The sequence below is a fragment of the Calidithermus roseus genome (assembly GCF_003574095.1).
GTDB classification, from domain to species: domain Bacteria; phylum Deinococcota; class Deinococci; order Deinococcales; family Thermaceae; genus Calidithermus; species Calidithermus roseus.
In genome coordinates this window covers 55910-112640 of the sequence record NZ_QWLA01000001.1, presented here as the reverse complement: position 1 = coordinate 112640, position 56731 = coordinate 55910, and the positions used below count along the sequence as shown (strand labels likewise).

Sequence of the window (56731 nt, the reverse complement as noted above, 5' to 3'; positions counted from 1 at the left end):
CGATGTAGTGCGGCGCGCCTCCCCCCGCACCCCTGACCCAGATTCCAGGGGTCAAAAGCAGGAGCAGCCCGAGCAACAAGGCCAGCCAGCGCACGAACTTCAGTCTACCCAAAACCCCCACTTCCCGCCCAGCACGCCCAGGCCTTTGAGGTAATCCCGGACGGCCCTTTTTCCCTGGGCGAGGGCAGCTTGGAACCCTTCTTGCCCAAGGAGGTAGAGCATCGAAGCCAACTCCCCCACTACCGTGAAGCCCCGCAAGGCTTGCTCCTGCTCCCAAAGGCTGTGAGCCAGGCGCTCTGAGCTTTGCCAGGGCCGCTTGAGGTAGTGCTCGGGTCCGTGGTGGGCCCCGAGCTGTCGCCGGTAGTGGGCCAGTTCCTCTCCCTTCAGCTCCGGAACGGCGCCCGGAGCGCAGTAGTGAGCTTCAAGGTCGGTCAGGACACCCCGACAGGCCAGTGGGCGGGCGGAGTAGGCCGAGCAAGTGGCCTCAGGGGTCAGCAGCAGGCAGGGGTTGGCCTCGGCGAAGTAACGCCCCGGAAAATCCGCGCTGTGCTTTTCCCGCCGGATGCGTCGCAGCCGGGCCACCCCCTCGGTCTCGAGGCGCTCGAGCCCGCCGGGCTCGAGCCGCTTGCGCAGGTACTGGGCCTCGGCCAGGCCCACCGTCACCAGGGCGTGGCAACAGAAGGCGCAGCCCGCCCGGCAGCTCACCCGCAAGCCTGCATGCTCGAGGTAACGCCGGGTCCGCGCGTCCTGGGTGCGGTGAGCCTGGGCTACGAGCTGCTCGAGGGTTCGCATCTTCCCAAAGTTTAAGGCCCGCCGCCCCCGGCGTAGCGTTCCTAGACTTTTTCCGAAGTCGCCAGTCGGGCGCGTCGTGGCTGTCCCTCCTTGCCCCCTCGTTAAAAGGGCTCAGGCATCCAGCGTTTTGCATTTGACGTAGAACTGTAGGACCCCTGGCGTTCGGCATACGATGGCCAATTATGCGTCCCCAACAGCAATATCCCCGTTTTTCGACGTTTAACGGCATCGATCACGAGCGGAGGTGGTACAATCCCACAGTCATGAACGTACTGGGTCGCATCACTGCTATGCCAACCCTGCCCGAGCCCATCAAGGGGCTGCGCGAGGTGGCTTACAACTTCTGGTGGAGCTGGAACCCGTCGGCACAGCAGGTATTCGAGCGCCTCGATCCTTTGCTTTGGAAGCGCTTCCGCGGTAACCCGGTCAAGGTGCTGCTCGAGGTCCAGCCCGAGCGCCTGGAGAGCCTCGCCCAGGATGCCTCGTTCAGGGGTGAGGTGGAGGCGGTGGTCTCGGCCTTCCAGAAATACCTCTCCAGCCGCCCCGAAAACCAGCACCAGGTGGCCTATTTCTCCATGGAGTACGGCTTTCACGAGTCGCTGTCGATCTACTCGGGTGGTCTGGGCATCCTGGCCGGCGACCACATCAAGTCGGCCAGCGACCTGGGGTTGAGCCTGGTGGGGGTGGGCATCTTCTATCATCAGGGCTACTTCCGCCAGGTGCTCACCGCCGAGGGACAGCAGACCGAAGCCTACGACGAGTACAGCGCCACCGAGCTTCCGCTGGTTCCCGTACATGACGGTGAAGGCAGGCCCCTGCGGGTGGGGGTGGAGTTCCCCGGTCGCACCGTGCAGGTCACGGCCTACAAGGCCCAGGTGGGCACGGTTCCGGTCTACCTCATGAGCACCAACATCCCTGAAAACTCCCCCGAGGACCGCCGGATCACCGCCCGCCTCTACGATCCCGGCCAGGAAGCCCGCATCCAGCAGGAGCTGATCCTTGGCATCGGCGGGGTGCGGGTGCTGCGGGCGCTGGGCCTGGCCCCCACGGTGTTCCACATGAACGAGGGGCACGCCGCCTTCCAGGGCCTCGAGCGCATACGCGAGCGCATCGCAGCCGGGATGCCCTTCCGCGAGGCGTTCGAGCTCGTCGCCGCCTCTTCCCTCTTCACCACCCACACCCCCGTACCTGCGGGGCACGACACCTTCCCCCTCGAGCTCATCGACCGTTACCTCGACGGCTGGTGGAGCCGCCTTTCCATCAGCCGCGAGCAGTTCCTGGCGCTGGGCCTGGAGCAGAAGGAATACGGCCCGGTGTTTTCGATGTCGCACCTGGCGCTGGCGACCTCGAGGGCCGCCGGTGGGGTTTCCAAGCTGCACGGCGCGGTCTCGCGCGAGATGTTCCACGATATCTGGAAGGGGCTAGAGGTCGAGGAGGTGCCCATCTCCCACATCACCAACGGGGTCCACACCTGGACCTTCCTCCACCCCGAACTGGCCGAGCTCTACGACCGGGTCTTCCCCAAAGAGTGGCGCGAACGGCCCTGGGAGGCGAGCTTGTGGAAGGCCGAACTGCTGGGTGAGGCCGAATTGTGGCGCATCCGCAACAAGCTGCGGGCCCGCCTGGTAAGCGACGTGCGCCAGCGGCTCTACGAAACCCGCCGCCGCAACGGCGAGATTCCGGCCCGGCTGCGGGCCACCGAGAAGGTGCTCGACCCCAACGCCCTCACCATCGGCTTTGCTCGCCGCTTCGCCACCTACAAGCGGGCGGTGCTGCTGTTCAAGGACCCCGAGCGCCTGCTCAAGATCATGAACGGCCCCTACCCCCTCCAGTTCGTCTTCGCTGGCAAGGCTCACCCCAAGGACGACCCCGGCAAGGCCTTCATCAAGGAACTCGTGGCCAAGATCAAGGAGCTGGGCCTCGAGGACCGCATGATCCTGCTGGAGAATTACGACATGGGCATGGCCCGCACCCTGGTGCAGGGTGTGGACGTGTGGCTCAACACCCCCCGCCGCCCCATGGAGGCCTCGGGCACCTCGGGCATGAAGGCCGCGCTCAACGGCGCACTCAACTTCTCCATCCTCGACGGCTGGTGGGCCGAGGGCTTCAACACCCGCAACGGCTGGGCCATCGGTGACGACCGGGCTTATGCCAGTGATGAGGCCCAGGACATCGCCGACGCGCAAAGCCTCTACGACACCCTCGAGTTCGAGATCCTGCCGCTGTTTTACGCACGGGGCGCCGAGGGCACCCCTACCGGCTGGCTGACCATGGTGCGCGAGAGCATCAAAAGCTGCGGCCCCACCTACTCAGCCGCCCGCATGGTGCACGAGTACGACCTGAAGTTCTACACCCCCCTCGCCGAGCGAGCCAGGGCCCTCGAGGCCAACGGTGCCCAGAAGCTCAAGGAGCTGGCGGCCTGGAAGAGCCAGGTCGAGCGGGTGTGGGGCAACGTGCGGCTGTGGGTGGACAACCCCGGCGACACCATGGCCAACGGCGAGGGCATGTCGATCAAGGCTTACCTCGCCGCCGAAGGGCTGCCCGAGGACACCCTGCGCGTCGAGCTGGTGGTGCGCCGGGGTACGGGGGAGCTCGAGGTCGTGCCCCTCCGACCCCAGGGCCGTGAGCGCGAGGCGCTGATCTACAGCGGCACCTACTCTCCCACCCGCCCCGGCTCCTACGTCTACGGCGTGCGGGCAGTGGCGGTACATCCCAACCAGAGCGAGATTGAGTTCGTGCGCTGGGCGGGCGAAGTCCCCCACCCCGAGTACGCTCACCGCTAGACGTCTCCGGGGTGACCCCATCAAAAGTCACCCCGGCCGACCCTTCCGCCCTCCGACGCCCCTCCCACAGGCGCCTATCTGCGAGTCTGAGGTGCCCTCGAGGGGCTAATGATCGCGTTTTAATAAACACTTGTCGGTCCCGGTGAAGCCGTGCGAACGGTCCGGCCAGGCCAGTACTCAAGCAAAGACGCACCCGCGAACCCCGGCTACGGCAGCAGGTGTTTTCTCCGGATAATGAACATTCCAGCGCAGGCTCTTCACCCATGCTTCCGTTGGCACTCCCGCGCTGATGAGCGAAGGCCAAGGCTTCGATAGAGGTACCACTCTATCCCTCAAAGCATGTTGAAAAACGTAGTAACGTAGACACGTGGGTACACCCAACTGTACAGACTTAATATCACAAGTTCAATCACTAGCTGACCGCGTTCATAAGCTCGAGAGAATGATCCAAGGCGCAACGTCGCTCCCGCCGGACAAGTTCTGGGCTCTACATGCTCTCACACAGGACGATGACGGTGGGGGGAGGATTGTCTACGCCGGTGTTTTAGAAACCCCGAAGGCTGGACGGGTAGCCTGGCAAAAAGAAGCTGCGGTTGCTGAGTTACTCAAGGCGGATTGGACACAGGAAGCCCCAGTGCTTGGGGCACTAGGCCACCCTATACGACTAGCAATCCTGAAATCCCTGCTCATGGGTTCGCAGACCATTCAAGAACTCTTGGAAATCCCTGGCTTGGGCACTAGTGGACAGCTATATCACCATCTTCGCGAGCTCCAAGCAACCGGTTGGATACATCAGGAGCGCCGCAATCATTACGCTATTCCGAAGGATCGAATTGTGCCTTTATTGGTAATAATAGCCATCGCCTCAAGCTAAGCTAAGCACACAACGGGTTTCTCACAAAAAACCTCCCCAACACGACATCTAAAGAACTGGCGGGACATTTTACCTAGATCCATTAGGCATATGGGGGTGTTTAGGCGGTCTACTGGCTCGCCGTACAGCTCGAGTCCCGGAAAAAGTTTTCTACACCCCGCTATACTCCTCCCACACATCAGCCGGAGCCTACTTGGCTTGACATCAAATGATGGTTGTGGTATTAGATTTTACGTAAATACGTATTTTAGGTGTGTTTACAATTTATCGTCAGAAGGAGACTAATACATGCGCAAGTTGAAGGCGATTGCTCTTTCTGGGGTGTTGTTGGCCGGTGGTTTAACCTTGGCCGATTCTGCCGATAGCTGTTCTACTTCAAGTGTCTGGCCTTGGGTCGAAGCTGTATCGCTGGCTGGCAGACCACCGAGTGTTGGTCACGACAGGAAGCTGTCAGGGTGAATCCTGCTCTATCAGGGGTCGAACGTAGAGCTATGCAATCGTCACCGTGGTTGGAAAAGGTTTTCTATCTAGCGCTGCTGTACTTCTTCCTACTTGAATTCCTTGTCCCTGGGCTTCAAAGCGTGTGGGCAACAAAACTCGGCCTATCCCTTGCAACCGGGTTCATGTTGCTGTGCCTCCTGACATGGCTACTACAGTGGCTAGGCCGAGTGCGACAGCATCCTAGGGCGGCTATAAGCTTGGCGTTGAGCCTCATCTCCCCACCTATCCTTGCAACGGGCCTCCTCCAGCTTATTGGTGGATTCGTAGCCTTAGCCCGCTACCGCTTCCACCCACCTAACGCAGATACATACAAGCAGAAGGTTAGCTACATCCTTCCTTTCAAGGGGGTGTGGTGGGTCGCCAATGGTGGACCAGACGCGTCTACTTCGCACTCCTGGGATCTCATAGGCCAGCGCTATGCCTATGATTTCACCATTGCTGATGACGGCGGGAAGAGCTATCGCCATGACGGGCGACGAGTCGAGGATTACCACGCCTTCGGGGCTGCGGTGTTGGCACCGGCAGATGGTATCGTGGTAGCGGTCCAAAATCGCCACCGCGACTGCCCATGGCCAGGCATAATTGACCCTTTAGCCTGGAGCATTCTTGGCAATTACGTGGTGATACGCCATGCGGATAACGAGTACAGCCTCCTCGCTCACCTGCGTCGGGGAAGCCTGAGGGTACGCCCTGGGGAGCGGGTGCTACAGGGACAGGTGGTTGGAGAGTGCGGTAACTCCGGGCACTCCACCGAACCCCATTTGCACTTTCAGGTCCAGGACCATCCAAACTTCTTCCTGGCTGCTTCCCTCCCGGGGCGCTACAACCGATGGTGCCGTGTTAAGGGAGGCCATTGCCCACAAATGGAGGAAGGCTTTCCCGTGCGGGGGGAGCATGTGGCAAACTTCGAAAGTGCGCCTGATCATCTGCACTTCGCCCGATGACTCGATAGTCATGCAGTCCTCGAGCTTGGTAGGCTTACCCCATGACACGCCTATTGCCCTTTCGCTTCGACCAGGGTGAGCAGACCCTCTGGCTCCTCGACCAGCGCAAGCTGCCCTTCGAGGAGGTGTGGGTGCCCTGCCGCACCGCGGCCGAAGCCGCCGCGGGCATCCGCGACATGGTGGTGCGGGGCGCCCCGGCCATCGGCGTGACCGCCGCTTACGGCATGGTCCTGGCCCACCTCAGCGGCGAGGACCCTGCCGAGGCCGACCGCGTTCTGCGCCACAGCCGCCCCACCGCCGTCAACCTCTTCTACGCCCTCGAGCGCATGAAGCCCCACTGGGGCAATCCAGAAGCCAGCCTAGCTGAAGCCAGGGCCATCTGGGAGGAGGTGGAGCGGACCGAGCAGGCCATCAGTCAGCACGGCGCAGCGCTTCTGAAAGGCCAGGTGCTGACCCACTGCAACACCGGCCCGCTGGCCACCGGCGGCTACGGCACGGCGCTGGGGGCCATCGTGGAGGCTCACCGCCAGGGTCGGGTGAGTCACGTCTGGGTGGACGAGACCCGCCCCTACCTCCAGGGCGCGCGCCTGACGGCGTACGAACTGTGCAAGGCCGGGGTTCCCGCCACCCTCGTCACCGACAACATGGCCGCCCACCTCATGAGCAAGGGCCAGGTGGACGCGGTGATCGTGGGCACCGACCGCATGGCCACCAACGGCGACTTCGCCAACAAGATCGGCACCTACGCCCTGGCCGTGCTCTGCCACTACCATGGCATCCCCTTCTACCCCGCGCTGCCGCTGTCCTCGGTGGACCCCAAGCTCAATAGCGGCAAGGACATCCCCATCGAGGAGCGCAGCGCGCTCGAGGTCACCACCATACGGGGGGTTCCCATCGCCCCCGAGGGCTTCCCCGCCGCTCACCCCGCCTTCGACGTGACCCCACACCACCTCATCACGGGCATCGTGACCGAGAAAGGCGTGTTGTACCCGCCCTTCGACGAGTCGCTGCCGCGGGCGCTGGCGAGGGGCGCGGGACGGCAAGCGTCGGTAGCTGATAGCTAATAGCCGAACGCTAAACGCCAGACGCTGGGCGTGGGTCTTACGTCTTACGTCGTACGTCCTACGCAAAACACCTTGCTCCCCCCTTAGCAAGGGGGGCCGGGGGGATACCCACACGAGCCACAAACTGACGGCTGAGGGCTGACCGCTGATAGCTGACCGCTCATTTGTGGCAGAATAAATCCAGAATGTCTGCCTTCCTGGAGACCCTGCTAGGCGTGCGCTGCCCTGGCTGCGGGGGAAAGCTCGATCTGGCCGGGCTCTGTAGGGCTTGTCGCGAGGAGTTGAGGCCCCGGCACGGCTCTAACCTGGTTTACCTTGGCCACTACCAGCGCTGGGGGCGGGTGGTACGGGCGCTGAAGTACGGGGGCAAGCGGGACCTGCTCGAGGCCCTTATTCCGCCTCTGACCGTGGGGGTGCAGCAGAGCTGGTGGAGCCTGCACGGGGTCACCGCCGTGCCTACCCTTCCCTATCGCAAGCTGGTGCGAGGCTACAACCAGGCCGAGTTGCTGGGTCGGGCGCTGGCAAGGGCCCTCGAGCTGCCCTACCAAGAAACCCTGACCCGCCAGCGCTACACCCCCTCCCAGACCCGGCGTCGCCTCAGCGAACGGGCAGAGCTGCCCGAGGACACCTTCCGACCTCGAGGCCCCCTCCAGGGCCGCTGGCTGCTGGTGGACGACGTGATCACCAGCGGCAGCACCTACCGCCGCGCTCGTGCTGCGCTGCTCGAAGCCGGTGCCCAGAAGGTCTACGGCGCGTGTATTAGCGTGCGAAATCCCAATGTTCTGAGGGATATATCGCTATAATGCCCGCAACCCTGGCGCTCTTGCGTCTGCGGCTTGACAGGAGGCGGGCTGTGAAAGGTGCGAAGATTCGCAGGCTCGAGGAGTTGCTCACCCACCTCAAGGAAGGCCGCTACAGAATCGGTCCTCACGTAGCCAAGCACATGGTCCAGGAGGGTTTTACCGAGCTGGACGTGATCCAGGCGACCCAGTGGGGCCGTGAGCTGGCCGTCTACCCCGAAGACCAGCGCATGCTGGTGCTGGGTTACATGGCCTTCCCCCCGAGGCTGCGGCTGCCCTTGCACGTGGTGCTCGAGTACGCCCAGCCTCGCTGGGTGGACATCGTGACCGCCTTCATCCCCCGCGAGCCACACCGGGTGTACTCCAGGGCCCGCGTGGCTGCGCTGGTGTGCTTTGATGGCGAGGTGGAAAAGGTACGCTGGGTCAGGCCCCGCTTCCTCACCGAGGACCAGATCCCCCGCTAGCCGGATACCGCTACACCCCTACAAGATCAACATCGCGTCGCCCAGGCTATAGAAGCGGTAGCGCTGCTCGACGGCAGTGCGGTAGGCCCGCATGGTCAGTTCGTGGCCCGCGAAGGCCGAGACCAGCATCAGCAGGGTGGACCTGGGCAGGTGAAAGTTGGTGATGAGAGCGTCCACGACGTTGAAGGTGAAGCCGGGGCGGATGAAAAGCTGGGTCTCTCCCTGGCCTGCGCGAAGCTTCCCCTCTTGCCAGGCCGACTCGAGCGTGCGGACCACCGTCGTCCCCACCGCGACCACCCGGCGGCCCTCGGCCTTGGCGCGGCCCACGGCCTCGGCGGTCTCGAGCGGCACCTCGTAGGGCTCGGCGTGCATGGTGTGGCGCTCGGGGTCGTCCTTGACCGGCTTGAAGGTGCCGGGGCCCACGTGCAGTGTGACGTAGCGGGTCTCGACGCCCATGGCGCGGATGCGCTCGAGCAGCTCCGGCGTGAAGTGCAACCCCGCCGTGGGGGCCGCCACCGAGCCCGGCGTGCGGGCGTAGACGGTCTGGTAGCGCCGGGGATCTACGGAGGCGTGGATGTAGGGCGGCAGCGGGGTTTGGCCCAGGGCCTCCAGGTGCTCCCACACGTTGTCAGAGAAGCGCAGCACGCGGGTTCCGTCCTCCTCGACGGCGATGACCTCGGCCTCCAGGCCGTCGGCGAAGCGCAGCCCGCCCTTGGCCCGCTTGGCGGGCTTGAGCATGGCCTCCCAGACGCTTCCCCGCCCCTCGGCAAGGAGGGATAGCTCCCGCACCAGCAGCACCTCGATGGGCGTGCCGTGGGGGTTGGTGGCGAAGAGCCGGGCCGGGATGACCTTGCTCTGGTTGAGCACCAGCACGTCCCCCTCGCGCAGATACTCCACCACGTCACGGAAGACGCGGTGCTCGAGCCCCCCGTCGTCGCGGTGCAGCACCATCAGGCGCGAGGCATCGCGGGGCTCGACGCCCGCCTGAGCGATGAGCTCGGGAGGGAGGTGGTAGTCGTAGTCGTCCAGTCGGTTCATGTTCACGGCAGAGCTTGGGGCGAGGCGGGACCTCACCCTTGGCTGCCCTATCGGCTCAGGGCTGGGGTGGCAGGGCGCTGGCCCGCTCCCGGTTGGGCATGAAGGGGTCGGGGATATCCGCCAGGTGCACGAAGCGGTCCACGGCGTCGATGAGCCGCTGGGAGGTGGTTTCCTTGAAGGCGATGACCTCCACGCGGATGCCGCGCTCCATCAGGACTTCCACGATGTCGACGAAGTCGCCGTCGCCCGAGCCCAGCACCACCACGTCGAGGGTGTGCATCAGACGCACCATGTCGGCGGCGATGCCCATGTCCCAGTTGCCCTCGTAGATGGGCTTGCCCTCATCGGTGGTCTCCTTGACGTGCAGGTTCATGCGGCGCACCCGGTAGCCGATGGTGGAGAGCTTGTAGATGAAGGGCCACGCCGAGGTGTCGCCCTCGCGCTCGACTACGTAGGCCGTAGCCCGCACCAGTTGCCGCTGTGCAGTGGCGTACTTCAAGAGGCTCTCGAAGTTGACGTTCTTGTCGTAGTAATCGCGCGCCGAGTGGTAGAGGTTTTGAGTATCTACAAACAGGCCCACACGCTGAGCAGGGCTCCAGCCCGGAAAATTGTTCATGTTTTGTCTCCTCTAAAAGGTAGGGCGCTCCCCTAGCCATTATGCCAGAGGCAGAGTGGCTTGAGGAGGTCAGCCTGCGTTGCGCAGCCCGGCAGCGATGCCCAGCAGGGAGAAGAGCAAAGCCCGCTCGAGCCCCGTGCGCTCCGGGGCCTCCGGCGGGGTTTGGCGGTAACGGGCCAGGAGTTCGACCTGCACGTAGCTGATGGGGTCTACGTAGGGGTTTCTCAGCTCGGTCTGGCGGGCCAGGATGGGGCGGTTGTGCAGCAGGGGGCCCTCGAAGGTCTCCTCCAGCAAGACCCTGGCCTCCTCGAAGGCGGCGGCAATGTCGGGGAAGAAGCTCTGGGCGAGTCGTGGGGGCACCAGACGCAGGTATTCCTGGGCGATGCCCAAGTCGGCGACCGACATGGCCTGGGCGGCGGCCTCGAGGGTGCTCTTAAAGAAGGGCCACTCGCGGTACATCTCGCGGCGCAGCTCGGGCTCGATGGCCCGCAGGCCCGCCTGCAAGCCGTACCAGCCGGGGAGCAGCAAGCGCACCTGGGTCCAGGACATCACCCAGGGGATGGCCCGCAGGTCCTTGATCTCGCGCACCCGGCCCGAGCGATAGACCGGGCGGCTGGCGATGTTGAGCGCCGCAATTTCGCGGATGGGGGTGAGGTGTTCGTAGAACTCGAAGAAGCCGGGGCGGGCCAATAGCTCGCGGTAGGCCTGGGTCGAGACCTCGGCGGCGTGCTCGAGCGCTTCGCGCCAGAGGGGCTTCACCGGCGCTTCCCCGCCGTAGGCGTCGCGGGCGGCGGCCAGGCCCAGGTGGTAGAGCAGTTGCTCGAGGTTGCGGTAGGCCAGGTCGGGGTGGCTGTAGCGGTCGGCCAGGGCCTCGCCCTGCTCGGTCAGGCGCATGCGGGCGCCCACCGTGCCCGGCGGTAGGCTGGCCAGCGCCCGGCCCGCGCTCCCCCCGCCCCGCGCGGTGCTGGTGCCGCGCCCGTGGAAGAAGCTCACCCGCACCCCGTGGCGTGCCGCCGCCTCGGTGATGGCCTCCTGGGCCCGGTAGAGCGCCCAGTTGGCCGCCAGGAAGCCCGCGTCCTTGTTGGAGTCAGAGTAGCCGATCATGATCTCGAGCACCCCCCGCCCCTGGGCGTGGGCCTTGAACACCGGATTGCGCAGGAGTTCCTCAACTACCTGTGGGGCCGCTTGCAGGTCGGAGAGGGTCTCAAACAGGGGCACTACGTCGAAGGGCAGGGCCTTGCCCACCCGGTACAGCCCGACCTCACGGGCCAGGGTGAAGACCTCGAGCAGGTCGCTGGGGTAGTGGGTCATGCTCACCACGTAGGCCCCCCGCGCCTTCCAGACCGTCAGCGCGCCCAGCGCCACCTCGAGCGCGCGGCCTTGGGGCTTGTAGCCCACCGGGGCCAGCGGACGGGGAGTGGCCAGCTCACGCGTGAGCAGGGCAGCGCGGGCGGAGGGCTCGAGGGCGGCGTAGTTCTCCTCCACCCCGGCGATTCGCAGCAGCTCGGCCACGGCCTCGGTGTGCTGGCGCGACTCCTCGCGCAGGTCCAGGGCCACCAAATCCAGCCCCAGCGCCTCGGCCCGCAGGCGTAGCGGGCGAACAATACGGCGGGCGGCGGTCCCCAGGCCCACCTGATTCAAGCCCTGCTCGACCCGGCGCAAATCCGACAGCCACTCACCGGGCAGCCTGTAGCCCTCGCCGGGCTGCTCCCCCAGCATGGCCCGCAGCTTGTAACGCAGGCTCATCAAATAGCGGCGGTATGTTTCTGCGGCAAAGCGGTCGGGCAGGCCCAGTTGCCGCATGGCCAGCTCGGCTTCCTCGCGCACCTCGCGGGGTACGGGCAGGCGCTCATCGGAGAGAGAGAGATCGCGGATGAGCGCGTCCACCGCCTCCACGTAGCGGGCCAACAGCAGCTCGCGGGCGTAGTGTTGCGCCCAGGCCGTGGTGTCGGGGGTGACGTTGGGGTTGCCGTCGCGGTCGCCCCCGATCCAGCTGCGGAACACGATGGGCACGCTGAGGTCGGGACGCTGGCCGTACTCGGCCTCGACGGCGGCCTCGAGCCCCTCTACCAGCCGGGGCAGCACCTGCCAGAGGGTGGCGGGCAGATAGTACAGCCCCCCCTTGACCTCGTCCTGCACGGTGGGGCGGCTGTGGCGCAACTCGAGGGTGCCCCACAGCAGGGCCGCGCGGGCCTGGATGTCCTCCTCACCGGCCTCACCCCGCTCCAGGCCCTCCAGAAGCCGCTCGGCCTCGGCCAGGTGGTGGCGCACGGTGCGGCGGCGGGTCTCGGTTGGGTGGGCGGTGAAGGTCAGGTGCAGCCGCAGGTGCCGCAGCAGATCGCTGACCTGCTCGAAGCTCAGCCCCTGCGCCTTGAGCTGCTTTACAAGTGCCCGGAAGGACTCCGAGCGGGGCCTGTCGGGGGTGGAAGCCTGCTCCCTCGAGCGGTTGACCCGTACCCGGTGCCGCTCCTCGGCCAGGTTGACCAGGTGGAAATAGGTCGAGAAGGCCCGCACCAACCCCTCGAGGCTGGCGAGGTTGAGCTGGGCGATGAGGTCGCGCACCTTCTGCCTCGCTTCGCTATCGCCCGGATGCTGGCGCAAATGCTTGCTGAGGGCGCGAACGTCCTCCTCGAGGTCAAATAGTTTCTGGCCCGAGAGATCCACGATGGCCCGGCCCAGGGCCCGGCCCAGCAAATCCACCTCGCGCTTGAGCTGGTCGTACAGAGGATCAACGACAGGTTGAATCATAGGGAACGGTTGCCCAAGGGCAACTTGTGCATAAGTTTACACGCTTTGGTGTACCAAAATGCGGGGGAAAGAGCGAGGGCGGGCACGTGGGCCCGCCCCTACGTCATGCGGTTAGCGTTCGGCGTTGGGTGTTTTGCGTACGGCGTACGACGTAGGACGTACGACCCGCGCTCGGCGTTGGGCGTTCGGCTATCAGCTAGCGGCTATCGACCATCGACTATCAGCATTCCACCTACCCCAGCTCCACCTCCCCCCGGAACACCCGCCCCACCGGCTTTCCGCCTTCCCAAAGGGTCAGGTCGGCGGGGGCATCGGGGCGGATGAGGCCGTGCTCGAGCCAGCCTGCCGCCAGCGCGGCGCCACGGGTGAAGGCCCACAAGGTTTCAGCCTCGTTGAGCGACTGGGTGGGGTTGAGGGGATTGTGGAGGGAAGCCTGGATTCCAGCCAGCACGTCGGGCAGAGCGACTGGGGCATCGGAGCCGAAGGCTAGGGGGAGGCCGGTGTTCCACAGGTCACGCAGGCGGAAGGCTTCGTGCTCCTTGCCAGGGAGGTGGTGGCGCACGAGGTCGGCGTCCTCGAGCGCGTGGATGGGCTGCATGGAAAGGGCCAGGGGCAGGCCCTTGAAGCGGGGCAGTTCCTCGTCGCGCACGTGCTGGGCGTGTTCCATGCGGAGCGGACGAGCGGGCGAGACCAGCGGGGCGAGTTGCTCGTACACCTCCAGCAACCCCCTCACCGCCTGCGTCCCGATGGCGTGGGTCACCACGCCAAAACCCGCCCTGAGCACGGCCTCGCCCTGCTCACGGATGAACTCGAGCGGGTCCAGGACGATGCCGTGGGTGCCGTCGGGGTAGGGCTCGATCATCCAGGCCGTGCGGCTGCCCAGCGCCCCGTCGGCGAAGAACTTGACCGCGGCCACCTCGAGCGAATCCCCGCGCCAGCCCGGCTTCACCCCCTGCCAGTTGTCCTTGTCCATAGCCCACCACAGTCGCAGCGGCAGCCGTCCGGAACGGGCCAGTTCCTCGGCGTACTCCAGCGGGCACCAGCCCATGTGGTGGGTAGCGGTGTACCCCCGGCGGGCCAGGTCGCGCAGGCCGCGCTCGAGGTCGGCCACGGTCCCCGGCGGCAGGATGCGCTGGATGTAGCCCTGGGCGGTCTCGAGCAGATACCCCGTGGGCTCTCCTACCCCGTCGCGCACGATGGCTCCCCCCTCGGGATCAGCGCTGTCCCGGCTCACCCCGGCTAGCTCGAGGGCGCGGGTGTTGGCCCAGCCCGAGTGCAGGTCGCGGCTGCGCACGAAGACCGGGTGATCGGGAACCAGCTCATCCAGGATCGACCTATGCGGGTAGTGGTCGAAGAGATAGCCCGCCCCGCGAATCCAGGTCCCCGGCGGCAGGCTTCGAGCACGCTCGGCCACCCTGCGGGCCACCTCACGGGGGTCGTGAACGCCCGACAGGTCGAGGCGTTCCAACTGCTCCCCCCAACCCAGCGGGTGCGTATGTGCATCATGCAGGCCCGGCGTGATGCGCTCGAAGCGGGATTTTTTGGCCCTGGGGTAACGGGCCGAGAGGTCGTGCTCCAGCCCCACGTCGGCGATGCGGTCGCCCTCGAGGTACACCGCCTGCGCCCGCCCCACCTCGGTCATGGTCCAGACGTCTGCGATGAGTAGCATGGGGATCAGTTTATCGGGTGACGGGAAGCGGTAAACCGTCAGCGGTCAGCCGTCAGCCATCAGCGGGAGGCCCGTGGCCTCTGGTAACCCCACCTTCCCTCCCCGCACGCGGGGAGGGTTTATCCCCCCTAACCCCCCTTGCTAAGGGGGGAACAAGGCGTCTTGCGTTTGGCGTTTTGCGTACGACGTAAGACGTACGACGCACGCCCCGCGCCCGGCCACCGGCTATCAGCTATCGGCGTTCAGCGTTGGGCGTTCGGCCATCAGCTATCCCCCCTCCGCCCAAGGACCTACGACCCACCCCTCCCAGCGCCATATACTTTCCCCATGCCCCAGCGGCGCTACCTCTACCACGGACGCATCCTCAACTTAGCCATCGAGGACGAGAGATTCGAGATCGTCGAGCACAAGCACGCCGTGTGCATCCTGGCCGAACGGGAGGGGAAAATCCTCTTCGTGCGGCAGTATCGGCCCGCCGTCGCCAGCGAGACCCTCGAGATCCCCGCCGGGCTCATCGAAGAAGGCGAGGAGGCGCTCGAGGCCGCCCGGCGCGAGTTCGCCGAGGAGGCCCAGCTCACGGGGGATTTCGAGTACCTCAACAGTTTCTACGTCAGCCCCGGCTTCTGCGACGAGAAACTCCACGTCTTCAGGGTCCGCAACCTGCGCCCCGCCTCTGGCATCCCCGACGATGACGAGGATATCGTAGTGGAGTGGCACGACCCCCGCGAGGTGCTCAAGGCCGCGCGGGAGAACCGGACGCAGATCTCGGCTTCGGCCATGGCCGGGATTTTGTTCTACCTCAGCGACTATGCTGCTGATCAATGACCCCCAGGACGCCCCTCCTGGCCCCAAGGTAGTGGCGGTGGGCAGCTTCGATGGCCTGCACCTGGGCCATCAGCACCTGCTACGGCAGGCCCTCCAGGACGCCCATGCCCACCACATGCCGCTGCTGGTCTACACCTTCGACCCCCCCAGCAAGGTCTTCATGAAGGGCGAGGGCTTCCTCACCGACCTCTCCGAGAAGACCGAGCTGCTGCGCGGCCTCGGAGTCGAAATCGCCCTGATCGTGCCTTTCAACGAGGAGTTCGCCCGCCGCGACAAGAGCGAGTTCCTCGGCGACCTGCGCGGCCTCGAGGCCCGCCTGATCTACGTGGGGGAGGATTTCCGCTTTGGCCGGGGCCGGGCCGGGGGCCTCGAAGACCTGGCGAGCGTGGCTCCTATCCGCGTCCTGCCCCTGCTCGAGCTGCCTCGAGACATCGCCTTGCGGCCCGACCTGGCCAACGGGCCGGTCAAATCCAGCCGGATACGCGAGTTGCTCAAAGCAGGTGATGTGGAAGGGGCCAGGGGGCTCCTGGGGCGGCCCTACTCGGCTAGGGGCATCGTGGTCGAGGGCGACCATCTGGGGCGCACGCTGGGCTTTCCCACCGCCAACTTGCAGGTCTCGGCCATGAAGGTACTACCGCTGGGGGTGTACGCGGTGCGGGTACGAACCCACGAAGGGGAGTACGGAGCCGTCGCCAATGTGGGCCACCGGCCTACCCTGGGTGGCCGGGTCCTGCGCTTTGAGGTACACCTGTTCGACTTCGAGGGCGACCTGTACGGTCAGGAGCTCACCGTGGAGTTCATGCACAAGATTCGCGACGAGATGAAGTTCGGTTCGCTCGACGAACTCAAGGCCCAGATCGCCCGCGACGCCCAGGCGGCTCGAGCCGCCCTGGACCTAACCTGATCCGCCTCACGTTACGCACGAGCAATCCGGTGCTCGATCTCAAAGCTTACGATATTGGTCGGCCAAATACCGGGATGATCACAAAAGATTCGCGTTACGAACGTTATTGCTGGCGATCATACGCTGGCCGTATCGGGAGGGCTTAAGTATAATGTTCGCGCGAAGGAGGAAAAACATGCGCAAACCTGCTGTGTTGAGCATAATCGGTGCGGCTGTTTTGGCTGCGTCCGCCCTGGCCGCTGATTTCATCACCTTCGGCTCGGGCTCCACCACCGGGGTGTACTTCCCCGTAGCCACCGGCATCTCCAAGCTCATCAACGATGCCAACATCGACATTCGGGCCAACGCCCGCTCCACCGGCGGCAGCGTGTTCAACATCAACGCCATCGCCTCGGGCGAACTCCAGATGGCGCTGGTGCAGAACGACATCGCCTTCTACGCCTACAACGGCAGCACCATCCCGGCCTTCGAAGGCAAACCGGTGAAGTCCATCCGCAGCGTGGCGATCCTCTACCCCGAAGTCATCCACGTGGTGACCCGCCGCGACTCCAAGATCGCCTCCATCAGCGACCTCAAGGGCAAGCGGGTGATCGTGGGCGACGTGGGCTCGGGCACCGAGCAGAACACCCGCCACGTGCTCGAGGCCTACGGCCTGAGCTTCTCAGATCTGGGCCAGACCATCCGGGCCAGCGCCTCGGCGGGCATCACCCAGCTCCAGGAGGGCAAGGCCGACGCGATGTTTTACACCGTGGGCCTGGGCGCTTCCGCCATCCAGAACCTGGCTCTGACCACCCAGGTCAACCTGGTGCCCATCGAGCCCGACAAGATCAAGGCCATGCAGCGAAAGTACCCCTTCTACGACCAGGTGGTCGTCCCCGGCAACACCTACAAGGGCGAAGCCGTGAGCACCATCACCGCCGCAGTGAAGTCGATGTGGATCGCCGCCGATTCCCTCAGCGCCGACGCCGTGTACAACGTGCTCAAAGCCACCATCGGCAACGAGAAGGCCTTCAAGGAGATCCACCCCAACCTGGCCCGCTACTTCAGCCTCAAGGGTGCGGTGAGGGGCCTGCCGGTGCCGCTGCACCCCGGTGCTGAGCGCTTCTACAAGGAAATCGGCGTGCTGAAGTGAGGGCGTGACCTCAGGCAGGGATGGCGCTGCCGTCCCTGTTTTTTTCGGTTGTATATTGACGTATCTTTTTGGCGTTATCCCTGAAGGAGTCGCAATGAGCGAAGTAGATAAGGCTCAACACCTCCTGGAGGAGGTCGAGTTTGGCGGGCGCAAACCCAGGGGCTGGGTGCGCTGGCTGGTTCTGGGGCTGGCAGTGGGCTGGAGCCTGTTCCAGATGTACGCGACCTATGTGGGCACCTTGAATGATCTGGTCTGGCGGGCCACCCACCTGGCCTTCGCCTTCGCCCTGGTGTTCCTGGTGTATCCCTTTGGCAAGCGCAGCTCGAGGAGCCGGATCCCCTGGTTCGACTGGGTTCTGGGGGTCGTGGCCGTGGGCTCGGCGCTGTACGCGGTGTTCGAGTACCGGGGCATCCTCGAAGAGCGCGGCGGTTTCGGCAACCGCACCGATATCTGGGTCGCCTCTTCCACGGTGGTCATGCTGCTGCTGGCCGCCTGGCGGGCCATCGGTCCGGCCATGCCCATCATCGCCGGAGTTTTCATGCTCTTTGCCCTCTCGGGCCCGGCAGGGCTGATCAAGCTCGAGCTGCCCGGCATCCTGGGCGACCTGCACGCGGGAGCTAGCTGGCGCTCGCTGATGAACCAGCTTTTCATGAACACCAACGACTCCATCTGGGGCACGCCCATCGCGGTTTCGGCGGAGACGGTGTTCGTGTTCGTGCTCTTCGGGGCCATCCTCGACCGCGCGGGGGCTGGGCAGTTCTTCACCGACCTGGCCTACAGCCTCCTAGGCGGGGTGCGCGGCGGCCCAGCCAAGGCCTCCATCATCGCTTCCGCGCTCAACGGGATCGTCTCGGGGTCTTCGGTGTCCAACGTGGTGACCGGCGGCCACTTCACCATCTCGACCATGATCCGCGCGGGCTACACCCGCGAGAAGGCCGGGGCCATCGAGGTGGCCTCTTCCTCCAACGGTCAGCTCATGCCCCCGGTGATGGGCGCCGCCGCCTTCATCATGGCCGACCTGCTGGGCGTGCCCTATCCCCAGATCATCATCTTCGCCATCCTGCCTGCCATCCTGGCCTACGGCTCGCTGCTGGTGGTGGCTGACCTCGAGGCCGCCAAGCTGGGTCTGCGTGGGATGGCGCGCAGCGAACTCCCCGACTTCGGCAAGACCTTGCGCAGCGGGCTGCACTATCTGCTGGTGCTGGGCTTCCTGCTGTATTGCCTGCTCTTCGACGATCCCTTCCGCGCCGGGATCAACGGTCCTCTCACCCCCAACACCTCAGCGCTGTACACGGTGTTCGCACTGATGCTGGTGGTCCTGGTGCAAGAGCTTTACCTGGGCTGGCGCAGAGGCAACCTGGTCATGGGCCTGCGCTCGGGGGCACAGATGATCGTGGAGGGGCTCGAGAACGGCGCGCGCAACATGGTGGGCATCGCCATCGCCACCGCGGTGGCCGGGATCATCGTGGGCGTGGTGCTCATCACCAACGTCGGCACCGGCCTGGCCGACATCATGCGCACGCTGTCCTTTGGCAATTTCATCGCCGCACTGGTGCTGGCTCAGCTCATCAGCCTCTTCCTGGGCATGGGCGTGCCCACCACCGCCAACTACGTCATCATGGCCACGCTGATCGCACCCACGCTGTTCAGGCTGGGCGGCGAAGCGGGCCTGGACTACGGCAGCCTCACCTTCGGCACCAACGAAATCGCCATCCTGCTTATCTGCATCAATTTCTTCGCCTTCTACTTCGGCATCATGGCCGACTCCACGCCACCCGTGGCGCTGGCAGCCTACGCCGCCGCCGCCATCTCCAAGGGCGACCCCTTCAAGACCGGGGTGCAGGGCTTCGTCTATGAGCTGCGCACCGCGCTTTTGGCCTACATGATCGTCTTCGACCCCAAGATCCTGCTCATCGGAGTGAGCAGCTTCGGCGAGGGTGTGTGGATCGCGGTGACGGCCCTGCTGGGCATGACGGCCTTCGCAGTGGCGACGATTGGCTACCTGGCGGGGAACGTGAACTGGCTGCTGCGGCTGGTGATGCTGGCCTCGGCGCTGCTGCTGGTCTCCAGCGGCTTCGTCAGCGACCTCGTCGGCATCGCCCTCTTCGCCACCACCTACGCCTGGCAGCGCTTCGTGCTGAGCCGCAGGCCCGTGCAAACCTGAAGCAATGCCCGCCCCATCCTTACAGCGCTGGCTCGAGGCCCTGCTCGAGCCGCAAACACCCCTGCCGCACCGCAGGCACGGCTACGTGCTGCTCTACGCCGTGAGTGGGGTGGCCCAATTGCTGCTGGCCGCACTGGTGTTCGCACTGCTCGAGCCGCTGGGCGCGGTACCCGGCTGGGTGGGGGCGGTGTATCTGGGCATCGCCCTGACCGCCTGGGCCTGGCTGCTGCGGCGCAAGCAACTCGCCAGGCTCAGCAAGCAAAGAACCCGCCACGCCGCCAGCGCGCTGCTGGACGTGGCCGGTCTCTCCACGAGCTTGCTGCTCGCGACGATCGGCCTGCGGGCTGAATTGCCGCTGTGGGCCTTGCTGATCGTGGGTTTTGCCCTCGCCGCCTACGCAGCCGGGCTAGCTGGCCTTCTGCGTCAGCTTGAACAGCCGTGACCACCAGTGCGGTGCAGGAGCGTTCCGCTCCCGCGGCGGCTGGATCAGGCGCCGGATTTCGCTCAGAGCCTCCCTGGCCCGCTCCTGTCCGAGTTCGAAGAGCGCCCCAGCCTGCGAGGCGTCGAAGGTGTCGATGGGATGAGGCGGGTTGAGCCGCACCACCAGATCGGCCTGGCCTAGCGCCAGTTCAACCAGGCGGCGGCGCGAGGCTTCCCCTGCCTGCAAGGCGGCCTCGAGAGCGGTCTTGGGCTCGCTCCAGATGTAGGGGTTGGAGACATCGAAGGCCACCACCGGCCCTAGCCCCAGGCTCAGCGCCGCAGTGACCGGGACCTTTTCGGCCACGTCGCCATCGACCAGCACCCGCCCATTCCAGCGCACCGGTGGGAAGATGCTGGGGATCGCGCTGCTGGCCCGGATGGCCTCAGCCAGCGGCCCCGAGCGCAGGGCAACAAGCTCGCCGGTGTTGAAGTCGGCGGCCTGGATCACCAACGGGAGGGGGCTATCCTCGATCTGCTTGGTGCCGAAGAGCCTGAAGAGCCCTTCCTGGTAGTAACGCCCTTCGGCCAGGGTGGGCTTGCGCAAGAACTCCATCACCCGCACCATCTGGCGCAACTTGCCGCTTTTTTGCAGGCGCTCGAGTTCGGGGTCGTAGAGGGTGTGCAGGACGAAGCTGGGCTCTAGCGGCAGGTCTAAAGCATAGATGGCCGCAGCCAGCGAACCCGCCGAGCTGCCCGCGATACCTGCGACGGGAATGCCCTCTTCGCGCAAAACTTTGAGCAGCCCCAGATGGGCTACTCCTCGCACACCACCCCCGCCAAGCGCAAGCACGACACCCATATTTTTAGAGTAGAGCCACTCCTTCGGTTTAGAATGAGAGCTTATTCCACTTTGCGCTTACCATTGTGGTCGTACGTCGTAGGTTCAAGGCAAGACGCCGGACAGCCTTTCAGGAGCAAAGGGGGATATTCACGAGCCCCCAGTCCTCAGACGTCTCAATGGCTATGGGCTATCGACCATTGCCCGAGGCATTTTGGTAGCATGGTGCGGTGATACCACGCCTTCACGATGTCCCCGGCGTGCTGGGCGAAATCTGCCGCCGTCGTCTGGCCGAGGTGTCGGCGCGGCCTTACCACTTCAGCCCCGACCTGAGCCGGCCCATTCCCTCGTTTTCCCAGGCCCTGGCTCTGCCGGGCCTCTCCCTGATCGCCGAGGTCAAGCGCAAGAGCCCTTCGCAGGGCGACATCGCCGCGCTGGATGCCCCCGCCGTGGCCCGCGCCTACGAGCAAGGCGGAGCCCGTGCCATCAGCGTGCTCACCGAACCTCACTACTTCGCCGGTTCCGAGGAGGACCTGCGGGCGGTGCGGCAGGCGGTGGGGCTGCCCCTGTTGCGCAAGGACTTCATCGTGCACCCTTCGCAAATCCCCGAAGCCCGCGCCCTGGGAGCCTCGGCGGTGCTCTTGATCGTGGCGGCGCTAGGCGAGCTGACGGGGGCTTACCTCGAGCTCAGCCGGAAAAACGGCCTCGAGGCCCTGGTGGAGATCCACGACGAGCGCGAACTCGACATCGCCCTGGAGGCCGGGGCCTCCATCGTGGGGATCAACAACCGCGACCTGGTGAGCCTGAAGGTCAACATGGACACTGCCCCCCGCCTGGGCGAACTGGCCCGCTCGAGGAGCTTCGAGGGCTTGCTGGTCGCCGAATCCGGCTACAGTACCCCCGAGGAGGTGCGCTCGCTCGTGGGCCGCTTCGACGCCGTGCTGGTGGGCACCCGTCTAGCCCGCAGCGGCAACTGGCAAAAGGCCATAGAAGCGCTGATGGCTGCTGCTGACTACCGCCGAATCTGAATGCGCCCCCCTCCGCCGTCCACCTTGAGGCCGATACGGCTGGGAGCCTGGCTATAGTCGGGGCTCTCGTAGAGGTTGAGCGCTCCTAACGGTTACGCTCGCGCAGCAGCAACACCACACCCAGGCCAATCAGGAGCAACGGCCACAGCAGGTCTCCGTTAATGCGGATCCAGCCCAGGTTGTCGAGCAGCAACCACGCTCCGACCAGCAGGAGAATCCATCCCAACACGCTGCTCCCGCTCCCGCCCCGACGCACTTCCTCAACCAGTTGGCGGGCCTTGCCCTGCACCTCCTCGAGCCCCTGACGCAAGCTCTCCTCAGAGCCGGTCGCGGTGGAGCCGGCCTTGGGGATGACAATCCACAAGATGATGTACAGCACGAAGCCACCCCCGCCGAACAGGGCCAGCAATACGAACAGGGCTCGCACTAAGACGGGGTCGATGGCGAAGTATTCGGCCAGACCACCACACACCCCCGCGATCACCTGGTCCTTCTCGCTGCGGTACAGCCTGCGCGGTTCGTTCATCGAATGCCCTCCCGTAAAGAAAATCCGCGAGCAGCCCCGGATTCACGCATCACTTCTCCAGGGATTTCCTGTTCTGCTCGCGCCACAGCAGGTAGGCCCCTACCGTGATCATCGCCAGAGGGAGCAGCACCTCGAGCGCTCCCCTAAACCAGCCTATCGTCAGCAAGACCAGGAGGGCCGTAGCGATAGCCGGGAAGATGGCCCAGCGCTGGCCGGTGGCGAACACCGCCGCGAAGGTAACGGTCAGGCCCAGGAAAAACAACGTTCCCCCGTCAATCCCCCAGACGCCCTCGAGGCCCGCCACCAGCGCCAGGGTGAGCAGGGTACCCCCTGGGATGATCGCCCACCAGTTTTCCCGTCGGTACAAGTAGACGCCCAGGAAGCCCAGGCCGATGGCTCCTAAAAACAGCGAGCCGCCCAGCTCCCCTAACTGGTCGCCAAAAGCGATCAGGCCAGCGATGGCCAGCAACACGAGGCCGGGAATAAGGGGCCAGGGCCGGGTGCGGTCCTGGAAGAAAAAGGCCAGGAAACCCAGCCCCGCCCCGGCAAATACCAGGGCAATGAAAGTCTCGCCGATGTTGACGCCAAGGTTGTGCAACAAGAACAAGATGCCTAGGCCCAACAGCACGAGCCCGATGATCGGTCTGGAATTGTCGTTTGACATACCGACCTCCTTTAGGCCCATACTAGATCCTTTCGGCCAGGACTTTCCTCCAGCTAAAGTCATAGCCGGGGCCTGACTTTTGTCATGACGGGCCTCCCGCGTCGCCCGGCCCACCCGCAAAAGCCCTGGATCGGCGTCCTCACGCAAACTCCAACGCTTTTTTTGAGCCCGCAGGTGAAAACGTATAATACGCCACGGCTGAGGCTATATCCTCACAACGCTTTAGGAGGCAACGGTGAACTTACACGAGTATCAGGCCAAAGAAATCCTGGCGAAGTACGGCATACCGGTTCCCCCCGGCAGGATCGCCTACACCGCCGATGAAGCCAAGCAGATCGCTACCGAGTTTGGCGACACAGTGGTGATCAAGGCCCAGGTTCACACCGGTGGCCGAGGCAAGGCAGGCGGCGTGAAGCTGGCCAAGACGCCCGAGGAAGCCCGCGAGAAGGCCGGCCAGATCCTAGGGCTCAACATCAAGGGCTTCATCACCAAGAAAGTCCTGGTGGCCAAGGCTGTGGACATCGCCAAGGAGTACTACGCCGGCCTCATCCTCGACCGCGTGACCCAGCGCGTGGTGTTGATGCTCTCTAAAGAAGGCGGGGTGGACATCGAGGAGGTGGCCGCTGAGCGCCCCGAGGCGATCATCAAGCACGCCATCGACCCGCACAAGGGCCTCAGGCCCTTCGAGGCCAGGGAACTGGTCAAGCGGGCCGGGATGGAGGGCAACCTCAACAAGCTGGCACAGATCCTCGTGCAGCTCTACCACGCCTACGAGGGCATCGACGCCTCGACCGCCGAGATCAACCCGCTGGTGGTGACGGCCAGCGGCGACGTCGTCGCCGCCGATGCCAAAATCGTCCTCGACGACAACGCCCTCTACCGCCACCCTGAACTTTCCCGCCTGCGCGAGGAAGAAGCCGAACACCCCCTCGAGGTCGAGGCCTCCAACTACGGCTTCGCCTACGTCAAGCTCGAGGGCAACGTGGGCATCATCGGCAACGGCGCGGGCTTGGTGATGTACACCCTCGACCTGGTGCAGCGGGTGGGGGGCAAGGCCGCCAACTTCCTCGACATCGGCGGCGGGGCCAAGGCCGATATCGTGTACAACGCGCTCAAGGTGGTGCTCAAAGACCCCGACGTCAAAGGCGTGTTCATCAACATCTTCGGCGGAATCACCCGCGCCGACGAGGTAGCCAAGGGCGTACTGCGGGCCATGGACGAGGGCATCCTGACCAAGCCCGTGGCCATGCGGGTCGCCGGGACTGCCGAGGAGGAGGCCAAGAAGCTGCTCGAGGGCCGCCCCATCTATATGTATCCGACCTCTATCGAAGCTGCCAAAGCCATCGTCGCGATGACCGGAGGTGCCCAATGAGCATCCTCGTCAACAAAAACACCCAAGTCCTCGTGCAGGGCATCACCGGGCGCGAGGGGGCTTTCCACGCCGAGCAGATGATGAAAGCCGGGACCAAGATCGTCGCCGGGATGACGCCCGGCAAGGGCGGGCAGATGGCCCAGGGGGTTCCGGTCTACGACACCGTCAAGGAGGCCACCCACCACCACCGCATCGACGCTTCGATCATCTTCGTGCCCGCACCGGGTGCGGCGGACGCGGCGCTCGAGGCTGCTCACGCCGGAATCCCGCTGGTGGTGCTGATTACCGAGGGCATCCCCACCATGGACATGGTCAAGGCCGTAGCCGAGATCAAAGCCATGGGTAACGTGCGCCTCATCGGCGGCAACTGTCCCGGCCTGATCACCCCCGGCGAGTGCAAACTGGGCATCATGCCCGCCAACGTGTTCAAGCGCGGCAAGGTGGGCCTCATCAGCCGCTCGGGCACCGTGACCTACGAGACCGCCAAGGCCCTCTCCGACGCGGGCTACGGCATCTCGACCTGCATCGGCATCGGCGGCGACCCCATCATCGGCACCACCTTCAAGGACCTGCTGCCCATGTTCAACGACGACCCCGAGACCGAGGCCGTGGTGATCTGCGGTGAAATCGGCGGCTCCGACGAGGAAGACGCCGCCGAATACATCAAGGCCCACATGAAGAAGCCCGTGGTGGGCTTCATTGGCGGGCGCAGCGCCCCCAAGGGCAAGAAGATGGGCCACGCCGGGGCTATCATCATGGGCAACGTGGGCACCCCCGAGTCGAAGCTGGCCGCCTTCGCCGCCGCCGGCGTGCCCGTAGCCGACACCATCGACGAGATCGTGGAGTTGGTGCGGGCCAAGCTGGGCTAATCCCTACCAGCAACCCCAAGGGCGACCCGTAGGTCGCCCTTGCTTCTTTAGTGGTATCCGGCTACTTTGTGTCTTCTTGACTATTCACCGGCTCGTTTGTAAAGAGCGCCACCTCGCATGAATGGCATCTGGTGGGGATAGAGGGCGCTAAGGTCTCCAAAGGGTATGAAGGAGGGTAGCGCATTCGCACTTGGGATCTACTTGAGCTAGACTTTAGTAGATCCACGGTCTGAGGTTTGTATGCCAAAAACTCAAGCCTATGCGGCCTCCTGGGCAAACTGGCTGATCTCCAGATGGGATGCGTTGGGCATGCTGTTTTGGCTACCCTATCTTGGGCTGTTTGTGTTGCTCGCACTTGCCGTAACCCTGGCCAAGTGGTGGGACGGCAGTTTGGCCGTGGGACAATTTTTACCCCTACAAATTCTGGCGGCGAGCTATGTTCCTTGGGGATTGCTGCTGATTCGCTACTTGATTCGAGCCGCACAAGAAGCGCTCGAGAATATTCAGCCTACCTTAGAGCCGAGTGAGGCTGACTATCAGGAACTCCGCTATCAGCTCTCGGTGGCCCCGGCTGTGCCTACGCTGGCTGCCACCCTGATCGGTGCGGGCTTTGGAATGTTCTACTGGCTGGTCATTATGCAACCGGTTCACCCTTTTATTTTGTGGGGTTCCTCCCGTTTAAGCCTGGCGATTGATTTAGGGATTGCGTTCTTGATCTGGGCAGTACTCGGTACGCTGTTTTTTATTGCCTTGCGCCAGAGCCGAACCCTCCAGCAGATTTATAGCCGCATCGAACAGATCAATCTAATGCTACCCCAACCCTTATATGCCCTTTCCAACCACACTTTGGTAGCCGCCGTGGGCGGCACCCTAATCAACTATGTCTGGTTCGCCGTACTCAGCCTGACCATCACCCACCCTCCCCCCGCCATCATCGCGGTTTCGTTAGGGATAGAAGCCATAATCGTGATGGTATTCGTACTTCCACTGTGGAGCATTCATATTTTGCTGCTAGAAGAGAAACATCGCCTGCAAGGCCTACTCAATGAGCGTTTACGAAAGGTCACTACCGACTTGCACCAGACCATAGACGCAGGGATGCTCGAGAAAATTGACCCGGTGCAAAAAGCCCTCTCCAGCATCCAGATTCAGCAAGCCGTTTTAGATCGAGTTTCCACCTGGCCCTGGCAGCCTGAGACCTTCCGCATCCTTTCCACTGCCATAGCGGCTCCTCTCCTAATCTGGTTGGTACAGCGAATCCTGAGCCGTTTATTCACCTGAGACGCTCTATGGTCATTCAGCAAACCATTCTCAGACCGTATCCGCCCAGTTGGGTAGATTGGCTCTACGACTGGATAGAGCGAAAACCCGTCCCATTCGGGTTGCTTTATGTGGCAATGGGCTTGTGGTTTTTTACTGCCGAGACGCTGGTCAAGTGGTGGGACGGCAGTTATCCGGTGGGCACCATAAACCTGTTTCATTTCATCAACAGCAGCATGTTTGCCATCGGCCTGGGACTGGTGCACTACCTGCGTAAGTCGGCTAGAGCAACCTTTGTGCATTTTCGACCCTTCTTACCCATGAACGACCAGGACAGCGATATTGAATGTTACAAACTCACCACGGCCCGTAGTCACTGGGCCCTGCTGGCCAGCCTGCTAGGGGTTTCGTGGGCCCTGCTACAGCATCACACTGCCCCGGCCAAAGAAACCTCGCTGATGTTTACTTCCCTGCCCGCCAGCGTGATAGACATGATCATCCTGTTGGTTTTTTGGTGGACCCTAGGGGGGTTGATTTACTGGCTAATTCACTATCTACGGGCTAGTGAAAAGATGCACCGAAAAAGCAATGCTGACCTGATGCGGCCTCAGGCTTTATATGTGTTTTCCCGGCTCAACTTGCGAATCGTCATCGGGGTGACTTTTATCAACTACGCCTGGCTTTATTTTGCCCCTCGGCAAAGCCTGCAATACAGCGATTACCTGACCTGCTTGGTAGCAGAGTTGGTGGTGCTGGCGGCGTTTATTTGGCCTGCTTGGGGTATCCACGGGGTGCTTCTTAAGGAAAAGCGCCGTTTGCAAGACGAAGCGCACTCGAAGATCGAGCGCCTGGTAACCCAGCTTTATGTCGAGATCGACATGGGTAGCTACCAGCAGATGGACGGCGTCTTTAAGGGGCTGGTGGCCTTGCAAACCGAGACTGCATTGCTCGAGCGCAGTTCTACTTGGCCCTGGCCGGTCGAGACCCCTAGACTACTGGCAACGGCGATTTTTGTTCCCATTCTCTTGTGGGTCGCTCAGCGCCTGCTCGAGCGCTTTGGCATCTAAGGGGATGATGATACCCGCTCAAACCCTCACCACTTCGTCAGTTACCCCAAGCTTGCGATTTTTTATCAGCGCCAGCTTACAAGAACTGACCGAAGAACGCCTGGTTGCGCGAAGTGTAATCCAGAATCTGGGTCACGCTTGTGTGATGTTCGAGATGGGAGCTAGGCCTCATCCCCCACAAAGCCTGTATCGGTTCTATATTCAGCAGAGCCAGGTCTTCGTGGGGATTTACTATCAGCGCTATGGTTGGATTGCTCCCAACATGACCCTTTCGGGTCTGGAGGACGAGTATCGCTTGGCCGCCCACCTACCCCAGCTGATCTACATCAAGGAACCCTCCCCCAGACGAGAGCCTCGCTTGACTCAGTTGCTCGATACCATCCGGGCCACGGCTACTCATCCCAAAACCTTCTCGACCCTCGAGGAATTGCGTCAACTGTTGCACGCCGACCTGGTTCAGCTAAACCAACAGCCCCCTCCCGCTCTATCAGAATCCAAGCCTGCGGTGATACCGCAGCTTCCAGCCGCTCTGACCTCCCTCATCGGACGTGATGACGAGATCGCAGCCGTCCGGACTCTATTGTTGCAAGGGGAAAGATTGGTAACGCTGGTGGGTCCAGGCGGGGTGGGCAAGACCCGGATCGCCGCAGAGGTAGCCCGTGGGCTCGAGCTGCAGTTAGCAGATGGTGTGCACTTTATTTCCCTCACAACCCTGAGCGACCCGGCTATGTTGTTACCGTCCATTGCCCGCAGTTTCGGCCTGCTGGAGTCGAGTAGTCGCCCGCTCATGGAGAGCCTGCTCGAATACCTGTATCCCAAGAAATTGTTGCTGGTGTTGGATGGTTTTGAAGGTATATTGCCTGCGGCGCCATGGGTCAGCGAGCTTTTGGGAAAAGCCCCAGGCCTTCAGATTCTGATCACCAGCCGCGCGGTGCTACGGATTTTCGGTGAACGAGATTTTGCGGTTTCCCCTCTGCAACTCCCGCCCAGCGGCGCGGATTTTGCCCAGCTCAGCCAGAGCGAAGCGGTGCGGCTTTTTGTGGAGCGGGCCGCCGCAGTCAATCCCAACTTTTCGTTAACCGCCGAAAATGCCCCTATTGTGGGAGAAATTTGCCGCCGCCTGGACGGCTTGCCGCTGGCGATTGAACTCGCCGCCGCGCGAATCAAGGTGTTGCAACCCAAGGCTTTACTGCAACGCCTGTCCAACCGCCTTAAAACGCTGACCGATGGGCCTCGCGACCTCCCTGAGCGCCAGCGCACCCTGCGGGATGCCATCGAGTGGAGTTATCGGTTGCTGTCGGCTCAAGAGCAGCGCTTATTTACCTGCATGGCGGTATTTGTGGCCGGAAGCAATTTGGAAGCCGTTGAAGCAGTCTGTCATGATGAAACCGATCTGGATTTACTCGATGAGGTCATTGGTCTTGTAGAAAAGAGCCTGGTGGTTCAAACGCAACCGAGCCTCGAGCCCCGCTTTTCGATGCTCGAGACTATACGCGAGTTTGCCCTGGAAAAACTCGAGCTTTCCGGACAAGCCCCCAAGCGCCGCGAGATACACGCCGCCTACTACCTCGAGTTGGCCGAGGCGGCCAATGCCGGGCGTATCGGCCCCCAGCAGATAGGTTGGCTGGAACGGCTTGACCTCGAGCAGGCCAACCACCGCGCAGCCCTAACCTGGCTGATTGCAAACCAAAAAGCCACAGAAGCCCTGCGTCTGGCCTCGAGCCTGCGCTGGTTCTGGGACTTACGCGGCCAATTTAGTGAGGGGTGGCGCTGGCTGCAAGACGCACTGGCTCTACCTGGAGAAGTTCCTCCGTTGATTCGCGCAAACGCATTGATGGGTCTGGGGGTTTTGCTTTGGCGACAAGGAAACTACACCACCGCCCGCCCACTGATGGAAGAATCCCTGGCTCTCCGCCGAGCCCATGGCGACCTGGAAGGCATCGCCAATGCCTTGCAAAATCTGGGCAACCTAACGACGCATCTGGGCGATTTTGCATCGGCCCGCACCTACCAAGACGAAAACCTTTCGATTCGGCGACGGCTTGGAGAAAAAAGCAACCTGGCCGATGCCCTTTTCTCTCGTGGCAATCTGGCACTGGTGGAGGGCAAGTTATCTGAGGCTAAAAGCCTGTATCTGGAAAGCTTAGCGGCCTATACGGAAGTGGGAGATGCGCTGGGCCTTCCCTTTGTGGTGGTTAATCTGGCTGAGGTGGCTCGGCTAAGGGGCGATTATCCGGCTGCCCAGACCCTAGGCGAAGATGCTATGCGCCGCGCAGAGCAACTAGGCGACCGACTGCGTCTCGCCAACGCCTTGCAAAGCCTGGGTCTTACCGCTCGAGACCAGGGCCAGCTTGACGAAGCTGAAGCAAAGCTGCAACAAAGCCTGGCTATTTACCGCGAGCTAGGGCATGGGCTCAAGATTGGTTTTGTTAGCAGCGAATTGGGCACGGTTATGCTGCAAAAAGGCCGCCTCGCCGCAGCAAGGCAGTTACTTGAGGAGGGCCTTAGAACCCACAACTCCCTAGGACTCAAACCCGGTGTTGCCTATGGGTTGTTGGGCCTGGCCGAAACGGCCCTGCGAGAAGGAAATCTCGCCGAAGCCAAAGAGTATCTCCGCAGCGGTTTTCCCATGGCCTATCAAACCACCGACCACCTCACTATAGTCCGCTACCTGGAAACTCTGGCCCTTTTACTCTTGCACAGCAACCCGATCCAATCGGCGCGCCTGTTTGGCGCGGCTCAGGTTATACGCCAAAAAAACGAGGTTGTGGTGACCCCAGCCGAACAACCCACATTACAAGCGGGGTTACATCAACTCTCCCGCGTTTTCGACAAACAAACCCTCGAGCAGCTCAAACAAGAGGGGCTGGAGCTGGATTTGGCCACCAGCTACCTGGAAATGCTCGACTAAAGTCACTCTCGCCTGAGAGGCAAAGCACCGAAGGCCAACCCAGGGGGGTAGGAGAGCTTCCCGCGCAAAGCTTGGCAATCTGGTTGTGTCCAAAGCTCAAGCGAGAAGCGCTTACTGCCGAACCTTTGGGCTCACCCTTTTCAGGCATAGCGGGTGTGGAGTAACGCAGCTTCCCCGGCGAGTTCGGCCAGGGACTCCAGCCGTACCCCGACCTCGAGCCCCTTCCGAGCCAGATAGGGCAATACCAACTCGGTGCTCAAATTGCCCACCAGGTCGTCCCCGGCGAAGGGGCAGCCCCCGATTCCGCCCAGCGCGCCCTCGAGCCAGCGCACTCCGCTCGCCAGCACGGCATCCACCTTCTCTAGCGTGCCCTCAGGCCTCGAGTGCAGGTGGGCCCCGATCTCCTCAGGACCAAAAGCCCGGACCACCGCGCTCAGGGTCTCTCCGATGACTTCGGCGGTCGCCACGCCGTAGGTATCGGCCAGGGCGATCTCCTGAACGCCCATTTCTCGCAGCCTGCCCACGAACTCCACGGGAAGCTGGGGGCTCCAAGGGTCGCCATACGGGTTGCCGAAGCCCATGGAGAGGTACACGACGAACTTCAGCCCATTCCCGGCCATATCGCGCATGCGGGCCACCTGCTCCCAGGAGTCGGCGATGGTCTTGTTGAGGTTCTTGAGCTGAAAGGTCTCGCTGATGGAGAAGGGATAGCCCACGCTGGTCACGCCCTGCGCTTGCAGGGCGCGCTCGAGGCCCTTTTCATTGGCAACGATGACCAAATATTCCCGGCCCCCAGGCGGAGGCAGCTCGGCCAGCACGGCCTCGGCATCGGCGTGCTGGGGCACCCATTTGGGCGAGACGAAACTGGTGAGGTCGAGATGGCGAAAGCCAGCCTCGAGCAGTCGCTTGAGGTAGGCGACCTTTTGCGCGGTAGGGATGAATCCCTTGAAGCCCTGCCAGGAATCCCTGGGACATTCCACCCATTTCATGCTCGGTAATCGTACCGCGCGATGCCGTCGGGTTGCACTACGTAGAGTTCGCCGAAGCGGGGCAACCCCAGCGCGAAGAAGCGCCGCAGCATCCGGCATATGAGCTCGCCGTCGGTCACGTCGGGGTGCAGCACGATGCGCCCGGCAGCTACCGGCAGCTTGATGGGGTCGCTGAAGTCGAGGTCCAGGGTGAGTAGAATGCGGCCCTCGCGGTGCAAATAGGCGTTGAGGGTCTCGTCCGAGCGGCCCGACAACCCCACGTCGCGCACCGTCAGCACGTCGTGGCCCTCGGTGAGCAGCCACCACGAGACGGTCAGGGGGATGTTCTCATCCAGCAAGATCTTCAGGGTCGTCATAGACGTTGAGTTCGATCCACTCGTAGTTGCTCATGCGCGCGCCGTAAAGCAGCGCGGCCTGCACGTCCTCACGGGTCAGGGCAGGGTACTCCTCGAGCACCTCCTGCACCGACAGGCCACAAGCCAGCAACTCCAGGATCGTGTGCACGGCGATGCGGGTCCCCCTGATGCGGGGCCGACCACGCAGCACGTGGGGGTTGGAGTTGATGCGGGAGAGCAAAGCGTCGTGAGACCGGGCGCTGAGTTTCAAGATGGCCTCCCCTCTCCTCCCCGCAAAGCACCGGCAGGTCCTCGGTTGTAGCGTGGGAAACGGCTCTCCGTCGCGCTATATCCGAGAACCCCTAGCCATAAAAGCCTGCTTTGGGGTCGTCTGGCTTCAGGATACCCGAAAACTGCAAGAGAATGCGGGAAAAGGTCACGAAGGGGTCGTACGTCGTACGCCAAACGCCGCGGGTCACGTTGGGGGCGTTTTGTGTTTGGCGCACCTTAGCCATCGGCTCATACCTGAAACACCCCCACGTTCATCTGCTCACGCACGGGATTGAGCGCACAGGCCTCGAGGCTCCTCACCAACCGCTCGCGCGTCTCGTGAGGGAAGATCACTTCGTCTACCCACAACCGCGCCGCCGCATAGCGCGGGTCGAGGGTTTCCTCGTAGCGGCCCTTGATGCGCTCGTAGAGCTCCTTGAGGTCCTGGTCGGTGGGGGTTTTGCCCTCGCGCTCGAGCTTGGCGACCTCGATCTCCAGCAAGGTCTTGGCGGCCTGCGCCCCGCCCATCACGGCGTACTTGGCGCTTGGCCAGGCGTAGATGAAGCGCGGGGCGTAGGCTTTCCCGGCCATGGCGTAGTTGCCCGCGCCGAAGGAGCCGCCGGTGATGAGGGTGATCTTGGGCACCACCGAGTTGCTCACCGCGTTGACCAGCTTGGCTCCCCGCCGGATGATGCCCTGCTGCTCGGACTCCTTGCCCACCATGAAGCCGGTAACGTCCATGAGGAACAGCAAGGGGATGAAGCGCTGGTTGACCTCGAGGATGAAGCGGGCGGCCTTGTCGGCGGCCTCGGCGTAGATCACGCCTCCGACTTCGATCTTCCCCGACCCGCCGGGAGGGGCAGGTTTTTTGATGATGGTGCGTTGGTTGGCGACGATGCCCACCGGGAAGCCGCCCAAGCGGGCGTAGCCACAGACCAGGGTCTCGCCGTAACCGCCCTTGAACTCGTGGAACTCCGAGCCATCCACCAGCCGGGCGATCACCTCGCGCACGTCGTAGGGGCGGGTGCTATCGGGCGAAACCAGGCCGTAGAGGTCTTCGGCAGCGTAGGCCGGTTCCACTGGAGGGATGCGCTCACGGGCCCAGGGAGCGAGCTCGGGGGCAGAGTACAGCGCCGCCAGGGCGCGGATGCGCTCGATGGCGGCCTCGTCGCTGGGCTCGTAGAAGTCCACGGTGCCCGAGATTTCGGCGTGCATGCGGGCCCCACCCAGTTCCTCCGAGCTGACTTCCTGCCCGATGGCGGCTTTGACCAGCGCGGGCCCGGCCAAGTAGAGCCCCGAGCCCTCGGTCATGATCAGCGCGTCGGTCATCAGCGGCAGGTAGGCCCCGCCCGCCACGCAGTTGCCCATGATGGCCGAGATCTGGGGGATGCCCAGACCTGACATGCGAGCATTGAGGTAGAAGATGCGCCCGAAGTCGTCCTGGTCGGGGAAAACCTCGTCCTGCAGGGGCAGGAAGACCCCGGCGGAGTCGACGAGGTAGACGGTGGGGATGCGGTTCTCGAGCGCAATGGTCTGCGCCCGGATGACCTTCTTGGCGGTGATGGGGAAAAAAGCCCCGGCCTTCACGGTGGCGTCGTTGGCAACGATCATCCAGTCGCGCCCGGCGATCTTGCCGATGCCCGTGACCACGCCCCCACCAGGAGCCCCACCCCACTCCTCGTACATGTGCCAGCCGGCATAGCTCAGGATTTCCTGAAACTCGCTCTGCGGATCGATCAGCCGGGCGATGCGCTCGCGGGCAGTGAGCCGCTTGCGGGCGTGCTGCCGTTCGATGGCCTTCCTGCCCCCACCTCGCCGGACGACCTCGAGGCTGCTCCTGAAGTCGGCGATGCGCTCGACCCAGGCGTCCTTGTTCTGCTTGAAGGTCGGGTTGTCCCGGTCCTCGGGCTTGAGTGCGCTGCTGAGCATGAATAAAGTCTAACGGATTTTTGCAAGAAAGCAGTAATTCCGTCAGGTTTCCGCCGACATGCCCCTACAGCGAAGCCGCCACCTCGCCAATGAGCTCGGCCACCGCGTAGGCATCGTAAATGTCGCTGTAGCCCATCAGCGAGACGCGGAAAATCTTGCCCTTGAGCGCCCCCTGCCCACCGATGATGGTAGCCCCACGCAGCGCGAAGGCCTCCTTGAGCCTAGCGTACGTCACCCCCTCGGGCAGGTAGAAAGCTGTGGTGGCGGGGCTTCTGACCTCGGGGACGGGCTTGAAGCCAGCGGCTTCGCCCGCTTCGTAGAGCAGGGCGTTTTGCTTGGCCTTTAGGCAGAGGTGGTCCTCGAGCTGGGGCAGCACCTCACCCAGCACTCCGGCCACCGCCGCGACCAGGTTGATCGCGGGTGTCCAGGCCGACTCCCCCTCCTTCTGCACCTTGAGTTCCTTGGCGAGGTTGAGGTAGTACCCCCTGGGCTTGAGGCGCTCCAGGGCCCTGGGCGAAAGCGCGGCATAGCCCAGCCCCGGCGGGCACATGGTCCCCTTCTGCGACCCCGAGGCGGCGGCGTCCACGCCCCACAGCTCCAGCGCCACCGGGCTCACCAGCAAGCTGGTGACCATGTCGGCCACCACCAACGCCTCGGGGAAGCGGGCCTTGAAAGCCTTCGCCAGCTCCTTGACGTCGTTGAGGGCTCCGGTCGAGCTTTCCGAGTGGGTCAGCAAAGCCCCGTGGAAAGGCCCCTCGAGCCCCTCGAGCAGGCCCGGCTCCACGCTCTTGCCGTACTCGAGGTCGAGCCGCTCCACCTCCAGGCCCATGGCCTGGGCGATCTCGGCCCAGCGCTCGCTGAACTTGCCGTGCACGGGCACCCACACCCGCTCGCCCGGCGCGAAGAGGTTGAGCACCAGCGCCTCCATGGCCGCGGTGCCCGATCCGGTGAGGATCAGCACCTCGCCTTGGGTATTCCAGGCTTGCTTGAGGCCCTCTCTGGCGGCCTTGAACAGGCTGCGGGCTTCGTCGGTGCGGTGGTGCAACTGGGGCCGGGCCAGGGCTTCGATCGCTTTTGGGTGAAGCTCGACCGGGCCAGGGGTCAGCAGGCGGCGGCGGTAGACCGACATGGCACCAAGTCTAGCCGATCACAGCGCCGCCAGGTCAACGCGCTCCAGCACGTCCAGCCCGCGCAGGGTCTCCAGCGTCGCTTCGCTGGGGCGCTCGTCGATCAGGAGCACGAATAGCGCGTGGCCGCCGGGGTGGTCGCGGCCAAGCTGCATCCCGGCGATGTTCACGCCCGCGTTGCCCAGCAGGGTGCCCACCTTGCCCACCACGCCGGGCTGGTCGCGGTTGACGCAGATGAGCATGTAGCCCTCGGGCAGGGCCTCGAGGCTGTGACCGTCGATGCCCACGATGCGGGGTTTGCCACCCAGCACGGCTCCACGGGCCTTGCGGGTCTCCTTGTCGGTCTCCAGGGTCACCTCGATGACCTGGAGGTAGTCCTGCGGCTGCTCGACGTGGCGGGTGCTGAGGTGAATGCCCCGGTCGCGCAGCAGGGGCCGCGCCGAGACCAGGTTGACCGCGCCCTCCTCGAGCACGCTCCCCAGCAGGCCCTTGGCCACCGCCGAAGCGATGGGGTCGGGGTTCTTCTCGAACTCGCCGTAGAAGGTGACCTCGAGCGCCTGCGGGCGGCCCTGGGTGATCTGCGGCAGCAGCCTGCCCAGCGCCTCGCCCAGCGGCAGCCAGCCCTGGAACATCTGCAAGCCCTCGGGGTCAAAGCCGGTGTTGAGGGCGTAGGCCAGGTTGCCCTGAAGCGTCTCGATGACGCGCTCGAGCACCGCCTCTCCCACCCGGTCCTGGGCCTCAACGGTGTTAGCTCCCAAGTGTGCGGTGTGGGTGACCTTGGGGTGCTGCACCAGCGGGTGCTCGACGTTGGGGGGCTCGAGTTCGAAGACGTCCAGACCCACCGCGAAGAGATGGCCCTCGGAGAGCACCTCGATGAGGGCTTTCTCGTCGATGATCCCGCCCCGCGCCGCGTTGACCACTACAGCTCCCTTGGGCAGCAGGTACAGCTCGCGCCGCCCGATGAGGCCACGGGTCTCCTCGTTGAGGGGAGTGTGGACGGTGAGGAAGTGGCACTGGCGCAGCATGTCGGCCAGGTCGTCGAGCAGTTCGACTCCCAGCGTCTCGGCGCGGGTGCGGGGGATGTAGGGGTCGTAGGCCAGCACCCGCATGTTAAAGGCCTTGGCGAAGCGGGCCACCTGCCCTCCGATGCGCCCCAGACCCACGATGCCCAGGGTCTTGCGGTCGAGCTCGAGGCCTAAGTACTTGCGATCCCACACCCCCTCGCGGATCTTGCGGTCCGAATCCACCACGCCCCGCGAGGCCGCCAGCAAAAGCGCCCAGGCCAGCTCCGCCGCCGAGCGGGTGTTGGCCTCGGGCACGTTGACCACCAGGATGCCCCGGCGGCTGGCGGCCTCGAGGTCGACGTTGTCCACCCCCACGCCGCCCCGGCCCACCACCTTGAGGTTTTTTCCGGCCTCGAGCAGCGCCTCGTCTACCTGGGTGCGGCTGCGGGTGATGAGGGCATCGTAGCCTCCGATCACCTTGAGGATTTCCTCACGGGGCATGTTGGGTCTGTAGTCGAGCCTTATGTCCCCGTTCCTTACCTCGCCCAGCCGCATCTCATCCGTAACCAGAACCCGCCACATATCGACAGAATCTACCACTCCTTGGTATACCGTACAAGCGCGGCAGGCAGCATCTCGCCCATCCAATCCCGAAAGCCCAATCCAGCAGTGTTGCTCGGCATTTGGCCTCGAGCGTACGGCGCTTAGGAGGCGCTTTGCATCCCCGTGTGCTAAACTTTCACCGTCACAAAGACACAGCAATCGCCCTTCCCGCAGGGGTGGGTCTCTGCGGGCTACTAAGGAGGAAAAATGAAAATCGGACTGGTGACCGACTCCACCTCAGACCTATCGCCCGCACAGGCCCAGGCGCTTGGGGTACAGGTGGTTCCGCTGTACGTCAACTTCAAAGGCAAGGTCTACAAGGACTGGGTGGAGATCAAGCCCGCCGACATCTTCGAGGGGGTGCGCGCCGGAGCCGAGTTGCCCAGCAGCAGCCAGCCTTCCCCGCAAGACTTCAAGGAAGCCTACGAGAAGGCCCTGCAAAGCGCCGACCACGTGCTCTCCATCCACATCTCCTCCAAGCTCTCGGGCACCGTGCAGTCGGCTCAGCTCGCCGCCAGCGAGTTTCCTGGCCGGATCACCATCTTCGACTCTCTGGCCGCATCCCAGGGCATCGGAATGATGGTCGAGCGGGCCAAGGAATTGCTCGACCAGGGGGCCGACCTGCGCTCGACGATGACCGAACTCGAACGCATCCGCACCGACCACAAGGTGCTCTTCTCGCTGGCCACGCTGGAGTACCTCAAGAAAAACGGGCGCATCGGCGGAGCCCAAGCCCTGCTGGGCAGTCTGCTGGGCATCAAGCCCATCCTCACCATCAAGGAGGGCCGGGTAGAGCCCGTCGGGCGGGCCAGGGGCGAGAAAAAGGCGCTGGCCGAAATGGTGGAAGGCTTCAAAGCCTGGACCCAGGGCCGCAAGCGCATCCGCATCTACTACCTCTACAACGGCGACATCAGCGCGGTAGAGGCCTTCAGGGCAGCGGTACGCAGTTCGGGGCTACCTGTCGAGGAGCACAGCAGCAGCGAGGTGGGGGCGGTGATCTCCACCCATACCGGCCCTGGGGTCTACGGCTTCTACGCTTATAGCCTCTGAAAGAGACGTCGATAGTCGATGGCTGATAGCCGAACGCTAAGCACGTAAGCGTGGGTCTTACGTCCTACGTCGTACGCAAAGCGCAAAACGCCTTGGCCTTCGACCCCCGACGCTGGCTAGTGACACACTCCACAGCAGGAGGATCCCCATGAAAATCACCTTCGTCGCGGACTCGACCATCGGCCTGGCCCCCGAGCAAGCGGAAGCCCAGGGGATCTACCTCGTGCCCCAACAGGTAATCGTCGAGGGCAAGGCGTTCCGCGACTATGTGGAGATCCATCCGCAGGAGGTAGTCGCCGCTCAGCTCGGCGGGAAGAAGGTGGGAACCAGCCAGCCCTTGCCTCAGGATTACGAGGTGTTGTACGAGCGCTTGTTGGGGGCTTTCGAGCGCATCGTCTCGGTGCACGTCTCCTCCAGGCTCTCGGGCACCGTCTCCACGGCCAGGGCCGTGGCCGAGCGCTTTGGTGAGCGCGTGAAGGTGCTGGACTCCCTCAGCATCAACGGCGGGCTGCACTTCGTGCTCGAGGAGGCTCGGCGCAGGCTGGCTCAGGGGGTTTCCTGGGAGGGTCTGGAGGCGGCGGTGGCCCCCCTGCTCCCCAAAATCCGCGGCTACGTGCTGCCGGCTACCCTCACCTACCTGCACCGGGGCGGGCGCATCGGGGGCTTGCAGCACTTCGTGGGCAGCCTGCTCAAGATCCTGCCCATCCTCGAGGTCTACGGCGGCACCGTGCAGCCGCGCGAGCGGGCACGTGGCTACCACAAGGGGTTACAGCGCATGGCCGAGTTGATGCACAAGGACTACCCCCAAGGCGCACGGGTGATCCTGGCCCACTCCGACAACCCCCAGGCCACCCAGGCCCTGGCCGAGCTGATCCGGCAAGAGGGTGTGGTGATCGAGGACGTGCGGGAGTGTGGCGCGGCGGTGGCGGCCCACACCGGCCCCGGAACCGCTGCGATGTTTGTCGCGCCGCGCCAGAGCTTGTAGTCTGGGGCTCATGCGTGCGGTGGTACAGCGGGTATCCGAAGCCAGGGTAGTCGTGGACGGCCAGACCGTAGGCCACATCGGCGGGGGGTTCGTGGTTCTGCTGGGGGTGCGGCGGGGGGACACGCCCGAGGACGCGGCCTACTTAGCCCGCAAGGTCGCGGGGCTGCGGGTCTTCACCGATTCCGAAGGCAAGATGAACCTGAGTTTAGCCGAGGTGGGGGGCGAGGTGCTGGTGGTCTCGCAGTTCACCCTCTACGCCGACACCCGCAGGGGCAACCGCCCCGGCTTCAGTGAGGCCGCCGCCCCCGACGAGGGCAAGCGGCTCTACGAGCAGTTCTGCGACCTCCTGGTCGAACAGGGCCTGCACGTGGAAACCGGGGTCTTTCAGGCCCACATGCAAGTGCACCTGGTCAACGACGGCCCGGTGACCATCCTGCTGGACTCGAGCGAACGCCAGCGCCCGACGCGCGGCTGAGTCAAAACCCGCTTCCCAAAAACAGATTTACCGCGCCTCTTGACAGGGGCGATCCTCTAGTCTTAGGCTCTACTTGGTTCGTTCGGTAAACTTACTAAGTACCCCAGGTTGTCGAGGTTCGCCGTGCCACATCATCCCCTCCTGGATCAACAAGCCATCAAACGGCAAAACCGCCGTTTGTTGTTGGAAACGGTGCGGCGGCGTGGTCCGTCGAGCCGGGCCGAGCTGGCCCGCGAGCTGGGGCTCACCAAGAGCACCGTCTCGAGCCTGACCCAGGAGCTCATCGGGGAGGGGCTGCTCAGCGAGGGCACCTTGCAGGCCTCGGGCACCGGGCGTCCGGGCATCCTGCTCGAGCTGCGCCCGCAGGGGGCGCTGGCGCTGGGGGTCGAGCTGGGGGTGAAGAATACCGTGGTGATCGTGCTCGACCTGGGCAGCCAAACCCGGCAGCTCCTCGAGTGGTCCGAACCCGCCGACGTTCCCCTCCCCCAGCGCCTGGAGCACATCGCCCAGCAAATTCAGCAGCACATCCCCCAACGGGAGCACTTTCTGGGTCTGGGCCTGACGGTGCCCGGCGTGGTGCGCGACGACCAGACCCTCACCTATGCCCCCGGCCCCGGCTGGCGTGACGCCAAGCCGGGACAGCAGTTGCAGCAACTGCTGGGCTTGCCGGTGATCGTACAAAATGACGCCAATGCCTCGGCGCTGGGCGAGACCTTCTGGGGTGAGAGCCACAGCCCGCTGGCCTACGTCATGCTGGGCACCGGCCTGGGCACCGGGCTGGTGGTGGAGGGGCAGGTCTACCGGGGCCGCTATGGGGCGGCTGGAGAGCTGGGGCACTGGAAAAACCACGCCAACCAGCCGTGTAGCTGTGGCCGCTCGGGCTGCCTCGAGACCGAACTCTCCCTGCGGGCCCTTGAGCTGCACTTCCGTTCGCTGAGTCAGCGTTCCGAGGACTTCTGGGGCATTCTCGAGTTGGCCAGAGCAGGCTACGAACACGCCCTGGCTTCCTTGGAGGCCCTGGGCAACCAGCTCGGTCGTTTCATCGCCAACCTGGCCGTAGCCTTCGACCCGGCGGTGGTGGTGCTGGGCGGGGCCGGGGCCGAGGCCTGGCAGTGGCTCGAGGCCCCTACCCGCAAGCGTCTGAGTGAATTGGCTTTCATCCCCGAACACGCCTGCTTGCCCATCCGGCCCAGCGCGTTCGGGCACCTGGCTCCGGCTATGGGCGCTGCGGCCCTGGTGTTGCAGCGCTTTTTAGCTAATGGGGGCGTCAGGGACGGGAACCCGCCAATCTCCCCCCGCGCCCTTGGCTAAACCGATTGGCAACGGCATGTTTTCGAGGAGGATCATATGCGCAAGTGGCTACTGGCTTTAGCAGCAACCGCACTGGGCTCGGTATCGCTGGCTCAGGGGAAGCTCGAGATCTTCTCCTGGTGGGCCGGAGACGAGGGGCCTGCCCTGCAAGCCCTGCTCGACCTGTATAAGAAGAAGTACCCCAACGTGGAGGTGGTCAACGCCACCGTGACCGGCGGCTCGGGCGTCAACGCCCGCGCGGTGCTCAAAACCCGCATGCTCGGCGGCGATCCCCCCGATTCCTTCCAGGTCCACGCCGGACAGGAACTCATCGGCACCTGGGTGGTCGCAGGCCGCATGGAAGACCTCACCAGCCTCTACAAGAGCGAAGGCTGGCTGACCCGCTTCCCCAAGGGCCTCATCGACCTGCTCTCCTACAACGGCGGCATCTGGAGCGTGCCGGTCAACATCCACCGCTCCAACGTCATGTGGTACAACCCCGCCAAGCTGCGTGAGTGGGGCGTGACTCCGCCCAAGACCTGGACCGAGTTCCTCAGCACCTGCGCCACCCTCAAGGGCAAGGGCGTCGAGGCTCCGCTGGCCGTGGGCGAAGCCTGGACCCAGCAGCACCTGTGGGAATCGGTGGCCCTGGGCGTGCTTGGCCCTGACAACTGGGCGGCCCTGTGGAGCGGCAAGCTCAAGTTCAACGATCCCAAAGCCATCGCCGTGTGGGACACCTTCGGCAAGGTACTCGACTGCACCAACAAGGACGCCTCGGGCCTGTCCTGGCAGCAGGCCACCGACCGCGTGGTGCAGGGCCAGTCCGCTTTCAACATCATGGGCGACTGGGCCGCGGGCTACATGGTGACTACCCTCAAGCTCAAGCCCGGTGAGGGCTTCGGCTGGGCCCCCGCCCCCAGCACCAGCGGCACCTTCATGATGCTCTCCGACTCCTTCGGGCTGCCCAGGGGGGTCAAGAACCGCGCCAACGTGATCAACTGGCTCAAGCTGCTGGGCTCGAAGGAAGGCCAGGACACCTTCAACCCGCTCAAGGGCTCCATCGCCGCCCGTACCGACTCCGACCTCTCGAAGTACAATGCCTACCTGCAATCGGCAGCGCGTGACTGGAAGAACAACAAGATCGTGGGTTCGCTGGTGCACGGGGCCGTCGCTCCTGAGTCCTTCAGCAGCCAGTTCGGCACCGTGATGGAGATCTACCTCAGCTCCAAGAACTCCAGAGCCGCCGCCAACGCTGCGCAGGCCATCGCTGACCAGGTGCGCCTGGGCCGGTAAACGCTATTCATCCCGCCTCCCCTCTCCCCGGTTTGGGGAGAGGGGTTGGGGGTACGGGAAAGGCGACAGTAATGAAGTGGTTGCGCAATCTGGACAGCCTGGTGGCCGTGCTCACCCTTTTGCCTTCGGTGATCCTACTGGCCATTTTCGTGTACGGCTTCATCGGCCAAACCATCCAGACTTCCCTGACCAACTGGGGCAAGGACCCGGCCCAGGCCCTGGCCATCAACCCGGTGCTCCAGTTCGTGGGTTTAGAGAACTACAAAGAACTCTTCAGCGGCTTCATCCATGGGCGCTTCCGCCAGGATCTGGTCAATAACATCTTCTTTACGGTGTTTTTCGTGGGCGGGTGCCTGCTGGTAGGCCTTTCACTGGCGATTATCCTCGACCGCGGGCCTAAGGGCGAGGGTTTCTTTCGCACGGTCTTTCTTTTCCCCATGTCGCTTTCGTTCATCGTGACCGGGACCATCTGGCGCTGGATGCTGCAACCAGCAGGGGGCGTCAACCAGTTGCCCGCCGCCGTCGGCCTGCCCGAGGGCCGCTTCGCCTGGCTGACCAGCCGCCAGCAGGTGCTCCAGTTCGACTGGAACCATCTCCCCCTCTTCACCGCCTGGCTCATTGGCCTGATCCTGCTGTGGATCGGCATCTCGGCCCTGCGCAACGCCCAGGTGCGGCGGGGCTGGATCGCCGTGGGGAGCGCAGCGTTGCTCATCGGCTGGGCTATCTTTATCGGGCCCCGGGTGCAGTTGCTGCCCTTCCCCGAGATCCACGGCTTCAACCTGGCCTTCATCGGCATCATCATCGCCGCTATCTGGCAGATGTCGGGCTACACCATGGCGCTGTACCTCGCCGGGCTGCGCGGGGTGCCTGAGGAGTTGCGCGAGGCGGCGCGGGTGGACGGGGCCAGCGAGGTGCAGCTCTACCGCCGCATCATCCTCCCCATGCTCGCACCCATCACCCTCTCGGCCATGATCATCCTGGGCCACATCTCGCTGAAGATCTTCGACCTGATCTGGGCCATGACCGGGGTGGACAACGCCCCCACCGAGGTTCCGGCCCTGCTGATGTACGTCACCACCTTCCGTTCCAACATCATCGCCGACGGAGCCGCCATCGCCACCATCCTGCTACTGCTGGTGGCCTTGGTGATCGTGCCCTACCTCTACAGCCAGCTACGCAGCGAGGTGCGGCGATGATCTGGCGCGTGGTGCAGTACAGCATTCTGGCCCTGGCGACGCTGTTCTTCCTGCTGCCGGTGTACCTGGTGGTGGTGACCGCGCTCAAGGAACCGGCGGCGATCACCCTCGAGAGCACCTGGCAGTTGCCCAGGGTGTGGTACTGGGAGAGTTTCGCCCAGGCCTGGAGCGCCTTCTTGCCCAAGCTGCAAAACAGCTTCTTCCTCACCGTCACAGCAACGCTGCTTTCAGCCATGCTGGGCTCGATCAACGGCTACGTGCTCTCGAAGTGGAAGTTCCCCGGCGCCAACATCATCTTCCCCCTGATGCTCTTCGGCATGTTCATCCCCTACCAGGCCGTGCTGATCCCGCTGTTCCAATTCATCCGCGAGATCGGGCTGGGCGGCAGCCTGTGGGGCCTGATCCTGGTGCACGTGGTCTACGGCTTGCCCATCACCACGCTGATCTTCCGCAACTACTACGCCGAAATCCCCGACGAACTCGTCGAGGCCAGCCGCATCGACGGAGCGGGCTTCTGGGGCATCTACCGCAACGTCATCTTCCCGCTTTCGATCCCCGGCTTCGTGGTGGTGATCATCTGGCAGTTCACCCAGATCTGGAACGAGTTCCTCTTCGCCGTGACGCTGGTGAGCAGCCCTTCCAGCCAGCCCATCACCGTGGCCCTGGCTCAGCTTGCAGGCGGGGAAGCGGTGAAATGGAACCTACCCATGGCCGGAGCCCTGCTGGCCGCCCTCCCGACGCTGCTGGTCTACATCCTCCTCGGGCGCTACTTCATCCGGGGCCTGCTGGCGGGTTCGGTGAAGGGTTGAGCGCCCCTGCAACTGGCCTTCGACCACCGGCTAAAAGCGGTTTCCACGGGAAGCTTCGCGTCTTGGAGCAATCTTCCCATCAGCGCGCCGGCAAAGGCTTCCCGTGGGGGCCCCAGAGGGTAAACTACGGCCTCGAGCCCGGCCAGGGCCCTGGGGGCTGGTCGGGGAGTTCCTTGGGGGCTGTTTCCTGGCGGTACAGCTTGAAGCCCCTGGCCTGGTAGTTCGCCAGCGCCTGGGGACCGTCGAGGGTGCAGGTGTTGACCGTCAGGCGCTTCGCGCCCATGGCCCAGGCGCGCTCGAGGCAGCGTGTGAGCAGCACCCCGCCGATTCCCCGGCCAATAAAGCGGGGAATCAGGCCGAAATAGGCGATGTTGACGGTCTCGCCCTGCCGCTCGAGCTCGCAGTAGCCCGCCGGGGTGCCCTCCAGGTGGGCCAGCCAGGTCTCGAGCTCGGGCCGCTCCACCCACTGCCGCCACTGCTCGTAAGTCCAGCCCAGGCGGTCGATCCAGTACCACTCCCCGCCCACAGCGGTGTAGAAGAAGCGGTTGAGCTCGGGTAGCGGAAGCCTGGCCTGGCGAACCTCCAGGCCCTCGACCACGGCCCTCGAGGGCCTGAGTTCCGAGGGAGAGAGCATCTGGAGGTAGTAGGTCGTCACGTCAACAACCATGCCCACGGTTATACCCCAAGCGTCCGGGCTTTCCAAAGCACCCTCCGCGTCCTGGCAAAAGCACGCGAACTTTCGTATGCTTTCGTTATGCCCTCTCTAGAAGCTACGCTGCGCCACCGGGAAATCCTGGAGATCCTGCGCAGGGATGGCCAGGTGCGCGTGAGCGAGCTTTCCGATCGCTTCAACGTCTCGGCGGTAACCATCCGCACCGACCTCGAGCACCTCGAGAGCAGCGGCCTGCTGCGGCGCACACGGGGCGGGGCGGTGCCCGCAGAGAGCAAGCGCTTCGAGTTGCCGCTGGAAGCCAGCCGCCAGGTACACGCCCGCGAGAAGGAGCGCATTGGCCAGTACGCCGCGGGTCTGGTCAAAGACGGCCAGACCATCATCCTCGACGTGGGCAGCACCACCACCGAGCTAGCCAAGGCCCTTCCCCAGGGGCTGCGCAACGTGGTGGTGGTGACCAGCGCGCTCAACATCGCGCTCATGCTGGAGTCGCACCCCGGCGTCACCGTGATCGTCACCGGAGGCACCCTGCGGCCTTTGCAGCACTCCCTGGTCAACCCCTACGGCACGGTGCTGCTCCAGGAGATCAACGCCGACAAGGCATTCATCGGTTGCAACGGCGTCCACCCCGAGCGCGGGCTTACCAATACCAACCTGCAAGAAGCCGAGATCAAGCGAGCCATGATGCGCTCGGCCCGCGAGTCCATCGTTTTAGCCGACCACTCCAAGCTCATGCAGATCGCCGCGGCCCGCATCGCTCCCCTCCAGTCCGCCCACCTCCTGGTGACCAGCCGCAAGGCCCGTGGGGAAGACCTCGAGCAACTGCGTGCGGCGGGCCTCGAGGTGGTGACGGTCTAGGCATTTTCGAAAGCATTGAAAGAAGTTGACAAGCTATCGAAAGCTGGGTAGACTCCCCCTGAACCCCAGGCCGACCCTCACTGATTGCAGCCAGCTCGGTGATTGGGTTCTTGCTTGCGCCGGTTCAACAAACAGGCTCGCTGTTGTGGATGTTTGTTTGTCGAAGAGGGAGGATCTTTATGGTCAAAGGGTTGATGGCCCTAGGGATGGTTGCCGCGAGTTTAGGCATGGCTCAGGGCAACATCAGTGGCGAGATTACCGTGTGGTCGTGGGATATCGCGGCCAAGGCGCTTCAGGCTACGGTGCCGAGCTTCAACAAGAAGTATCCCAACGTCAAGGTCAACGTCGTGGACCTGGGCAACCAGCAAGTCTACGACAAAGGGCTCTCGGGTTGCGCCGCCGGCGGGGCCGACCTGCCCGACGTCTACTCGGTGGAAAACAACGAGGCTGAGGTGTTCTGGGCGCGCTTCCCTGGCTGCTTCACCGACCTCAACACCCTCGCGCCCAGTGCCAACGCCTTCAAGGGCAATTTCCCAGCCTTCAAGTGGACTGAGCTCCAAGTGGGCAACAAGATCTACGCCATCCCCTGGGACTCCGGCCCCGTGGTGATGTTCTACCGACGCGACCTCTACCAGCAAGCCGGCGTCAACCCCGAGACCATCGAGACCTGGGATGACTACATCGCCGCGGGTAAGAAAATCGTCGCCGCCACGGGAGCCAAGGTAGGCGTCATCGCCAACGGCCAGGACGACGAGTGGTTCCGCATGCTCGCCAACCAGAACGGCTGCTTCTACTTCTCCAACGACGCCAAGAGCGTGACCGTGAACAAGCCCGGCTGCGTGAGCGCGCTCGAGACGGTCAAGAAGCTCATCGACTCGGGCGTGGTGATGCAGGGCGGCTGGAACGAGCAGATCCAGGCCTTCAAGGCTGGCAAGGTGGCCACCGCCATGTTCGGCGGCTGGTATGAGGGCACCATCCGCTCCAACGCCCCCGAGCTCGAGGGCAAGTGGGGCGTCTTCCGCATGCCCGCTTCCAAGAAGGGCGGGGTCCGTGCCGCCAACCTGGGTGGCTCGGCGCTGGCTCTGCCCGCCTCCTCCAAGAACAAGGCCGCTGCCTGGGCCTTTATCCGCCACGCCCTTGCCACCACCGAGGGCCAGGTGACCATGCTGAAGGAATTCGGCCTCGTGCCTTCCTACCTGCCCGCCCTCAAGGACCCCTACGTCAGCGCCCCCAGCAAGTACTGGGGCGGCCAAGCCGTCTGGAAAACCATCCTCGACACCCTGGGCCAGGTGCCCCAGGCCCGTGGCACCCAGTACTTCCAAGAAGCCCGCCAAATCGTGATCAAGGCTCAAGCCGACTACGTGGCTGGCCGGGTCAAGAGCGCCAAGGAAGCCCTGGACAGCGCCGCCAGGCAGATCTCGGCGGCCACCGGGTTGCCCGTCGCCAAGTAGGCCTCGAGCAAAAGAGGTGGGGAATTTATCCCCACCTCTTTTTCCTAAGCGGAGGAGCCGTGCGGAGGAACCTGACCCCCTATACCTTTCTGCTCCCCTACCTGATCGTCTTCGGCCTGTTCTGGGCCTGGCCCATCCTTTACTCCTTCTACCTTTCCTTCCTCGACACCCGCTCCTTTCCCTGGGCCTGGAACCCAGGGGTCAACTGGGGCCGCATCCTTCAAGACGCCACCTTTCAAGACGCCCTGCGCAACACCTTCTTGATCCTGGTCATCCAGGTGCCCCTGATGCTGGCGCTGGCTACCGGGCTGGCAGTGGCCCTCAACTCGCAACTGCTCAAACTCAGACCGCTCTTCCGCTTCGCCTTCTTCGCCCCGGTGGTGGTGGGTGCGGTGGCCTATTCGGCGGTGTTCCGCCTGATCTTCAACACCGACTTCGGCGCGGTCAACTCGGGCCTGCGGGCACTGGGACTGGGCCCGGTGGACTGGCTGTACGCGCCCGCCCCCGCCATGAGCGTGATCATCCTGGTGGTGACCTGGCGCTGGACCGGCTACAACGCCATCATCATCCTGGCTGGCCTGCAAAGCATCCCCAAGGACATCTACGAGGCCGCCGCCATCGACGGGGCAACCCCCTGGCAGCAGTTCGTGCGGATCACCCTGCCCGGCATCCGGCCCGTGCTGCTGTTTTGCTTCGTGCTCTCGATCATCGGCACGCTACAGCTTTTCACCGAGCCCTTCCTCATCACCAACTCCGGCCCCGGCACCGCCACCATGACCCTGGGCACCTACCTCTACCAGCAGGGCTTCCGCAGCTTCAACTTTGGCTATGCCTCCTCCATCGCCTACACGGTGGCCTTGCTGGCTGGGGTGTTCTCGCTGATCCAGCTTCGCTTCTTCGGGAGGGACTGAATGCGCCGCCAGCAGTTCGTCCGTTCGATCTGGCTGCACCTGGTCATGGTGCCGCTGGCCCTGCTGTGGCTGGCCCCGCTGTGGTTGATGTTCGTCTTCTCGACGCTGCCGGAGCGGGACATCTTCAGCACCCCCACCCCCCTCCTGCCGGGCGGCGACTTCTTCACCAACCTGCAAAACCTCAACGCCGACACCAACTTTTCGCGCACGCTGCTCAACAGCGTGGTCATCTCGCTGATCTACACGGTGCTCTCGGTGCTGCTGACCAGCCTGGCGGGCTACGCCTTCGCCCGCTTCCGCTTCTGGGGGAGCACCACGCTGTTCACCGTTGTCATCGCCACCCTCACCATCCCCTACTTCGTGGTGGTAATCCCGCAGTACATCCTCATCGCCCGCGAGTTCAAGATCACCAACACCTACTGGGCGGTGGTGCTGCCCAGCCTGGCCAACAGCCTGGGGGTGTTCTACATGCGGCAGAGCTTCCTCAGCCTGCCCAGCAGCCTGCTCGAGGCCGCCCGCATCGACGGGGCCGGGGAGTGGCGCATCTTCTTCCAGATCGCCCTGCCGCTGGTGCGCCCGGCCATGGCCGCGCTCTCGCTGATCCTCTTCCTCACCGCCTGGAACGACTACCTCTGGCCCTTGCTGGTGCTCTCCCCCGACAACAAGGCCGCCCTCACCGCCCCGGTGGCGCTGGGCTCGCTGATCGGGCTCACGCGGGTGAGCTGGGGCGGGATCATGGTGGGCGCGGTGCTGATGACGGTGCCCTTCTTAATCCTCTTCGTCTTCCTGCAACGCCAGTTCATCGCGGGCATCGCCGCGGGAGGGGTGAAGGATTGATATGGGTTCACCCAACGCCAAAAACGCCGCTAGCCCCAAAAACATCGAAAAGATCAACGAACCCCACCTACTTGTGAGGAGCGAATGCTAGGCGTGTGCTATTACCCCGAACACTGGCCCCGCGAGCGCTGGGCCGAGGATGCCCGCAGAATGCGGGAACTGGGCCTCTCCTACGTGCGCATCGGCGAGTTTAGCTGGAGCCGCGTCGAGCCCCGTGAGGGGCGCTTCGAGTTCGAGTGGCTCGATGAGGCCATCGAGACCCTGGGCCGCGAGGGGCTCAAGGTGGTGCTGGGTACCCCCACCCCCACCCCGCCCAAGTGGCTCATCGACAAGCATCCCGACATCCTGGCCTACGACATCCAGGGCCGGGTGCGCAAGTTTGGCTCGAGGCGGCACTACAGCTTCTCCAGCCGCAGCTACCTCGAGCACTCCCGCCGCATCGTCACCCTCTTCGCCCAGCGCTACGGCACCAACCCCCACGTCGCAGGTTGGCAAACCGACAACGAGTACGGCTGCCACGACACCACCCGCAGCTACGGCCCCGAGGACCTGCGGGCCTTCCGGGAGTGGCTGAGGGCCCGCTACGGCGATATCGCGGCGCTGAACGCAGCCTGGGGCAACGTCTTCTGGAGCATGGAGTACCACAGCTTCGAGGAGATCGAGCTGCCCAACCTCACCGTCACCGAGGCCAACCCTTCCCACTGGCTCGACTTCTACCGCTTCTCCTCCGACCAGGTCGCAGCTTACAACCGCATGCAGGTCGAGATCCTGCGCCAGCATTCGCCGGGGCGCTTCATCGCCCACAACTTCATGGGTTACACCCCCGACTTCGACCACTTCAAGCTGGCCGAGGACCTCGACGTGGCGGGCTGGGACAGCTACCCGCTGGGCTTCACCGACATGGATGTGCTGCCGGTGAGCCAGCAGGACAAGCTGCGCTACGCCCACACCGGTCACCCGGACATGGCCGCCTTTCACCACGACCTCTACCGCGGCGTCAAGCCCCGCTGGTGGGTCATGGAGCAGCAGCCGGGGCCGGTCAACTGGGCGGCCCACAACCCCTCCCCCGCCCCCGGCATGGTGCGGCTGTGGACCTGGGAAGCCTTCGCCCACGGGGCCGAGGTGGTGAGCTACTTCCGCTGGCGGCAGTTTCCCCAGGCCCAAGAGCAGTTCCACGCCGGGCTCAACCGCCCCGACTTCCAGCCCGACGTAGGCTATTTCGAGGTGCAGCAGGTGGCTCGAGAGCTGCAAACCCTCCCTCTGCCCCAAAGCCAGCGGGCCCCCGTGGCCCTGGTTTTCGACTACGAGGCCGACTGGCTCTACCGTGTCCAGCCTCAGGGCCAGGAGTTCAGCTACCGCGACCTCACCTGGACCTTCTATCAGGCGCTGCGCTCACTCAGCCTGGACGTCGATTTCGTGAAGCCGGGAGGGAGCCTCGAGGGCTACCGCCTGGTGGTGGTGCCCAGCACGCCCATTTTGCGCGAGGAGGCGCTCGAGGCCCTGCGCTCCGCCCAGGCTCCCGTCGTCCTGGGGCCGCGCACGGGCTCCAAGACCGAATTCCTAGGCATCCCCCCCAACCTTCCCCCAGGACCGCTGCAAGCGCTGCTGCCCATCAAGGTCGTGCGGGTCGAATCGCTACGGCCGGGCGTGGACTTCGAGGTGGAGTGGGAGGGAGGGCGCTACCGCTCGTCCGTCTGGCGGGAGTGGATCGAAAGCGAGCTCGAGCCCCTCGGCAATTTTGCCGATGGCAAGGGCGCGATTTTCCAGAACAATTACCTGCGCTACCTGGCCTTCTGGCCCAGCCGGGAGTTCCTCAGCGCCTACCTGGGACGTCTGGCAAGTAGCCTGGGCCTCCACGCTCAGCTCCTACCCGACGGCCTGCGTATCCGGCAGCGCGGCAACCTTACCTTCGCCTTCAACTACGCACCCCACCCCCAAGCTGCCCCCGCTCCCGAGGGCGCCGAGTTCGTCCTGGGTGGGCCTACCGTAGAAGCCTACGGGGTCAGTGCGTGGAGGAAGACGTGAGAGAACTCTGGAACAAGCTGGGCCTCGAGGGCAAGCGGGCACTGATCGTTCACCACGACGACCTGGGGCTGAGCCAGGCCCAGAACCGGGCCTACAGGGAACTGGGCTTTCCCACCGGCTCGGTGGTGATGATGGGCTGCTGCGTGGAGGGGCTGTCCGGCTCCGACCTGGGCGTGCACCTCGCGCTCACCAGCGGCCAGGACTCGCTGGAACTACGACCCCTGAGCGCGGGGAGAAGCCTGCGTGACCCCCAGGGACATCTCTGGAGCACCGTGGAGGCGGCCTGGCGACATATCAAACCCGCCGAGGCCGAAGCCGAGTTGCGGGCTCAGATCGAAGCCGGGCTGCAGGCCTTCGACCTGACCCACATCGACTCGCACATGGGCGCGCTGCTGCGTCCCGACCTGGCCGGGATCTACCTCGAGCTAGCTCGGGAGTACCGGCTGCCCGCCCTGGTCCCGGCCAACCTCGAGACGGTCTCCCTGCCGCCAGGCTTCTTCTCCGCCTTGCAAAACCTGCGCGATAACTCCGCACTGCCTCAGGTGACAGTGGTCGACGGTTACGGCGTTCCCCCCCAAGAGCGGCAAGAATGGTACTTGCAAACCCTCTCCCGGCTGGGGCCGGGGGTCTACCAGCTCATCCATCACGCCGCCACCGACGAGCCGGAAGGCCGGCTCCTGGAGGACTGGCCGGGACGCAAAGCCGACCTCGAGGCCCTCAAAGACGCCGAGGTGCGCCGGGTGATCGCCGAGTTCGAGCCCCTGACCTGGCGGGTCGTGCGAGAGGCGTGGAGGGAAATGCTATGAGCAGCAGAGGCACCCCCGTGACCTACGGGATCGGAATGCTGGGCCTGACCATCCCCAGCCAGGCTTTCGGGATTTACGTGTGGTACTTCTACACCGACTTTCTGGGCCTGGCGGCGGCCCTGCTGGCCCTAGCCCGCGCCATCTACTCGGTGTGGGACGCCTTCAACGACCCTCTCTTCGCCTACTGGTCCGACCGCACCAAAAGCCGCCTGGGTCGCCGCCGCCCCTGGATGATGGTGGGGCTGCCGCTGTACATGCTGATGCTGGTGGTGGTCTTCTCCCCACCCGAGAGCATCCGTGAGAGCAGCCTGCTGTTTTACTACTTTCTGGTGAGCATCCTGATTTTCGAGACCACCGCTGCCGTGACCTGGACCAACTATTCAGCCCTCTTCCCCGAGCTCTTCCGCAGCACCGCCGCGCGAGCCAGGGCCAGCGCCTTCAAACAGGCTTTCCAGGTGGTCGGGCTGTTGCTGGCGGTGATCCTGGTGCCGCTGCTCAGGAGCCAGATCGGCTTCACCGGCATGGCGGTGGTGTGCGCACTCGTGGGGTTGTTGCTGCTGGGCCTCACCATCTCCAGCACCCGCGAAGACCCCCAGGTCCAAGCACCCGAACCCCTGAGCCTTCTCGAGGCCTTCCGCATCACGCTGAGCAACCGGCCTTTCTGGATCTTTGCCATCGTCGGGAGCCTGGTCAGCCTGGTGCTGGGGGTGTTGCAGGCCGGGATCCCCTTCTACGTCAAGTACGCTCTGGGCCTGAGCGACGCCCAGGCCTCGCTGCTGCTGGGGCCAGTGTTCGTGCTCTCGCTGCCGCTGGTGGCGGTGTGGGCCCGGATCGCGCTGTGGCGCGGGGTCAAGGCGACGTGGATCCTGGCGATCGTGCTCTTCGGGCTCGCCAGCCTGCTCTTCGTCCTGCCCCTCAACCTCTACGGAGCCATCGCCATCGGCTGCTTGGTGGCCGTGGGCTTCAGCGGGGTGAGCGTGCTGGCCGAGATGGTACTGGCCGAGATCATCGACCGCGACGCCGACGCCACCCAGCGGCGGCGCGAGGCCATCTACTACAGCGTCAGCGGCCTGATCGGTCGCATCTCGGGGGTGTTGCTGGGGCTGTGCTTTGCCCTACTGGGACCGCTGTTTGGCTACTACAGCGGCAACAACCCCGGCCCCAACGCGGGCGACGCTTTCCGTTTCTTCATGGGTGTGATCCCTTTCGTAGCGCTCTCGCTGGCCGCGCTGCTGGCGCGACAGTTCCCCTGGGGGGTGAGAAATGCGACTGATCTTCGCCGGACTTGAACTCGAGGTGCAAGCCGAGTCCAGCCGCTCGGTTGGAAGCGGCTACGTGCTGCACGGGGGCACCGTGCAACTGACCCAGCCCGAAGCCCCCGCGCGCTTTTTCCGCCACGGCTGGCAGAGCTGGAGTCTGGCCAGCTGGCTCGAGCTGGACAAGCCGCCCGTGCCCATCCAGCCTCCAGAGCGGCGGCCCCAGGCCGACGACCCGGTCTATGCCCTCTCTCCCCGCCACGGCGGCAGTGCCCTGGGTGCGGTCGAGTGCCCCGACGGCAAGGTGTTGCTGCTGGGAGCCCTGGCCCCTGGGGGCCGGGTCGAGGCCCACGGGCGGGCGCTGCGCGGCTTCTACGAGAGCGGCGCGGGGGATTGGTTCGTGGCCCACGGCGAGGAGGCCGCGGTCTTCGCCCACTATGCCGAGATGCTGGCCGAGCGGCTGGGCCGGCGCGGGCAGAGCCCCGCGCCCAAGGTCTGGTGCAGTTGGTACAGCTTCTATACGGGCATCAGCGAACCCGTCATCCATCAGGTGCTCGAGGGGCTTCAGGGGTTACCCTTCGAGGTCTTCCAACTCGACGATGGATGGCAGCAGGACATGGGCGACTGGGAAGCGAACGAGAAATTCCCCTCGGGGATGCAGGCCCTGGCCAGGAGAATCCGGGCGATGGGCTACATCCCTGGCTTGTGGATGGCTCCCTTCATCGTGCGGCCAAGCTCGAGGCTCTACCGCGAACGCCCCGACTGGCTCTTGAAAGACGCCCAGGGCGAGCCGGTGCCCGCTGGGATCAACTGGGGCGGCTTCTACTATGCGCTGGACACCACCCACCCCCAGGTGCGGGCCTGGCTGCGCGGGGTGATCCAGCGGGCGGTCGCCTGGGGCTACACCTACCTCAAGCTGGATTTCCTCTATGCCGCGGCCCTGCCGGGCGTGCGCCAGCAGAACATCCCCCGCGAGCAGGCCTACCGCGAGGCCATGCGGCTCGTACGCGAGGCAGCGGGCGAGGAAACTTACATCCTGGCCTGCGGCGCGCCCGTCCTGCCCTCGCTGGGCCTGGTGGACGGGCTGCGCATCGGCCCCGACGTGGCCCCCCTGTGGCGCAACGAGGACCGCGAAGACTACCTGCACGACCTCACCGGGCCCGGCGGCCTCAACGCGCTGCGCACCTCGCTGCACCGGCTGTGGCTGCGGAGGCTGGTCCAGACCGACCCCGACGTGGCCTACTTCCGCACCCGCTACAACCTGCTCAGCCCGCCCCAGCGCCAGGCCTTGCAGGACCTCGCCAAAGTCGCCGGCTTCCTGGCCACCTCCGACCCGCCCCAGTGGCTCGAGTCCGACGAACGCCAGGCCCTGGAGCGCTGGCTGAGCGAGGAGGTGGCGGTGAGCCAAAGGGGGCGCTACCGCTTCCTGCTGGGCGAGCGCGAGGTGGACTTCGGCGAGTGGCTCGGAGGTCGCGATGCATAAGCGGGTCTATCAAAAAACCGACGGGCGCTACGTCTATCTCTACGGCCACCAGCCCCACACCCTGCCCCCGCTCGAGGAAGGCGAGGCCACCGGGGCCCCCAGCTCTCACGCCCGCTGGCACCCCCTGCGCCAGGAGTGGGTGGTTTACGCCGCTCACCGTCAGGGACGGGTATTCCTGCCACCCAAGGAGTACGACCCCCTGGCCCCCAGCAAACCCGGCGGCTTTCCCACCGACATCCCCTTCGAGGACTTTGAGATCGCGGTGCTGCAAAACCGCTGGCCCTCGCTATCGCCCAGGGCTGGTACCCCGCCCGAGGGCCTGCCCGTGCTCACCCGCGAGGCCAACGGCGACTGCGAGGTGGTGATCTTCACCCCCCAGCTCAGCGGCAGCCTGGCCACCCTCGGCCAGGCCCAGCGCGAGTTGCTGGTGCGGGTGTGGACCGACCGCTATAAGGATCTGCTGGGCTGCGAGCACATCCGCTTCGTGATGCCCTTCGAGAACCGGGGGGTGGAGGTGGGCGTGACCATCCACCATCCCCACGGCCAGATCTACGCCTACCCCTGGGTGCCCCCCATCCTGCAAAAAGAGCTCGAGGCTTTCCGCAAGAGCCCGGTGCTGCTCGAGCTGATGCCCCAACTGGGGCCTTACACCGTGCAGGAAGACGAGCACACCCTCTGCGTGGTGCCCCCCTTCGCCCGCTACCCCTACGAGGTCTGGATCTTCCCCAAGCGCTTCCATCCCGGCCCCTGGACCTTCTCCGACGCCGAGGTCTCGAGCTTCGCCGCGCAACTGGGCCAGATGGTGGCCCGCTTCGACAAGCTCTTCGACCGCCCCTTCCCCTACATCATGGTCCTGCACGCCGCACCCAAGGGCGAGGAGGAGCACTTCCACTTCCACGTGGAGTTCTACCCGCCCCTGCGAAGCCGCGACAAGCTCAAGTACCTCGCCGGCACCGAGATCGGCGCGGGCACCTTCGCCATGGACGCCCTGCCCGAGAACACCGCCCGCGAGTTGCGCGAGGTGCGGCTGTGAACGAGGCGGCCCTGCGGCGGCTGCGCGACTGGATGGGCCAGAGGGGCCTGGAGCGCCTTTTCGTGCAGCAGCCCGAGAACTTCGCCTGGCTCACCGGGGGCGACAACACCGTGGTCACGCTGCGCGGGGTGGGCTGGCTCGAGGTCTCCGACACCCTGCGCCTGCACACCAGCCAGATCGAGGCCACCCGCATGGCCGAGGAGGAAACCCCCGGCCTGGAAATCGTGGCCTACCCCTGGTACGCTCCCTTCACCCCTCCCGGTCCCACCGACCTTCAGCACGACCTCACCCCCCTACGCCTGGTGCTCTCGCCGGGCGAACAGGACCGCGCGCGGGCGCTGGGCCGCGATCTGGCCGCCGCGCTGGGCGCAGCCATGCGCTCCGCCGAGGAGAGTTGGAGTGAGCAGGGCCTAGCGGGAGCCATCGCCGAGGAGTTGTGGGTGCGCGGCATCCAGCCGGTGGTGCTGCTGGTGGCCGGGGAAGAGCGCATCTTCAAATACCGCCATCCCCTGCCCAAGGACCGCCCGCTGGGAAGGCTGTTCATGGGCGTGGTCTGCGGGCGGCGGCACGGGCTGGTCCTCAGCGCCACCCGCCTGCGCGGCTTCGGCCACCTCGAGGCCCAAGCCCTCAATGCCCAGGTCTTGCAGGTCGAAGCGGCAGCGCTGGGGGCCTCCCGCCCCGGCGCCACGCTGGGCCAGGTGGCCCAGACCATACGCGAGGCTTACGCACACATCGGGCGCGTCGAGGAGTTCGAGAAGCACCACCAAGGCGGCATCGCCGGTTACCGGCCCCGCGAGGCGCTGGCTCAGCCGGGAAGCGAGGTGCGGCTCGAGGCCGGCATGCTGCTGGCCTACAACCCCAGCCTGCCCGGCGCCAAGGTCGAGGACACCTTCCTCCTGACCGAGGAGGGGCTCGAGAACCTCACCCCCGACCCCGAGTGGCCCACCGCCGAGTTCGCCGGGCGGCTGCGGCCTTTGGTGATGGAAGGGTGAACGGTAGCTGGGGTCGTACGTCTTACGTCGCACGCCTCGACCCTCGACCGTAGCCCCTCGACTCCAAGACCATCCGCGATACGCCATACGCCTCCTTCGGAGAAGCTCATGTTCAAGGACTACTTCGGCAGTGAACCCCAGGTGCGCGCCCAGGCCCCAGGGAGGGTCAACCTGCTGGGCGAGCACACCGACTACAACGACGGCTTCGTCTTCCCCACCCCGCTGGTTTACCAGACCCAGGTCGAGGCCAGCCCCTCCGAGCGTGTCGAGGCCTACGCCGAGCGCTTTGGCGAGTTCAAAAGCCGCGCACTCGGCGAAGGCGCGCAGGGCGACTGGCTCGACTACGTGGCGGGCTGCGTCTGGGCGCTGCGGCAAGCCGGGCTCGCCGTGGGCGGGCTCAGGGCCTACATCACCAGCCAGGTGCCCGCGGTGGGCGGGCTGTCGAGTTCGGCGGCGCTCGAGGTCGCCGTCATCCGCGCCCTGCGCGAGCTCTACCGGCTCCCCCTCGACGACGTGCAGGTCGCGCTGCTGGCGCAAAAAGCCGAGGTGGAGTACGTGGGCGTGCGCTGCGGGATCATGGACCAGATGGCCGCCTCCGCAGGCCGCCTGGGCCAGGCCCTCTTCCTCGACACGCGCAGCCTCGAGTCCCACCTCGTCCCCCTCCCCGAGGGTTACCGCGTGGTGGTGCTCGACTCCGGCGTGCCCCGTCGCCTGGCCGAGAGCGGCTACAACACCCGCCGCGCCGAGTGCGAGGAGGCCGCCCGCCTGCTGGGCGTCAAGG

50 protein-coding genes (2 of these 50 cut by a window edge) are annotated in these 56731 nt (G+C 64.6%); 34 read left to right on the top strand and 16 right to left on the bottom strand.

Features of this window, described 5'->3' with window-relative positions; all coding sequences use genetic code 11:
- Together Mrose_RS00495 and Mrose_RS00490 are read right to left on the bottom strand one after the other, a co-directional pair.
- A protein-coding gene (locus Mrose_RS00495; RefSeq protein WP_119275472.1) for a YdcF family protein crosses the window boundary here: on the bottom strand, positions 1 to 94 show its start. It extends 458 nt beyond the left edge of the window; only the first 94 of its 552 coding nucleotides appear in the window; its start codon is at positions 92 to 94; the stop codon falls past the left edge of the window.
- Between the two features lie 5 nt (positions 95 to 99).
- Positions 100 to 792, bottom strand: a complete 693-nt coding sequence (locus Mrose_RS00490; protein ID WP_119275471.1) for a YkgJ family cysteine cluster protein — start codon at positions 790 to 792, stop codon at positions 100 to 102.
- A gap of 263 nt (positions 793 to 1055) precedes the next feature.
- On the opposite strand from Mrose_RS00490, the gene glgP reads away from it, so the two are divergent.
- The 5 genes from glgP to Mrose_RS00465 all read left to right on the top strand — a co-directional run bounded on the left by glgP (position 1056) and on the right by Mrose_RS00465 (position 8222).
- Complete coding sequence (gene glgP / locus Mrose_RS00485; protein WP_119275470.1) at positions 1056 to 3575, top strand: alpha-glucan family phosphorylase; 2520 nt, start codon at positions 1056 to 1058, stop codon at positions 3573 to 3575.
- A gap of 1365 nt (positions 3576 to 4940) precedes the next feature.
- Positions 4941 to 5894, top strand: a complete 954-nt coding sequence (locus Mrose_RS19740) for a M23 family metallopeptidase (protein WP_119275469.1) — start codon at positions 4941 to 4943, stop codon at positions 5892 to 5894.
- A 41-nt stretch (positions 5895 to 5935) separates the two neighbouring features.
- On the top strand, positions 5936 to 6958 hold the full coding sequence (mtnA, locus tag Mrose_RS00475) for an S-methyl-5-thioribose-1-phosphate isomerase (protein WP_119275468.1): 1023 nt from the start codon (positions 5936 to 5938) through the stop codon (positions 6956 to 6958).
- Positions 6959 to 7143: 185 nt separating this feature from the next.
- Positions 7144 to 7761 (top strand): ComF family protein, encoded by a 618-nt coding sequence (locus tag Mrose_RS00470; protein ID WP_182482612.1) that lies wholly within the window; start codon positions 7144 to 7146, stop codon positions 7759 to 7761.
- Positions 7761 to 8222, top strand: a complete 462-nt coding sequence (locus Mrose_RS00465; protein WP_420808326.1) for a DUF4258 domain-containing protein — start codon at positions 7761 to 7763, stop codon at positions 8220 to 8222. The genes Mrose_RS00470 and Mrose_RS00465 overlap by 1 nt, the downstream gene beginning before the upstream one ends.
- A gap of 18 nt (positions 8223 to 8240) precedes the next feature.
- Here the strand turns inward: Mrose_RS00465 and queA are convergent, their stop codons facing one another.
- The 4 genes from queA to Mrose_RS00445 form a co-directional block, all read right to left on the bottom strand.
- Complete coding sequence (queA, locus tag Mrose_RS00460; protein ID WP_119275467.1) at positions 8241 to 9260, bottom strand: tRNA preQ1(34) S-adenosylmethionine ribosyltransferase-isomerase QueA; 1020 nt, start codon at positions 9258 to 9260, stop codon at positions 8241 to 8243.
- A 55-nt stretch (positions 9261 to 9315) separates the two neighbouring features.
- Complete coding sequence (locus tag Mrose_RS00455; RefSeq protein WP_119275466.1) at positions 9316 to 9876, bottom strand: LabA-like NYN domain-containing protein; 561 nt, start codon at positions 9874 to 9876, stop codon at positions 9316 to 9318.
- Positions 9877 to 9945: 69 nt separating this feature from the next.
- A complete protein-coding gene (locus tag Mrose_RS00450) occupies positions 9946 to 12624 on the bottom strand; it encodes a phosphoenolpyruvate carboxylase (protein WP_119275465.1) in 2679 nt (892 codons plus the stop codon).
- Positions 12625 to 12856: 232 nt separating this feature from the next.
- Positions 12857 to 14293 (bottom strand): amidohydrolase, encoded by a 1437-nt coding sequence (locus Mrose_RS00445; protein ID WP_119275464.1) that lies wholly within the window; start codon positions 14291 to 14293, stop codon positions 12857 to 12859.
- A 327-nt stretch (positions 14294 to 14620) separates the two neighbouring features.
- Here Mrose_RS00445 and Mrose_RS00440 point away from each other — a divergent pair, with 327 nt between their 5' ends.
- The 5 genes from Mrose_RS00440 to Mrose_RS00420 all read left to right on the top strand — a co-directional run bounded on the left by Mrose_RS00440 (position 14621) and on the right by Mrose_RS00420 (position 19760).
- Positions 14621 to 15118, top strand: coding sequence for an NUDIX domain-containing protein (locus tag Mrose_RS00440; protein WP_119275463.1), 498 nt, complete (start codon positions 14621 to 14623; stop codon positions 15116 to 15118).
- The gene (gene ribF, locus Mrose_RS00435) at positions 15102 to 16022 is read left to right on the top strand and encodes a riboflavin biosynthesis protein RibF (RefSeq protein ID WP_119275462.1); all 921 of its coding nucleotides are present in this window, start codon (positions 15102 to 15104) and stop codon (positions 16020 to 16022) included. Before Mrose_RS00440 ends, ribF begins: the two co-directional genes overlap by 17 nt.
- Positions 16023 to 16197: 175 nt before the next feature.
- Entirely contained in the window at positions 16198 to 17154 is a 957-nt protein-coding gene (locus Mrose_RS00430) for a TAXI family TRAP transporter solute-binding subunit (protein ID WP_119275461.1), read from the top strand.
- 94 nt (positions 17155 to 17248) lie between these two features.
- Positions 17249 to 19318 (top strand): TRAP transporter permease, encoded by a 2070-nt coding sequence (locus Mrose_RS00425; RefSeq protein WP_119275460.1) that lies wholly within the window; start codon positions 17249 to 17251, stop codon positions 19316 to 19318.
- Between the two features lie 4 nt (positions 19319 to 19322).
- Positions 19323 to 19760: a hypothetical protein gene (locus Mrose_RS00420; protein WP_119275459.1), complete on the top strand. Its 438-nt coding sequence runs from the start codon at positions 19323 to 19325 to the stop codon at positions 19758 to 19760.
- On the opposite strand, the gene Mrose_RS00415 is transcribed toward Mrose_RS00420, so the two are convergent.
- Positions 19725 to 20597, bottom strand: coding sequence for a patatin-like phospholipase family protein (locus Mrose_RS00415; RefSeq protein WP_119275458.1), 873 nt, complete (start codon positions 20595 to 20597; stop codon positions 19725 to 19727). The genes Mrose_RS00420 and Mrose_RS00415 overlap by 36 nt on opposite strands.
- 209 nt (positions 20598 to 20806) lie before the next feature.
- On the opposite strand from Mrose_RS00415, the gene trpC reads away from it, so the two are divergent.
- Positions 20807 to 21604, top strand: coding sequence for an indole-3-glycerol phosphate synthase TrpC (gene trpC / locus Mrose_RS00410; protein WP_119275457.1), 798 nt, complete (start codon positions 20807 to 20809; stop codon positions 21602 to 21604).
- Between the two features lie 85 nt (positions 21605 to 21689).
- On the opposite strand, the gene Mrose_RS00405 is transcribed toward trpC, so the two are convergent.
- Together Mrose_RS00405 and Mrose_RS00400 are read right to left on the bottom strand one after the other, a co-directional pair.
- Positions 21690 to 22130, bottom strand: coding sequence for a PspC domain-containing protein (locus tag Mrose_RS00405; RefSeq protein ID WP_119275456.1), 441 nt, complete (start codon positions 22128 to 22130; stop codon positions 21690 to 21692).
- Between the two features lie 49 nt (positions 22131 to 22179).
- Positions 22180 to 22794: a hypothetical protein gene (locus tag Mrose_RS00400; RefSeq protein ID WP_119275455.1), complete on the bottom strand. Its 615-nt coding sequence runs from the start codon at positions 22792 to 22794 to the stop codon at positions 22180 to 22182.
- A 235-nt stretch (positions 22795 to 23029) separates the two neighbouring features.
- Between Mrose_RS00400 and sucC the strand changes: the two genes are divergently transcribed.
- From sucC to Mrose_RS00380, 5 genes are all read left to right on the top strand, one after another.
- Entirely contained in the window at positions 23030 to 24166 is a 1137-nt protein-coding gene (gene sucC, locus Mrose_RS00395) for an ADP-forming succinate--CoA ligase subunit beta (RefSeq protein WP_119275454.1), read from the top strand.
- Complete coding sequence (sucD, locus tag Mrose_RS00390) at positions 24163 to 25035, top strand: succinate--CoA ligase subunit alpha (protein ID WP_119275453.1); 873 nt, start codon at positions 24163 to 24165, stop codon at positions 25033 to 25035. Before sucC ends, sucD begins: the two co-directional genes overlap by 4 nt.
- A 240-nt stretch (positions 25036 to 25275) precedes the next feature.
- Positions 25276 to 26316, top strand: a complete 1041-nt coding sequence (locus Mrose_RS00385) for a hypothetical protein (protein ID WP_119275452.1) — start codon at positions 25276 to 25278, stop codon at positions 26314 to 26316.
- Positions 26317 to 26324: 8 nt separating this feature from the next.
- Positions 26325 to 27362: a hypothetical protein gene (locus Mrose_RS18710; RefSeq protein ID WP_182482610.1), complete on the top strand. Its 1038-nt coding sequence runs from the start codon at positions 26325 to 26327 to the stop codon at positions 27360 to 27362.
- Between the two features lie 4 nt (positions 27363 to 27366).
- The gene (locus Mrose_RS00380) at positions 27367 to 30273 is read left to right on the top strand and encodes a tetratricopeptide repeat protein (RefSeq protein ID WP_338025227.1); all 2907 of its coding nucleotides are present in this window, start codon (positions 27367 to 27369) and stop codon (positions 30271 to 30273) included.
- A gap of 140 nt (positions 30274 to 30413) precedes the next feature.
- Here Mrose_RS00380 and Mrose_RS00375 read toward each other — a convergent pair whose 3' ends face one another.
- From Mrose_RS00375 to serA, 6 genes are all read right to left on the bottom strand, one after another.
- Positions 30414 to 31262 carry a hydroxymethylglutaryl-CoA lyase gene (locus Mrose_RS00375; protein WP_119275450.1) on the bottom strand — a complete coding sequence of 283 codons (849 nt, stop codon included), beginning with the start codon at positions 31260 to 31262 and terminating at the stop codon, positions 30414 to 30416.
- Positions 31259 to 31618: a DUF5615 family PIN-like protein gene (locus Mrose_RS00370; protein ID WP_245969365.1), complete on the bottom strand. Its 360-nt coding sequence runs from the start codon at positions 31616 to 31618 to the stop codon at positions 31259 to 31261. Before Mrose_RS00370 ends, Mrose_RS00375 begins: the two co-directional genes overlap by 4 nt.
- Positions 31590 to 31868 (bottom strand): DUF433 domain-containing protein, encoded by a 279-nt coding sequence (locus tag Mrose_RS00365; protein ID WP_119275449.1) that lies wholly within the window; start codon positions 31866 to 31868, stop codon positions 31590 to 31592. The genes Mrose_RS00370 and Mrose_RS00365 overlap by 29 nt, the downstream gene beginning before the upstream one ends.
- A 248-nt stretch (positions 31869 to 32116) precedes the next feature.
- Positions 32117 to 33796, bottom strand: coding sequence for an acyl-CoA carboxylase subunit beta (locus Mrose_RS00360; RefSeq protein ID WP_119275448.1), 1680 nt, complete (start codon positions 33794 to 33796; stop codon positions 32117 to 32119).
- A gap of 64 nt (positions 33797 to 33860) precedes the next feature.
- The gene (locus Mrose_RS00355) at positions 33861 to 34925 is read right to left on the bottom strand and encodes a pyridoxal-phosphate-dependent aminotransferase family protein (RefSeq protein ID WP_119275447.1); all 1065 of its coding nucleotides are present in this window, start codon (positions 34923 to 34925) and stop codon (positions 33861 to 33863) included.
- Positions 34926 to 34943: 18 nt separating this feature from the next.
- Complete coding sequence (gene serA, locus Mrose_RS00350) at positions 34944 to 36509, bottom strand: phosphoglycerate dehydrogenase (protein WP_119275446.1); 1566 nt, start codon at positions 36507 to 36509, stop codon at positions 34944 to 34946.
- Between the two features lie 228 nt (positions 36510 to 36737).
- Here serA and Mrose_RS00345 point away from each other — a divergent pair, with 228 nt between their 5' ends.
- The 7 genes from Mrose_RS00345 (at position 36738) to Mrose_RS00315 (ending at position 43628) form a co-directional block, all read left to right on the top strand.
- On the top strand, positions 36738 to 37580 hold the full coding sequence (locus Mrose_RS00345; protein WP_119275445.1) for a DegV family protein: 843 nt from the start codon (positions 36738 to 36740) through the stop codon (positions 37578 to 37580).
- 148 nt (positions 37581 to 37728) lie between these two features.
- Positions 37729 to 38565, top strand: a complete 837-nt coding sequence (locus Mrose_RS00340; RefSeq protein ID WP_119275444.1) for a DegV family protein — start codon at positions 37729 to 37731, stop codon at positions 38563 to 38565.
- Positions 38566 to 38575: 10 nt separating this feature from the next.
- Positions 38576 to 39040, top strand: a complete 465-nt coding sequence (gene dtd / locus Mrose_RS00335; RefSeq protein ID WP_119275443.1) for a D-aminoacyl-tRNA deacylase — start codon at positions 38576 to 38578, stop codon at positions 39038 to 39040.
- Between the two features lie 177 nt (positions 39041 to 39217).
- Complete coding sequence (locus Mrose_RS00330; RefSeq protein WP_119275519.1) at positions 39218 to 40351, top strand: ROK family transcriptional regulator; 1134 nt, start codon at positions 39218 to 39220, stop codon at positions 40349 to 40351.
- Between the two features lie 36 nt (positions 40352 to 40387).
- Positions 40388 to 41623, top strand: coding sequence for an ABC transporter substrate-binding protein (locus tag Mrose_RS00325; RefSeq protein ID WP_119275442.1), 1236 nt, complete (start codon positions 40388 to 40390; stop codon positions 41621 to 41623).
- A 71-nt stretch (positions 41624 to 41694) separates the two neighbouring features.
- Positions 41695 to 42819 (top strand): carbohydrate ABC transporter permease, encoded by a 1125-nt coding sequence (locus Mrose_RS00320; protein ID WP_119275441.1) that lies wholly within the window; start codon positions 41695 to 41697, stop codon positions 42817 to 42819.
- Positions 42816 to 43628, top strand: coding sequence for a carbohydrate ABC transporter permease (locus tag Mrose_RS00315; protein WP_119275440.1), 813 nt, complete (start codon positions 42816 to 42818; stop codon positions 43626 to 43628). The genes Mrose_RS00320 and Mrose_RS00315 overlap by 4 nt, the downstream gene beginning before the upstream one ends.
- A 124-nt stretch (positions 43629 to 43752) precedes the next feature.
- Here Mrose_RS00315 and Mrose_RS00310 read toward each other — a convergent pair whose 3' ends face one another.
- A complete protein-coding gene (locus Mrose_RS00310; protein ID WP_119275439.1) occupies positions 43753 to 44295 on the bottom strand; it encodes a GNAT family N-acetyltransferase in 543 nt (180 codons plus the stop codon).
- A gap of 87 nt (positions 44296 to 44382) precedes the next feature.
- Between Mrose_RS00310 and Mrose_RS00305 the strand changes: the two genes are divergently transcribed.
- The 11 genes from Mrose_RS00305 to galK all read left to right on the top strand — a co-directional run.
- Entirely contained in the window at positions 44383 to 45156 is a 774-nt protein-coding gene (locus tag Mrose_RS00305) for a DeoR/GlpR family DNA-binding transcription regulator (protein WP_119275438.1), read from the top strand.
- 179 nt (positions 45157 to 45335) lie between these two features.
- Entirely contained in the window at positions 45336 to 46607 is a 1272-nt protein-coding gene (locus Mrose_RS00300) for an ABC transporter substrate-binding protein (protein WP_119275437.1), read from the top strand.
- 59 nt (positions 46608 to 46666) lie between these two features.
- Positions 46667 to 47518 carry a carbohydrate ABC transporter permease gene (locus tag Mrose_RS00295; protein ID WP_119275436.1) on the top strand — a complete coding sequence of 284 codons (852 nt, stop codon included), beginning with the start codon at positions 46667 to 46669 and terminating at the stop codon, positions 47516 to 47518.
- The gene (locus tag Mrose_RS00290) at positions 47519 to 48355 is read left to right on the top strand and encodes a carbohydrate ABC transporter permease (RefSeq protein WP_119275435.1); all 837 of its coding nucleotides are present in this window, start codon (positions 47519 to 47521) and stop codon (positions 48353 to 48355) included.
- A gap of 84 nt (positions 48356 to 48439) precedes the next feature.
- A complete protein-coding gene (locus Mrose_RS00285) occupies positions 48440 to 50380 on the top strand; it encodes a beta-galactosidase (RefSeq protein WP_119275434.1) in 1941 nt (646 codons plus the stop codon).
- Positions 50377 to 51186 carry a carbohydrate deacetylase gene (locus Mrose_RS00280; protein WP_245969363.1) on the top strand — a complete coding sequence of 270 codons (810 nt, stop codon included), beginning with the start codon at positions 50377 to 50379 and terminating at the stop codon, positions 51184 to 51186. The genes Mrose_RS00285 and Mrose_RS00280 overlap by 4 nt, the downstream gene beginning before the upstream one ends.
- Positions 51183 to 52475, top strand: coding sequence for an MFS transporter (locus Mrose_RS00275; RefSeq protein WP_119275432.1), 1293 nt, complete (start codon positions 51183 to 51185; stop codon positions 52473 to 52475). The genes Mrose_RS00280 and Mrose_RS00275 overlap by 4 nt, the downstream gene beginning before the upstream one ends.
- Positions 52450 to 53925 (top strand): glycoside hydrolase family 36 protein, encoded by a 1476-nt coding sequence (locus tag Mrose_RS00270; RefSeq protein ID WP_182482608.1) that lies wholly within the window; start codon positions 52450 to 52452, stop codon positions 53923 to 53925. The genes Mrose_RS00275 and Mrose_RS00270 overlap by 26 nt, the downstream gene beginning before the upstream one ends.
- Complete coding sequence (galT, locus tag Mrose_RS00265; protein WP_119275431.1) at positions 53918 to 54958, top strand: galactose-1-phosphate uridylyltransferase; 1041 nt, start codon at positions 53918 to 53920, stop codon at positions 54956 to 54958. Before Mrose_RS00270 ends, galT begins: the two co-directional genes overlap by 8 nt.
- On the top strand, positions 54955 to 55950 hold the full coding sequence (locus Mrose_RS00260; protein ID WP_119275430.1) for a M24 family metallopeptidase: 996 nt from the start codon (positions 54955 to 54957) through the stop codon (positions 55948 to 55950). The genes galT and Mrose_RS00260 overlap by 4 nt, the downstream gene beginning before the upstream one ends.
- A 108-nt stretch (positions 55951 to 56058) precedes the next feature.
- On the top strand, positions 56059 to 56731 hold the 5' portion of the coding sequence (gene galK / locus Mrose_RS00255; protein ID WP_119275429.1) for a galactokinase. The gene runs 371 nt beyond the window's last position; only the first 673 of its 1044 coding nucleotides appear in the window; its start codon is at positions 56059 to 56061; its stop codon lies beyond the right edge, outside the window.

What these genes read in the sequence shown, in the direction of transcription:
- Mrose_RS00490 (WP_119275471.1), bottom strand. Translation starts at nt 792, where the DNA reads ATGCGAACCCTCGAGCAGCTCGTAGCCCAGGCTCACCGCACCCAGGAC.
- glgP (WP_119275470.1), top strand. Translation starts at nt 1,056, where the DNA reads ATGAACGTACTGGGTCGCATCACTGCTATGCCAACCCTGCCCGAGCCC.
- Mrose_RS19740 (WP_119275469.1), top strand. Translation starts at nt 4,941, where the DNA reads ATGCAATCGTCACCGTGGTTGGAAAAGGTTTTCTATCTAGCGCTGCTG.
- mtnA (WP_119275468.1), top strand. Translation starts at nt 5,936, where the DNA reads ATGACACGCCTATTGCCCTTTCGCTTCGACCAGGGTGAGCAGACCCTC.
- Mrose_RS00470 (WP_182482612.1), top strand. Translation starts at nt 7,144, where the DNA reads ATGTCTGCCTTCCTGGAGACCCTGCTAGGCGTGCGCTGCCCTGGCTGC.
- Mrose_RS00465 (WP_420808326.1), top strand. Translation starts at nt 7,761, where the DNA reads ATGCCCGCAACCCTGGCGCTCTTGCGTCTGCGGCTTGACAGGAGGCGG.
- queA (WP_119275467.1), bottom strand. Translation starts at nt 9,260, where the DNA reads ATGAACCGACTGGACGACTACGACTACCACCTCCCTCCCGAGCTCATC.
- Mrose_RS00455 (WP_119275466.1), bottom strand. Translation starts at nt 9,876, where the DNA reads ATGAACAATTTTCCGGGCTGGAGCCCTGCTCAGCGTGTGGGCCTGTTT.
- Mrose_RS00450 (WP_119275465.1), bottom strand. Translation starts at nt 12,624, where the DNA reads ATGATTCAACCTGTCGTTGATCCTCTGTACGACCAGCTCAAGCGCGAG.
- Mrose_RS00445 (WP_119275464.1), bottom strand. Translation starts at nt 14,293, where the DNA reads ATGCTACTCATCGCAGACGTCTGGACCATGACCGAGGTGGGGCGGGCG.
- Mrose_RS00440 (WP_119275463.1), top strand. Translation starts at nt 14,621, where the DNA reads ATGCCCCAGCGGCGCTACCTCTACCACGGACGCATCCTCAACTTAGCC.
- ribF (WP_119275462.1), top strand. Translation starts at nt 15,102, where the DNA reads ATGCTGCTGATCAATGACCCCCAGGACGCCCCTCCTGGCCCCAAGGTA.
- Mrose_RS00430 (WP_119275461.1), top strand. Translation starts at nt 16,198, where the DNA reads ATGCGCAAACCTGCTGTGTTGAGCATAATCGGTGCGGCTGTTTTGGCT.
- Mrose_RS00425 (WP_119275460.1), top strand. Translation starts at nt 17,249, where the DNA reads ATGAGCGAAGTAGATAAGGCTCAACACCTCCTGGAGGAGGTCGAGTTT.
- Mrose_RS00420 (WP_119275459.1), top strand. Translation starts at nt 19,323, where the DNA reads ATGCCCGCCCCATCCTTACAGCGCTGGCTCGAGGCCCTGCTCGAGCCG.
- Mrose_RS00415 (WP_119275458.1), bottom strand. Translation starts at nt 20,597, where the DNA reads ATGGGTGTCGTGCTTGCGCTTGGCGGGGGTGGTGTGCGAGGAGTAGCC.
- Mrose_RS00405 (WP_119275456.1), bottom strand. Translation starts at nt 22,130, where the DNA reads ATGAACGAACCGCGCAGGCTGTACCGCAGCGAGAAGGACCAGGTGATC.
- Mrose_RS00400 (WP_119275455.1), bottom strand. Translation starts at nt 22,794, where the DNA reads ATGTCAAACGACAATTCCAGACCGATCATCGGGCTCGTGCTGTTGGGC.
- sucD (WP_119275453.1), top strand. Translation starts at nt 24,163, where the DNA reads ATGAGCATCCTCGTCAACAAAAACACCCAAGTCCTCGTGCAGGGCATC.
- Mrose_RS00385 (WP_119275452.1), top strand. Translation starts at nt 25,276, where the DNA reads ATGCCAAAAACTCAAGCCTATGCGGCCTCCTGGGCAAACTGGCTGATC.
- Mrose_RS18710 (WP_182482610.1), top strand. Translation starts at nt 26,325, where the DNA reads ATGGTCATTCAGCAAACCATTCTCAGACCGTATCCGCCCAGTTGGGTA.
- Mrose_RS00380 (WP_338025227.1), top strand. Translation starts at nt 27,367, where the DNA reads ATGATGATACCCGCTCAAACCCTCACCACTTCGTCAGTTACCCCAAGC.
- Mrose_RS00375 (WP_119275450.1), bottom strand. Translation starts at nt 31,262, where the DNA reads ATGAAATGGGTGGAATGTCCCAGGGATTCCTGGCAGGGCTTCAAGGGA.
- Mrose_RS00370 (WP_245969365.1), bottom strand. Translation starts at nt 31,618, where the DNA reads ATGACGACCCTGAAGATCTTGCTGGATGAGAACATCCCCCTGACCGTC.
- Mrose_RS00360 (WP_119275448.1), bottom strand. Translation starts at nt 33,796, where the DNA reads ATGCTCAGCAGCGCACTCAAGCCCGAGGACCGGGACAACCCGACCTTC.
- Mrose_RS00355 (WP_119275447.1), bottom strand. Translation starts at nt 34,925, where the DNA reads ATGTCGGTCTACCGCCGCCGCCTGCTGACCCCTGGCCCGGTCGAGCTT.
- serA (WP_119275446.1), bottom strand. Translation starts at nt 36,509, where the DNA reads ATGTGGCGGGTTCTGGTTACGGATGAGATGCGGCTGGGCGAGGTAAGG.
- Mrose_RS00345 (WP_119275445.1), top strand. Translation starts at nt 36,738, where the DNA reads ATGAAAATCGGACTGGTGACCGACTCCACCTCAGACCTATCGCCCGCA.
- Mrose_RS00340 (WP_119275444.1), top strand. Translation starts at nt 37,729, where the DNA reads ATGAAAATCACCTTCGTCGCGGACTCGACCATCGGCCTGGCCCCCGAG.
- dtd (WP_119275443.1), top strand. Translation starts at nt 38,576, where the DNA reads ATGCGTGCGGTGGTACAGCGGGTATCCGAAGCCAGGGTAGTCGTGGAC.
- Mrose_RS00325 (WP_119275442.1), top strand. Translation starts at nt 40,388, where the DNA reads ATGCGCAAGTGGCTACTGGCTTTAGCAGCAACCGCACTGGGCTCGGTA.
- Mrose_RS00320 (WP_119275441.1), top strand. Translation starts at nt 41,695, where the DNA reads ATGAAGTGGTTGCGCAATCTGGACAGCCTGGTGGCCGTGCTCACCCTT.
- Mrose_RS00315 (WP_119275440.1), top strand. Translation starts at nt 42,816, where the DNA reads ATGATCTGGCGCGTGGTGCAGTACAGCATTCTGGCCCTGGCGACGCTG.
- Mrose_RS00310 (WP_119275439.1), bottom strand. Translation starts at nt 44,295, where the DNA reads ATGGTTGTTGACGTGACGACCTACTACCTCCAGATGCTCTCTCCCTCG.
- Mrose_RS00305 (WP_119275438.1), top strand. Translation starts at nt 44,383, where the DNA reads ATGCCCTCTCTAGAAGCTACGCTGCGCCACCGGGAAATCCTGGAGATC.
- Mrose_RS00300 (WP_119275437.1), top strand. Translation starts at nt 45,336, where the DNA reads ATGGTCAAAGGGTTGATGGCCCTAGGGATGGTTGCCGCGAGTTTAGGC.
- Mrose_RS00290 (WP_119275435.1), top strand. Translation starts at nt 47,519, where the DNA reads ATGCGCCGCCAGCAGTTCGTCCGTTCGATCTGGCTGCACCTGGTCATG.
- Mrose_RS00285 (WP_119275434.1), top strand. Translation starts at nt 48,440, where the DNA reads ATGCTAGGCGTGTGCTATTACCCCGAACACTGGCCCCGCGAGCGCTGG.
- Mrose_RS00275 (WP_119275432.1), top strand. Translation starts at nt 51,183, where the DNA reads ATGAGCAGCAGAGGCACCCCCGTGACCTACGGGATCGGAATGCTGGGC.
- Mrose_RS00270 (WP_182482608.1), top strand. Translation starts at nt 52,450, where the DNA reads ATGCGACTGATCTTCGCCGGACTTGAACTCGAGGTGCAAGCCGAGTCC.
- galT (WP_119275431.1), top strand. Translation starts at nt 53,918, where the DNA reads ATGCATAAGCGGGTCTATCAAAAAACCGACGGGCGCTACGTCTATCTC.